Source organism: Rhodoferax ferrireducens (genome assembly GCF_003347515.1).
In the GTDB taxonomy this organism is placed as follows: domain Bacteria; phylum Pseudomonadota; class Gammaproteobacteria; order Burkholderiales; family Burkholderiaceae_C; genus Rhodoferax.
In genome coordinates, this window is record NZ_QEII01000265.1 from 1 (window position 1) to 57,671 (window position 57,671).

Here is a 57,671-nt window from a genome sequence, read left to right on the forward strand (position 1 = left end):
GCTGTAGAACCGGCGCTTGGGGGCTTGGGTGATGCGAGTCTCGCTCGCCATGGTGTGCATGATGTTCATCGCGCACACTATCTCTGGATATCAGCAGTCCTTCAATGTGTGTTGGCCGGACGCATACGTTGGTTTTGCAGGAATTCCCGAAGCTGCGAGCGAATTTCGGGCATTTCGGCGATACGGCTCTTGTTGAAAATGGATTGACTCGAGCCCAGGCGTTCATGCAACTGATGAACAGCGACGCAATGAAGTCCGGAGCGTTCGCCTACGCAGACGCAGGATACTTTGTGGAGGTGATGGGGAGCCAACCAGCGATGTTAGATGACCTTCGCCAGCTTTACGACCAAACGGCCGGAAAAGGTGCTGCGTCCTTGGCTAACCGGTTCCTGTATGGAACAGACTGGGAGATGACGCTTACGGAAGGCGCCGTCAACACCTACCTGCATCAATTCGTCAAACTTTTTCAGGAGCTTGAGAGTCGGCCGGCCATTAAATCGCAAAGCCTCACGGGCTTGTCGTCGAAGTTCTTCGGTGAAAACGCTGCGAATTTTATTGGTTTGCGCAAAGGCAACTCAGCCCGTAATCGCTTGGATACCTTTTATGCGAGGAACTCCGTGCCGACGCCAGACTGGGCTGAAAAAGTTGACAGGCATTGACATCGGGCGAGGCTGAGGAAAGGCGATTCTCGCTCATAGTTCGGTCTCCAGGCCATTCACTGACAAATGAAAGAGCTTCTTGAGAATACCAACCATCGCAGAAATATGTCTTCAGTCCCACATATGTCCAACCATGGAGGTGAATGTGACAACAAGCATATTCCGGCGCTGCGCAAAGTTCGTGAAATTCAAAGCGATTACCGTATGCATCTGTCTGTCTGCTTGCGCTATCCATTAGTCCTCCCCCCCAAGTCGTACAAAAGGCGCTCGATGATTCCAAGGCATCTTCGAAATTGTTCACTGGCGTCATTGCGAAAGTTTAAGCGCCAATCATCTGACTTCCAGTCCTTCAAGCAGCTTCCAGCCGGTTTGCTGGACAAAGTCCCGGTATGGCATCGGTCTGCCGAGGCGCGCCTCGGCGTTATTGGGCAGGACGTATGCCCAGGCGCGTTTGCTGGTCTGGTCATAAACGAGCTTGAACAGCCTGGTCGGCACATATACGTTGTTGCGGCCCACCGTACCATGCCCCGCGTCGAACAATGGGCCGGAGAATACAAACACGTCTCCGGCCGCGCGCATTACATACTTGCGGGTGTCCTGCTCGACTTTGTTCCAAACCTTCTGGTTGTTCACCGGGTCTTGGGGCACCATGTTCGACAGCGCGAAGCTTTGAGCAATCGCGTTGGGGCTGGGTGCGTTGCCTGCCGCCGCCATGTGGCCACGGTCAAGGCCTGAACCCTTGAAGTCTTTCAAGTTCGAGCGCGCTGAATTTGGCAAACGCGGGTCGGGGTAAAAATTGTCCGTCCTCTTCTCTCCCTTTGCATCATGAAGCTGGTCGCTATTGAGTCGTTCAACAACCAGTAACGGGGTCTTGCTGAGACCAGAATGCAAGATTGCAAAGCTGTCAGAGCACAGGCCCCGTGCCTTCCACTCCGTCCCCACAGATTTGAGAGAAGTGGGATTTCCTCCCGGAAAAAGGTCCCGGCAACCTTCAAATGTTGAGCTTCTCTGCGATGGGGCATAGAGCGAAATCGGCTCGACATTCGTCCTTGCCCAAGTTTCAGGCAAGCAATAGGTAAGCGCTGCAGTTGCAATCAGCAACTTGCCGAGAATTTTTGTTTTCAATATTTTCCGCGCATTGCGCGATTTGTTTGGTCGCAGGGCGGTAAGGCCGCCCGCATGAGGGAAGGGGGAAGCTGTCTGGACTCTGAAATCAGAACAAGGCTAAGGCCATGCTCTTTGCATTGGTGACTTGCTCCGGAAGTTCAAACATCGACCACGCATCCAGGGAGTTCAATGTTTGAACGCTCAGATGCCAATTCGACATGAGTACTAAGTAAAGTTTGAGAGGCACTGGTCCGTGCAAACGTTGATAGCTGGGCGATTTCTGATTGACGCCTCACCAAAGGGCTGAGTCCCGCGAATCCATCAACCGCCTTTGCTGCCGATTGCGCAACCTTACTCCGATGACCCAAGCGACCACAATAACGGTGAGTCCGGCACCTACCAGGACTCCTGTTGAAACCCGACCGCTTGTCGCGCCAGACGTCCACAGCTCCACGGCCAAAAGCACGGCAGCCAATACGATTATTCCGATTACAAGTCTCATCCTTGTGCGTGCTTTCAATATTTCACTGATGACCATGATAGTCGGGTTCTTTGCTCTTTTGTGGGGGACAAGCATTCAGCACATCTGGGCCTTGAGCCCTCCGTTGTGCCTCCCAAATCGAAGCTGAATGAGTTCAATCAAGCCAATCCCAAGGGGGCCTGTTGCTGGCAAAATCTGTCGGCAAGCCATTGCGACCTTTGCTGCAGCACAACTGTGAGCTGCATGGAAGTTGCTGGCGCTCGACTGTCCGGGCTGCTCAATCGCACATTTCGATTTCGCTGTTTTTTGTCCGCAGTCGACCTTTGTCATTTTTGATTTGAGGATGAGACCATGCTTGAACTCCGCCCCGGATGTGAATGCTGCGACAAAGACCTGCCACCCGATTCTGTTGAGGCCCGGATTTGCTCATTTGAGTGCACGTTCTGCGTTGCATGTGCAGACAATATTCTCAAGGGGCGATGCCCCAATTGCGAGGGTGAACTGGTCACCAGGCCAAGGCGCCCAATTAGCAAACTTGCAAACAATCCAGCCTCAACGCAACGCGTCCACAAACCAGGTGGCTGTGTGATGACTGCATAGCCGAGCGACTGGCTCCACCGGATTGGTCGCGCCTGACGCTGATTCGCCAATGGGGTTGACGGTTAGACTTGACTCAATCATCACCCCCTAGCACGCAACATGGCCGGCCCCACCCCCGAATTTTGGCAACAACGTTTCGAGAACAATGAAACAGGTTGGGACCAGGGCAGTCCAAGTCCACAGCTGTTGGCCTGGCTGGATAGTGGTGAACTGCATCCCTGCCGTATCTGTGTCCCAGGCTGTGGCAGTGGCTGGGAAGTCGCCGAGCTTACCAAACGCGCCTTCGAGGTCACGGGCATTGATTACACCTCGGCGGCAGTGGAAAAGACAAGTGAACTGCTGCTCCGTCGTACGCTCAGAGCCGAAGTCATTCAAGCGGACGTGCTGAGCTATCAGCCGAAAAAGCATTTTGATGCCATCTACGAGCAAACCTGTCTGTGTGCGATTCATCCCGACCACTGGTTCCAATATGCCAGTCAGTTGCGGGAATGGCTGAAACCAGGAGGCAGTCTTTGGGTTTTGTTTATGCAGATGATTCGTCCTGCGGCAAGCGAGCAGGGTTTGATAGTGGGGCCGCCGTTTCACTGCGATATCAATGCCATGCGAGCCCTTTTTCCGGATAGCTACTGGGTATGGCCAAAACCACCGTACGCCAGGGTGCCCCACCCGAATCTTGCGCACGAATTGGGTCTGCAGCTCGTGCGTCGATAGGCGCCCGCGGGCAAGGCAAGAGTACCCCGCGAAGGTCATCCAAGTTGGAGTAGCTTGCTTTGCGTGCGTTTTTGCCGCAGGCATTGTTTTGTGCTTTGACCAGGTTCCGTTTCTGGTGGCCCGATTGCGCGTTCGTATATCTGAGCGGCTTGAGACGCCCGCCGTGCTATTCGTTATCGTGCCTCTCGGCAAGGTGGGTTGGGCGTCATCTGCCTATTCGGTGTAATGTTCTTTCGCGCTGCTCAGCAACGGCGACACCGGTGTCTTCCACGCCCCCAGCCCCTCAGGCCTACGGTAGGGCAAATAATTCTCCCCAAACCAGCCTGCCAGCAAATGTGTATTCGTGGCATCAATTCGCACCTTGGGCAACCAGATTGGCAGCAATTGAATAATGACGTGGCCTACCAGGGTGTCGACGAGCTCCGAGCGTCCGTCCGTCAATTTTGACTCCAGAGCGGTCCAGATAGCATACGTTCCGGGCTCAAGCTCTCGGAAGTGGCGCCGACCAGTCAAGAGAACTTCGGAGTTGTTGGCCTTGGCGAGTCCGGTGAGAACTGCAATCGCGCGCTTTCGGATGCGCTCGGTCTTGCAGAAAATGACCACCCGACGCAGGCGGCTGCCGTCTTTGAGCGTGCGACCAACCGAGCTTGCCAATGCCGCGAGGGAGGCTTCGCGGTCGGAGCCACGCTTGCTGCGGTCGACCTCCAGCCATATCGTGCCGCCGTTTTCGCCTTTCTCTGTGGCTACAGCGTCAGGGCGCAACTGAATCGTTCTGGTCTTATTGCCCTGCGTTGTAGTGACGGTCAATAGTCCTTGAATAAGCGGCTGGCCAGGCTTGCTGCTTTTATTCAAGTGCTGCAGGAGTTCCTGTTCCGTCATGGCATTGAGCCCGCGGGCTTCGCAAGCCAACGTCCAGAACTGCGCCCACAGGCGGTGCTCAGGGTTTGTCATGTCGCTCACCCGACGGACGGATGATGAGGCGTCGTGACCAGCTTCTTCGAGCCAGTCGACACCCTTTTGAGTCAGGCCATAAATTGTTTGAAACCGGTCACTGCGGTAGCGTCTCAGCAACTCGGCCTTAACCATGCCACGAACGGCGCGCTGGGCTGCCGTCAACGCGGCCTTGAATGGCCGTTCAGCGAAACAGCACACTGCGATGTCGATGGTTCGGATGACGCGGAAACGGTTGGCCGTCAGCAGGGCACGCAGCCAGATGCCTTGCTTCAGTTTCGTCGTCGACATGGTTGCGGCTAAACCCCGGGCCACTTTGCGTGGGGTGACTGTCTCCGTGGTCGCCGGTGCCAAGGAAGATGTTTTCTCGGTGTCGTGGGCGGAAGGGTGCTTCACCGAGTTGACTGGCGTTCCGCCCACCGTGGCAAGGGTTGATGCATCACCGGGGGCGGCGATTGGAGCCACTGTGTGCAGGTTGTTGGTTCCCTGTGGCATGGGCTTTGGTTCTCTCGTGGTTTCTTTCATGTTCATCGGCTTCGCGGTTGAGGTTTTCAAAGGCGCCAAATTCGGTGTTTTTCAAGGGTGGAATTTGGCGAGTTAAACCGTCTAGCTACCGCTATAAAACCGTGCCACCCAAGGTCAGAAGCCAGCACACCACGTGATGGCGAGGCCACTGTTGGTATCCGCGATGGTTGCCCGCACGGCTGACAGAGGGCAGGGGGCAACTGTGCTTTCCCCTCTGGCAGCCTCACCCGAAGGAGTTCGGGTGTCAGTCACGTTTTCGTCGCGACGTCCCTCAAAGCCACTGTTTCGTCTCTCGGCTTCGCCGGCGCAAGCCCGCCGCCGTCCCGAAAGACCTTCTTTCAAGGGAAAATGTTCTTTCGGGACGGCTTGCCCAACTGTTCTTTCGGCATGCCGTTTCTTCGTGGCTTACCCCAAGACCACATCAACTGTTCATCGGTGAGTCCCGGGGACCCCGAGCCACTTGCCGAGTGGTCGCTGGCGCGCCTCACTCCCTTTCATCGAGGTCGGCATGCGCAGGTACGGCGGCGGGCTTGCGCCGCCTACGCCGTCCCAGTCGCGAGCAACTCTGCCTTCATGTACGTCCCACCGAGAGCACTGCGACCCAGTTACGCAGCAGATGTATCACCGAGGGCTTCGGCTGAACACCTCACCGTCCGCCAGCTAGTGTCTCTGTGAACTAATGTTTGGTGCCATCAGGCCGGACCTTCTTAAAAACTGTGCCGAGCAATGGCGAGGGAACCTTCAATTCCCAATGGCAGTGTCTCATCAATGGTGCCTATACAAGGAGCGCATTTGCGCGTAACTCAGGAACCAACATGAAGTTTTTCACCAAGGCAACATCCCAATCAGGCAGGCGTGGTGCCAGGAATAGGTCTCGCATCCACACCGCCCTCATTCTTACCCCCTCCGAAGTGGAGTCGAATTTCCATCAGTTCGGCGAAGATGGATTGGCAAAAATCCGCGGCCGCTGGATGCTGCTGGGAGCCGTGAACGCAGACCTTTTTTCAAGGCTTGACGCCAACGGGGAAGATGACATCGCTGCCCAATTGCTCGTCCAGCCCGTCCCCTCCGGTGCGAAGTACACGGTTCTCACTTGTCAGCTGGGGTATTTCCAGCATCGGTTTGTGCTGCCAATGTATGAACCCAAAGTCGTCGATTTGTTGACAATCGCCAGCATGAGCCCGCTGAGCATCTATTTGGAGAGTACTGGCCAGGTACGGCAGGGTATGGCCTATGACTGTCCATTGCGGCCAATGAGTTTTCAGGAGGCAAGGTCAGAGTGCCTATCAATTTCTGCTGACAAAAAGAATGATTTCATCATCGAGTTTCCATCAGTCGTATCGGCACTTGCGTCGACCGAAAGCGTGCCAAGTTTGAATCGTGAAATCGTGCGCGACGTCGATGCTTCGTTCTATCTGCCCAGGCCAATTCGTCAAAGCTGAGTTCCCCCCGCTGGTAACGTGATTTCAGGTGAGCCCGTCCATGTACGGGCTCATTTTTTGGTGGCTATACAGGAGGCGCACTCCTGCGCATCAGGAACCAAATATGAACAAACCAGCTTTTTATCAGGAATCCCAGGGCTCGCGATTGGGTGCCATCAACGAACAGGCAACGCACTATTTCGCTCGTTTAATGACACCGCCGGAAGTCGCTGTAGCAACTCAGCGTCAGCCACCTGAAGTTCGACAGAAAACAGAGGGACACTGGGTATTGTGTGGCGATGTTTCGGGCCCAATGTTCAAACTCTTACAGAAAGTCCCCTCGAAGCAATTTCAGACTCGGCTCACAGCGTTCAACTCGTCTTCCGGTTTTGCGTATTGCGTTCTGACCCATCAAGTTGAGCGCCATCAGCATCGTTTTTTGCTTGGACTCACAGACCCTGCAGTCCGAACGTTTTTGGAGTCCATGACCACGACCGGAAAACTGACGTTTATGCTGGGGGACGATGATGGAAACAACGCACTTCTGTTCGAAAGCCCTTTGCTGCCAAACATGTTCATGCCTGTGCTCGCCATGGCGCCCGAAGTGAATCTGGAAACACAGCGGACCGCACTGAGCGAGCTACCATGTGTCCAGGCTGTCATAGGTAACCCGCTCCAGGTTCCCAGCCTACTGGAAGGATACTCAGTTCAATACGTCAGCGTTTCATTGCTGCTGCCAGGATTTTCCGTTGAACAGTACGAGGCCGCGATTTACAAAGCGTCTGGCGTATGAAAACCAATACGGCTCCCGGGCCAGTGTCGTTTGACTGTCAGCAAGAGCCTTACGGGGCTTTCGACTCAGACACAGGGATATTGGTACTGGTGGTGGAGGCCAGCTCAGAGATTGAAGCCTTGGCGCGTGTCGACTCTGTGGCGCCGTTGCTTGGGGTCCGAGGAGATTGCGAACTTCTTGTCGTTCAGATGGACCAGTTGCCAGCAGGTGTACCGACATTTTTGCAGGCATTTTTTGAGGCTGGGATGATTGGTTTCAACCGAGGTAATGTGGCGCCTGGTACCAGTACCCTTCAATAGCTTGATGTCAGTTTGATTTTGAATTGAGCCCACCGTTGCGTGGGCTCAATTTTTTCCACTGAAGAGGACATGGGCCCCGAATCAAACAGTATTCCTCTGGAAGCAAGGTCAGGCACTGGATTGCGAGACAGGCTGTCATGTTGCCGCTGGGCCGAGATGCTGTTCCCCTGTCCATCCAACGTGCAGCGGGTACCTATACGCACTGTGTCGATTGGACACATGAATAGGCCACCAAAATGAAGACATCAAAAAGAAGTGCGTCGCGAGCAAGAAGACGGGGAATCCGGCCAACAGGCAACTTCTGTCGAGCCATGCTGTTGAGCCCAAGCCAGGTCGCCAATTGTCTGGCCACTATGTCTGACAAGCAACGCGAACTATTGACAGTGCAGTGGCTCCTGACTGGCACTGTGAGCAAGAAGGGGTTTGCTGTTCTTGTTGCCAATACGACATGCGACCTGGTAACCGAAATCAAGACCTTGCAGAAACCTTCTGGCGCTGCATATGTGCTTATCTCCTGCCAGCTAGGCAATTGGCAGCATCGTTTTGTTCTGCCACTCTACGACGCCAGAGTTCGGGATTATTTGGCGGTTGATGTTCGTGAGCCCTTGAGCCTGCAGTTGAGCTGTGCCGGGAGCGAGGAGGCCTTTATTTTTGACCTTCTAATTCCGCGGCATGAACTGAAGTCAATCCTGGAAGTTGGTCGCATGATTGACCTGAAAGACAGGAACAGCCTATTTTGGGAGTGGGCCAATCTTATGGGCGACATGCTTGCGCCGGCGGGCATACCGAGTCTCTCAGCGACACACGTCGTTCGAGATGTCGACGTTTCAGCTCTGATACCGGAAGGGGCTGGCGTCCATTTCCACGATGAAATATGTCTGGAAGATGCAGCATGAAGAGAACCCAACAAATGAAACACGACTCGCCGTCGCCAATTGAGCCCATTCTCTTCGGCGGCTTTGAGCCTGCAACTCGGGCACTTAAACTGACAGTTGAGGCGCACTCATTGAAGGAAGCGCGGAACCGAATGGCGGCGGTGGCGTCATTGGTTGATATCAATTCAGTGGAGCAATTTGCGGTGCTGGTGCTGGAGAGACCGTCACGTACGGTGCCACTGTTCATGGACGGATATTTCCATGCAATCGGGATAGGCATGACAGGGGCAAGTCTGGCTTCCGTTTGTGGATTGGGCCTTTGAATTGATTGCAAGTTGATTTTGATTGAGCCCTCCGCTTGGAGGGCTCTTTCTCGAAGTGCCTCGACTGACCTTTGACGGACATGACCGGGCATTCGGACATAAGGCCATATTCGGGCGAGCGTGGTCTCAGACAGTTGGAACAGTTCCTCCGTCGATGACATATTCCGTGCCGGTAATGGATGCTGCGCGGCCTGACACAAGAAACCCGACAAGGTCCGCCACCTCTTTGGGTTTGGCAGGTCTGCCAAGCGGTATGCCTCCCAGCGAGTTCATTAGCGACTGACGGGCTTCCTCATAATCCGTCCCGCTGTTTCGCGAAATCTCGTTGACGAGTCCCACCGCCGCTTCTGTTTCAACCCAGCCGGGTGACACACGAACCACCCGCACGCCCTTCGGACTGACTTCTTTGGACAGGCTCTTGCTGTACGTTGAAAGCGCAGCCTTCGCCGCCGCGTAGGCGGTGGTTGCGTCAGCCAAGGGCAGTTGCCGCTGGATGGATGTGATATGCACAACCACGCCCGTGCCCTGGGCCACCATGTCAGGCAACAAGGCGCGGTCAATGCGGACCGCCGGATACAGATTAAGGTCAAGCGCCTTCTGCCATTCGTTCTCGTCCAGCACGGCGTAGCCGCCTGCCGGTGCAGACGAGCCGCCCGCTACGTGCACCACGATGTCAACGCCGCCCAATTGCTCTTTCACCGCCTGCGCTATCGCGGCACACCCAGTCACGGTTGTGATGTCGGCCGCAACGAATGCAGTTTCTCCGAAGTCCGCCGGGCGTGAGCGCGCCGTTGTCAACACGGTTGCACCCGCCTGGGTCAGTTGCGAGACCACTGCGGCACCAATCCCCTTGGTGCCGCCCGTTACCAGCGCCCGGCGGCCTTCGAGTTCGACCGGGTTGCGGATTTCAAGTGACGCGATGAGCTCATCCTTGAGCGTGAAGACATGCATCAGGTCGGCCACTTCACCGGGGAAGTTGCCTTTTATTCTTGTAAGGAGTTTCAGGGTGCCGCCAATTCGGGACACGCCGAGCGGCGTGAGTCTGTATTGGTACTTCGCTTCTCCCGCCAATTGCCAGGCTTTGATGGCTTCGAGACCAAGGAACGTCCCGCCTTCGTCAAGCACCACCGCATTGCGGTGGAAGCAATCGGCCAACAGGGATTTGTCCGGATTTCCCTTGGTCTCCAGGTAACGTGTTACGGCGTTTGGGGTAAGGTGGTTCATCAATTTTCCAATATGAGTTGCAATAGGGCGATTCTGGTCATATGCTCACCCAATGGATAGTACCCACCAAAAAGTAAGCGCTTCGAGTAAGGCCAAACGCAAGACCTACACGCCCCTGAGCGCGGCCATTGATGTCGAGGCGTGTTTCAGCATGCTGGAGGGGCGGTGGAAACTCGTCATCCTGTTCCACCTGTTTGGCGGGCAAATCCAACGTTTTTCCGATTTGGAAAGACGCGTGACCGGCATCTCACAGAAAATGTTGGCCCAGCAGCTGCGCCAGTTGGAGGCCGATGGCATTGTTGAGCGCACCGTGCATCAGCAGGTGCCACCTAAAGTGGACTATCGCATGACCGCCTGGGGCCAAGAACTCTGTCCGGCACTGGATGCGATGTTGAAGTGGGCCGAGCTGCGCGAGTCGCATAACTTGAGCCGGTAGCGGGATAAAGCAATCAAACGGCTCCAAGACGGATAGCATCTGCGGAAATTGAGTTCATGCATCCTCCGGAGACCAAAGTGCGCTGCGTGCACGGTGCCGACCGGCGGCCAGAAACGGTCATTCAAAATCGCCTTGTCAGTCTCAATTTCCGACTCTGTGAGTCATTTCGGGTTAATTCCATATCCGCGAAGGAGTTGCCAAACAGTGTGCTGGCTGCTCGGAAGCGACGCCGAAAAACCGCATTGCCGGGTTACCGATTCACCGCATTGCCTTGTGATAGCAGCGAAGTATCAACGATGTCATTCGCAACGGGGCGTTGCGAACAAACGTGGGAAGCCACTGCGGCGAATTCATGGCAAAACGGGTAGACCACCGAGTAAATGGACGAAGCCAACTGGTCGATTCAACAAAGCGACGCTTATTCAACATGGACATCAAGCAGTTTGCTTGCCTCAAGGTAATATAGTCTCGTCAGTGAGCGTGGCACGAGTCCTGCACCAAGTGTGCGCTATTTGGTTTCGTACAGCGCTCTGAGCTGGTCGGCGGTGGGTGGATGGTCTTCGAACAACTCGCCCTCGCAGGTGAGCACACCATCCTCGATTCGGTAGATGGTGGTGTGATGCACGCTGCCGCCGAATCCTTTCGTGGACACTGCTTCGGCCGCATAGACGTTCTTTTCACCCGCGAGAACCCAAATCGGTTCAAATCCTGCGTGCTCGAGTCCTCGCAGGAAGAAATCTCGAGATATCACGCCGGCGCTCGGACCTCGAGTTCGCAAAGAGGGGTCAACCATGCGCGCGATGTCATTCGAGTCCACGTACTCAGGCGCCTTACCGTTGCGCAGCCTGAGGCCCAGCATTCGCATGAATCCGGCAGATGGAACGTGCAGCGTGAAGTTGGCTTCAATCGAGTTGTCCGAGGACAGCGCTTCGGCAGTCAGCCTGCTGATGACTCCTGTACAGGGCGTCTTGAAGTCGCCGAATTCGAAAGACTTGAGTTCAAGTGTCTCCTCGTTGTCACGCCAACCGTGCTCTCCCAAGAAACACGACAAGCTTTTGTCCGCAGGCAAACGGCTGCTGTCGCCTCGGTGTTTGCTCAATAGCTCTTGAGCGAGCTTCCTACCGTTACCGCGAGCCGTCACAAGGCAAGTGATGTGCGACCAAGCGTCCGAATGGTTCCTTTTGTTCTGGCCAGGAACGCGCCAGTGCCGAAACCCGTCGAGGACGAGCCACTGCTGTCCATCGGGGCTGTTGACTTCGATTTCCTGCGGGCCGTTGCATAGGTCCGTACGCACCTGCAGCCAAGCAAGAAGTACCTCTGTTGCCCCCGCAGGCAGCTGCGGCTGGGTCGGCGTCCACCAAGTCACCGGCGTCGACGCCCAACCAGTCTCCCGTGTTCGGCGAAGTAGCAATGAGGGGTCGATGTCCCGTATCATGGACAGACTCTGCGGACCCAGCGCGAAGGCGTGTAATAGTCCTCGGTCTTGAAAGGCGTTGACAGTCAGGTTATCTGTGACTCTAGCAGCCGCTTCTGCCAGCGCGATGTGCTGGTACTTCTTGCCCATCCGCTCCACACGGTGCTTGCCCATTCGCTCATGCGAGATGTGACGCCCATTGTCAAACGCCGAGAACAGTTGCGGGGTCCATCCGAGCTGATGAGCCCGTGCGCACACCCAGCGACGCACCGTCGCGTGCTCGACGTCCGGCGGACCAATATCCTCGCTGTTCATCCGGGTGGACTCCAGCAGGAAGTATTCCGGGAAGTTTTCATACTGCTGAAGCTCTTGTGCATCCAACTCGGCGCGAAACGCTCGGTTGGCCGCTTCCAAAGATGCCCATAGGCGGTTGGCCGCCTCCTGTGTCTCCTTGCTGAAAAAGTTAGCCATCGCAGTCCCGTGCTCCCGCACCCGGCAGTCCCGAGCAGCTCTTTGGACGGCGACATAAGCCTCTTGCTGCTTCGGTGTTGCCGCAGCGAAAAACTGGTTCTCCCACTCGTCGAAGAGGTCTTTTGTGGTTCGGCCCGCAAAGGCCCGCGGCATCTGGGTGATGTCGTGGAGCCAACTGCGGACAGTGTAGTTGCCGAAGTCCCCGTGTTCACTGGTCGACGAGACGATGGAATCGTGGAAGCCTCCTTCTTTGAAACCCTCGACATCGTCTTTCGTGACGGTATCGAGGGGCCAATCGGAAGTGAAGCAAGTTCGACATGCATCCAGCTCCACCTCGGCCGGCAGTTCGCCCACAGCGTGCGCGTACTCCAGGATGCCAAGCGCGTAGTCACGGGATAGCAGGTGCAGGGGCGGCCGCGTGCCCGGAGCGAAGAACTGTTTCCACACCGCTTCCGCGACGGTCTTGCAGCCCTGTCTGTCCGAGCCTTGCATTAAGGCGCCATAGCATGCTGCAAGCAGCCTTTCGGTGATGTAGGGGTCGTTAACTCTTTCGAACCTGTCAAGGAGGGCGGCAGCAATACTGAGGTTCACGTAAACCAAGTGCACAAGGCCCTTGGTCGCCAAGTCCCGCACGGCGCGATTTGGAGATGACAGGAACCACGTGAGTGCAACACCCGCCAAGTGACGGCGCTCAGGTTCGACAGCTTCGGGTTCGACATGCCACGCCCAGTCGATGAGCGACTCCACAGGACTACCGTCTGCCAAGTCGTCTTCAGCCAGGAACATGGACCACCCGGCGTCGCGCTCCGGCAAATCCAACGCCATGAGGCGCTCGTGCAGGTACGAAGCGTTGAAGCGGTTCACAGGTTCGGTGCAGACCAGCAGCAGGGCACCGAAGGCACTCTTTCCATGTGCTTGGGCGATTTCCCCGACCCAGCGCAGCGTGCCTTGCGTGAAGGCCTGCGGCTGACGCCACGCAATTGATGCTTCGAACGCGGCGACTAGGCTCTGGTCGTCCAACGCGCCTTCGGGGAGGACATCGAAAAGCTCAAGGCCGAAGCCTTCGGGTAGCTGGATAGCCAGCGCTTCGATGACGCCACCGTACGACCGGGACGCGTCTTGCTCGACATAAGCGGCCAATGGTTCGCGCTTAAAGGAGCCGGCAACGTCCATGTTGTCCACATACGTGGACAACAAATGCTTGGCGCGGAGGTGGTCGTACAGTCGCTCAAAAGTGAATCGGACCGTTTCCAAAGCATCCTCTTTGCCTCTGACGAAATCGAGCGTCAGCACCCCCTCTGAGAGGAATTCTGCAAACAGGCTACGGTCGGCTCGTCCAGCGGACGGCAAGTAACGCTCGAAGAGTTCCAGCGCTTGCTCCTTGGAAATGACTCCTTGAGCGTCATTCGCAGCGCATGACACGAGGAACGCGTCCAGCGCCTTACGCGGAATATTCTGGTGGTAGTCAAGCTTCAACGCTTGCTCAACCTTTTCAGTGACCGCATTCATGAAGAAGTCAAAAAGCTGAGTGATGCCCGTCAAACCCTTGGGAAGCTGCTTGAGTCCTCGTGCCTCCAGGAAGTCGCAGCAGGTTCTCAGGAAAAGTGGGTTCTCGAACTCTCGCATTACGTTTGGTGCACTCGGCCTAGAAATCCCGCGGCGGTCGAGGTATGCCTTAGCTGCTTGTGCAGAGTGCTTCGCAAAGCCCGTGTGGGTCACCTTGGGCAGCCCCTTGAGCGGGAAGTACCGCAGATAGGTGCTGCGCACAGTCATTGCGACGACTACTCGGGGAAATCTCTCGATGGTCGCCAAGAACCCGGACAGTCGGTTCGCCCACAGCTGGATTCCGTGGCGCTCATTCAGCGCATCAATGGCAATCACTGCCCGGCAACCCGCCGCCTCTGCTGCGGCATCCAAGGCCCCCAGAAAATCATCGGTTGAGAGCGCAGAAACATCAAGCTGTGTGCGAATCTGCTCCCACGGGTCGTTTTCGTCCATCGTACCCGTGAGCACCAGAACGCACACCCGCTCTTGTGCGATTTGGCTTACCCCAAAGTCGCATAACAGGTGCGACTTACCAATACCTGCTGGCCCCGTCACAACGAGCACACGTTTGTTTACCAATTGCCAGGCATCTTCCACAAGGGCGGTCTGGACCACGCCGATTGCGCCGTACAGTTTGTAGAGTTCGCTGAAGACGACAGAGCGGTCGGGGCTCACTAGGTCCACACATCTATCTAGAGCATCGCGGACACCGTGCTCGGCTGTCAATGCGGCTTTCGACCACGAGTCAGTCGGCACGGGCGTGTCTGGTCCGACAGGAGGCACGGCAAGCCAATCGGTCAGAGGCACCACCGCTCCATAAAGGCCTTCGCTGACCGCATCCTTTTTGCGCAAGCGTAGACTGTGCGTGACATTGTCCAGTGCGCTCGTGATTTCCGCCGACCATTGCCGAGGCTTCTCCAGTAGCTGCGAGTCACGGGAAATCGACTGCAGAACCTTCTGAATGGGAAGGTCAACGTGACTTTCTGGCGTGTACCTTTCGCCCAAATTCTTGCGCTGGGCATCGAACTTCACTGCAAACCATTCCGGGGTCAGTCGGGTTGCATCGAACCAAAATCGAAGCCGACCAGAGTACAAAGGGTGGTTGCGCCCGAGTCGCTCGCCGAAGCTGCTGGCGCTCCAAAGCTCGATTTCAAGGGTTCGCCCTTCAGCTTTAGCTTGGTCGATGCGCTTCGTGCGCCAAGCCTCATAACGCTGGACCTCGCTTGAGCTTTTCCCGAGCCGGTTGTCGCGCAGGTCGACGGGCAGGCACAGGATGAATGTGTCAAGCAAGGGGTGAGCGGCAAGCGCACGAGTCAGTGAGTCGCCGATATCATTTACCTGCGTGTTGCCGAACCCATCAAGGAAGTACTTGGCTTGCCAGCCGACTTCCCGCCTGCTCAAGTACCGGCGATAGCACTCGAGGCCCTGGTCCGCTCCGGGACCCTTGCGGATGAATGTCGAACCCGGCACTGGTTCGTCCAGGGCTGCGAGTTGGCAGCATAGCTCCTCGAACCCGCCGGCTTGGGTGCCGCGATGTTCTCGTATCCGCCGAAAGTCAACTGCCGGTTGTGCCATCCAGCTCCTCGCCACCTTAAACATCAAGACATTCCTCCTGTCTACCATTCTCGTCGAGATGTTCAGCTCACAACCGGATGTGTCGCGCCTGCAGACTCTCATCATGATGGAATGTCTATTGACGGTGGTCCCGGTTGTGGCGGTCGCCGGGGACAGTGGTTTCTTCTTTTTTAAAGTCGCGGCGTGGTCGACTGGTGCTCCACCTTGACCTGTTTTAATTCGATTTCCGGACTGCTCACAGAACGCTTAACACGTGCTTATTGAAGCGAAGGAAGTCCATCCCCCCCCGCACTCCCAAAATGATGCGCACGTCTCGGACCCGGATTTCGTAGTCAATACGGCATCCCGTGACACTGGTGACTACACCCCTGTATCACACGATACAAAAGGAAGTTCACCATGCACATCAAACGCCGCGGAACCCGCGCCTTGCTTTACCGTTCTTTCTGGGTGCCCAAGGGCGCCGCAGGCAACACCCACGGCTATTCCACCCAGACTTTTGTCGGCAGCCTGTCGCTCGACGCAGAGACCTTGCCTCCTGACTTTGCAAGCAAGTTTTCTGAGGCCGAGGTCAGTTACCTTGAAAACAAGCTTTTCCAGCCTGCAAGACTGGCTGCAGAGCAAAAGAGGAGGGCGGTCGAGTACAGGGCTACAGACCCGATGTGGCGATTGGACGAAGCAGCCCGTCTTTCGCTGGAAGCCGCTGTTTGCAGTGAACGCGCCGTTGTGCCCAATACCAAGGTCGCTGCAATTCATGCCGCACTTGCAAAGGTGAGAACCATTACCCCGGTTCAATCGGGACCAAAGACCGTTGTCACCCCTGCATTACAAATTGCAGAGTCTGGCCGGTCAGACCCTCTGCGCGACGCGCTGATTGCAATCAAGGCGGCGCGCGATGCCGTCATGGCCGGGCGTTACGGGACAGCCCCAGCCGAGGGAGTTCGCAATACCCACCCGTACAAGCTTTGGACTGATATTTTTGAAGCTATTGAAGGGAGCGCTGGCAACAGTCTCATGCGGGCGTTGCAAGCCAAAGGATTTGTCAAAACCAGAGAAGTCAGGCGTTAATTGAGTTCAACCGTGGAGCGTCCGCCAGTGGTGCAGGCTAGACAGGTGGCGTTGGAACTCATACTGGAGAATATCGCCCCGCGGGCTTGACTATTCAAGCTGAATCGAGAGCTGTGCCTCGCTGACTTCCTCCACTGCCGGGGAGTCCTCTTCCAGCGCAGTCTCGTTGCGACGCTCAATATAGCCCCAGGCTTTCTCTTGCTTTGAGTTGGTGGTGCTAATTTGATAGAACACCTTGCCAAGTTGGAACCCATCCAGAACTTCATGTACAGCATAATTGTCATCACCTCCGAGCAGTCGGAGTTGGCGGCTTCCCGTATCGGGGCGCTCAAACAGTGACTGACCAATGTACGCTGTTGGCATGTCGTAGGGCTTATCTGTGCCGACAGTGCGGGCGGCCTTAATGTGTTCACGCTTTCTTCGGATGACTTCAATGGTCATGTCCAGACACATCGCCGCGTTCTCTTGATTTGCGTTATTTGCGATGTATGAGGCACGATGGCGAAGTAGCCACTCCGCATCTTTTTCAAGCCGGACAACCTCCGGTGTAAGTCTTCGTATGTTGCTGAGTGTTTGTGTGTTGATTCCCCACTCAAGCGCGTTTACGCGCCAAGCCTCGTAGTCCAACTGTACGAAGTCAAATGGCGTCTCGACGTTCTTTGAAATCCACTCGGCATTCTTCGTCCAATATGGAGCTTTGCGTCCACCAAAAAACATGCCCATGAGGCCGAATCTTGGTTTGCCGTCATTCGGCTGGTCTTTGAACTGATAAATGCAATAGTCCAGTTCAAATTCAAGAAAGAAGGCTTTGCGCGTTGCAACTAGGCAGTCAAAAAACTCCCGCTTAATGAGGCATGCAGCGGCGTGCTCCAACAAATCCCGTTGTTGCCCTTCAGGGACTAACTCCGTCAGGAATATCTCGCGCAATGGCTTTCCCACTGCTGAAGTCAGTATTGAGTCCACGGCAAACTTGGCGGTATTAAGGTGCCCCTGGACTGTGATGGGCTCCATGACTTGCCCATAGTGCTTTGCGGCCACCCTAAGTTTATTCATCGCCTTCAAGGTGCCTGACTTCGGCACCTTGATGCCAGTCTTGCCTAAGGTTGCAATCATCGCGTCGAAGTCGAGTTTCTCCACCGCCTGGACTTCGTCGACATTCTTCTCGCGGAGTGTTGCCAGGAACACGAGCTCCACCGCATCTTGCAAGACGATGAGGCCTGCGGTGGCCATGTAGCGGTCTCCGAGCGCACAGTGGCGTTCAGCTTGCTCAAGCAACGTGCGTGCCGTGATGAGCGTTTGTAGCGTCGACTCTTTCATTTGGGACTTCCTTTGGCGGGTAGGCACGGTCGCTCAGAACTGGACTATGCGTAAGAGCGGCGTGGTGGCGACGACAAACACTCCCACATTCACGACAACTGTCGCCCAGAATGCGACGCGAAAAGACTCCTTGCTCGTCTTATGTCGAAGCGTCTGCTGAGCAACGATGGCGCCTGGCCAGCCACCAAACATGCCGAGCATGAGCAAGGTCGTCTCGGGTATTCGCCATTGACCGTTCTGCGCCGCAGTCTTGTCCAGCCAGTAGGCCGTCGCGCACACGACGCTCATCACCATATACCCGAGTGCCAGGTATGCGGAGATTCCCCTTACTACGGTGACAAGCAGGAGGGCCAATGTGAAGCCTGTCAGCACAATGATGCTTGCATTCCCCCATGGCGCTGATGTTCTACTTGTCGTTCGCGAGCCAGAGCGGGCTGGACGTACCAGCATGACATTTTTCGCTCGCTTCTTGCCATCGGTGGCCAGTTCGACTTCGAAGGTGACTTGCAGGTTCGGGACAGGCCTTCCCGTACCTGCCGGAAATGCCTTGATATGAACAAAGATTTCCTGGCCACCTTGGGTGGGCTCAATAAAGCCAAAACCCCGGTCATCGTTCCATATTTTGACATGTCCATTGAATCGCATTAATTGGTACTTAGAAACGCCCGGGAGTGCAAATATTGATGGGCGAGGGTGGTCGTTTGTTCAGAGGGCCGGCCAATTTTCTTCAGCGCAACCTCATGCAAATCACTCGTTTCGGCCTGAATGATAAGGGCTCGTGGTCATCCCCCTTTAGCTTCGCCGCCGCCCGGGGTGCCGTACCGTTTTTGGCTTCGACCCCGCTGGCGTGCGTTGAGCCTTGCCCGTCCCGATTCCTGCACAATTCCCCCATGGCGAATACCTATCTCACAGTCAGTTTCAAAGACAAAGATGCTGCCAAAGCTCTCGGTGCCAGGTGGGATGCGGCTCAGCGGCAGTGGTTTGTTCCGGATGGACGTGAACTGGCACCTTTCTCCGCGTGGCTTCCAGCGGGTTCTGCACAAGTCTCAATCTCGACAACAACTGAACTCAGCTCAATTCAGACTGGCAGCAAAGTGCTTTCTGTTCCCAGCAGAAACGGTGTCTCACTGTCCCAGTTATTGGCAGGTGTCTCCCAGGCTGTTGCTCAGGCCTATAAGGCAGGAGTGTGGACCATGGTCGAAGTCGTGGAGCTTCGAGCCAACGGCGGGCATATTTTCATGGGTGTTTCTGAGCGGGATGCTCATGGTGCCGTTTTGGCCAAGACCAACGCCGTCATCTGGCAGTCGACGGCCAATACCATCCTTTCGGAGTTTGAACGCGCGACTGGCGCGCAGCTGGCACCGGGCATCAAGCTTCTGGTCAGGGCTCGACCAGTTTTCAAGTCACTGCATGGCTTCACCCTGGAAATTGACGCCATAGACAGCGAGTACACCCTGGGCGACCTAGAAGCCCGCAAACGGGAAATCCGCGAACGGCTGCAGGCAGAGGGGGTGTTTGCTGCCAACAAGCAGCTGCCAGCACCGTGGGATTTCAATGCCGTGTTGGTGGTGGCGCCGGAAGGTGGAGCCGGGCTCGGGGACTTTCAGGCTGAAGCCAATCGGCTGGAGCAGTTTGGCATTTGCCGCTTCACTTATGCCTACAGCCGGTTTCAGGGGAAGGGTGCTGCCAAGGAGGTTTGTGATGCATTACAGGCGGCCCTGAGTGCTTGGACCATCACAACCCCCCACCAACCCGACGCGGTGGTCATCATCCGCGGCGGTGGCGCGGTAAACGATTTGGCCTGGCTCAACGACTACGACTTGGCTCGTTTCATCTGTGACTTGCCAATCCCCGTGTTGACCGGAATCGGCCATGAACGTGACAGCACGATGTTGGATGAAGTGGCGAACATCAAATTTGATACGCCGTCAAAAGTCATCGCCGGTATTGAGCAGGTTATTGTCAGACGCGCGGTCGAGGCCAAGGCCAATTACCAGCAGGTCTCAAACCTCGCCGCTAGAGTCGTCCAGTCAGTGAAGGCAAAGGCCGAGACCCTGGACATGACCGTGAGGGGAGATGCCCTGCGCCATTTGGCACAGGGAAAGCAGTCGACGGCCGGTCTTCTGTCAGCTATTCAAGTGGACGCCATGCAGGCGGTCAGGTCAGCCTCTGAGCAATCGCGCGAAACACTGCAGATGGTCAAAACCGAGGCGATGGTGCAATTGGCAGATGCCAAACGTGAAGTGCCTTCGCTCTGGAGCCAGGTAACCGTGGGAGCAAAACATGCGATTCGGACCGCTTCGGCAGAGGGCGATGCGTTGATTGGCGGCGTTATTGAGCGAGCCCAACGAGATGCAATGCGGGCAAGACAGGCGACAGAGGAGGCCCTGGGCTCTGTCAGCACGACAGCCAAATTGCTGGTTCGGGAAGGGGCCACCCGTTCAGAAGCCTTAATGCGCGAAATTGCAGGTCAGGGACCAGAAAAGACCTTGAACCGTGGCTTTGCCATCGTGCGCACTGAAAAAGGTGTGCCCTTAACCAGAGCGGCACAAGCAACAGACGGTTCCGCAATCGAAATTCAGTTTCAGGATGGCCGGGTTGCCGCCACCACTGGAAAACATCTTTAGGGTTCATATGACAAGCAAAACATTCAAAGAAGCCTACGACGTGTTGCAGCAACATGCACAAACTCTGCGCAGCCAGCAGGAACCAAACATTGACGACCTTCTGACCATCGTTACGGAATCGGTAGGTGCTTACAAGGTCTGCCAGGAGCGGATTGACGCGGTTGAAAAAGCTTTGGAAAAGGCGCTGAGCGACACGGGTCCAGCGGCCAAGGACAACACACCTATGGCGAATCGGACACCTCCGCCGCAAACCCTTATGCCGGATGAGTCGGACGACATACCGTTCTGACCCGATTCACTATTTGCATTCGACAGCCACAAGACATCATGAGCAACGAGAATCAAATCGAAATTCCGCGGTCGTTCACTACGCTGTTCGTAGACCCCAGGCGCCAGAAGCCCAATGCACCACACGACGTCGTGGCCGCTCGCTATGAACTTTGCGAAGACTTGGCCACCATGCTGACTGAGACGGCAAAAAACATGTTTTTCAGCCTGGGCATCACCGAGAAGGACGTTCTTGAGCGATGCCATCGCGGGTTGACTGGGGAAGGTGCAGTTGTGTCGGAGGCTGAGGCGGGCTGGGTCATTAGCCGCCTCGATGAACTGCTTGACTGGCGACATCTCTAGATTTGCCTGAAGGACGCTGCAGGCTGCAACTCGACGCTATTAATTTAGCAGTCCTCACTGCACGGTGTCAGACAAGCATCAGTTTGAAGTCCAAACTAATTCTCAATACTTTGTCTCACCGCGGCGCGGCCTCTATTCAAGGGGCCGCGGCCGCTTTCTCATGCGTCACGCAGCTCCGGTATGTGCGACATGAGCTTGTTATGCAGCGCCAGCAGCTTGTCAGTTTCCATGCGTTTAAAGACCTTGAACATCATCTCCTGTTTGCGGGCGCGTTTGTAGCTTAGCGCATCAACATAGTCCTGGACCCTCTCCGCACGAAGGTCCCAGCCCCCGTTGGAAAACGCAATTTGCCCGTACTGTCGCATCACCATGGTAAGTGCGTGAACGCCTAACTCCTCAGCCTTTGGGTCGAATACTACATATTTAGGCGTCTTAGGAGTCACCTCGCCTTTCTGCTCCTTGTCAACTCGTTGATTCATTTTGCGGTCTGCTATCAGCGCGAGCGCGAACATCAAGCGGTCGTTGGGCGTTCGGAACGTAATCTCTGCCAAGGGGTCATCGGATGTGGGACGGCGGTAGACGTACTCCCTCTGCGCCTGGGAAGCTTGGCGGATGGCGGCTTCAACCTCTCTGGGCGTAAGGCCACGCTTTGCGTTGCCCGCTGTGGCCAGTGGGCCGTCGGCCCCGAACCACTGTAGGAGAAGATTTTTGATATCTGCGTCATCACATACCTCTGGCGCCTCAAGAATGTCAACTTGGTTCATTGCCTCCAAGAGGGCGATGACGGCAGGCGAGCCTTCCTGGGCAAGGTCTCCGGCTTTGGCAACTTCCAAGAGCGCTCGATTGGCAGCAATATTGCACAGGGTTCGTACTAGTATGTTGTCGCCAGAACCCGTCGTACTGCCCCAGCGTTTGACCGTTATCAAGATGTCGTCACGCGCTTCTTCAGCGAAATAACGGATGAGCTTTAAGGGGGTTGGCTGCTTGATAGGAAGGTTGTGCTCTTCACGCGCCTCTCTTTCGTACGTCAAGTACCTTGACTCGAACTGCTCCTCAAGTAAGTAAATGCTGTTAGCAATTTGGACATCCTCAAGACACTCATGCCTTTTTGCGTCGGCTGTTCTGAGCTTGCCCCACCCCACGAGGGGTGCGTAAGTGAGCTGCTGCTTGTGGGTCAGCTCTGCAAAAAGGGTTTGGCAGACGTTTGCCCTGTTTTGGGCGTGGATGTGCGTGAAAACCTCGTCAGCATCAGCACCGGCGGCGGTCTGGTACTTCAGGGTGGCTGTGGCGGGGGTGCGGATTGAAAATTCGCCGTATAGCGAGACATGGTCAAAGGGCAGGCTAACCATGGCGGTGGATAGCCAGTTGCGTGTGCTGGGCGACTCCGCGCAGGGCTTGAAGCTGCGGATAAGGCTAGATAGCTCAAGGCGCTCGCGGTTGGCCCAAGCTTTTGCCTCGGCAAGCGGCACAGTGAGAATGTCCGCCAGCTTGCGATGGACGAGACGCTCATCCATTTCGTCAGTGACGTCGGGCTCCAAGTCATCTTGGTCAAAGGGATTGAGGGTGGTCATGTGTTGCTAGTCAAGAATAGAGAGGTAGGGCGCGCATTTTGGGGAGTTTGAGAGAATTGTTCTCATCCGCCTGCAACTGCTGATGCGCCATGCGATTGACAAGGAGGCCCTGGTCGATGCGTTCTACACGGGCCACCTCATTATTGGCCATGCCAACGGCTTCGGACTCAGTGCGCGCAGAACCGACAGCGAGCATGGCGTGAGCGACTGCGCTAGCGTGTTTGATTGCACCGTACTTCCTGATAGATGTAACCGCGTGGTAGTGGTCGAGGGTGGCGGGCATCACCGAGGTGAAGGGCGGTTTCAGGAAAATGTCTTCTTTCATGGGAACTCCTAGGTTGGTGTGCCGGTAGGATATCGAGAAGTGACGTTTTTCCAGCTCACGGGAATTGTTTACGCTTTTTTGTTATTAGAATGCCTTGCGTTATCACTTTTATGACGCATTGCGAGCCTTCGCCTTCGTATTGGCCGCCATCCATGTCGCGCTACGCGCACTTGGTCAAGAACCGACAAGGCTGCGCACGCACTGACCTTAGTGAGACGCCACTGGCAGTGAATCGCCAGGAATTCCCTTATCCAAGCGCCCACAGCCTTTTCGGTCCATGAGCGGCCTAGTACCGGCTGGTCTTGCCAGTCGCGGACAGAAGTGCTTTCGCCCCAGTTGGGCATGAGTGGGCCAATGCAAGGCGTACGCGGGTATGTGCTACCAACGCTGCGTTTTGCGACCGCAGGGGAGGCAAAACTGGACAGATTTACTGGCTTACTCGTATGTCAGCAACGTCACCTTGTAGCCAATCTCTTGGCACAAGGTTTGTTCGTAAACGGATTCGGGCATCTCGCTGCTACGACGTTCTTTCAACCACCAATAGGAATAGATTTCATCCCATTCTTCTGCGTCCGTATTTGTCGCGCGGCTCGGACTCTTTGAGGGTAATGCGTCACCCTTCCAGACGCAAAGCTGTTCTTCAAAGTATTTACTTTTGACCGTGTACCGAACGACGTTGTCCTTCGAGAAGACAACTGCGCAGGGGTAGTCGTTTAGCTCAACGAGTCGTCGAGCTGTTGCCTCGACGCTGGTTTCAAAATCTTGCGCAAGATTCTGCACGTGGGCCATTTCGGGGGAGCCGAACTTCTGCAATCGGTGCGTCACTAGAAACCTCGGCAGCAACAACTCAGCCGAGAACTGGTTTGCCTGTTTTTCCCAATCCAGGTTGCTTCGCCCCGCGATATCTTCAACCGTGCAGTTGAATGTGCTCTGCCGGTGCCAAGGCAACAAGAAGTGCCCAAGTTCATGGCCAATCGTGAAGCGCTGCCTAGGTCTTGGTCTGAGGCTGTTGTAAAAAATTGCTCCAGCCGACTTCTCGGCATTCGCGATAAGCGTGCCTTCAAAGCCTTCGCTTGATAGCGGCTCAATCTTCGTAATGCCCGCTAACCTTGCGAGGTCCTCAATAGGGATTGGCAGAGGAATGCCCGGATTCTGCTTGATGATTTCATCAACCAGGTCTTCCGGGTGAATTAGGTCAGCCAGCTCAATAAGCTCAAGTTTTAGCATCTCCCGTGGTCTTCTTCTTTTTGAACACCTCGAGAGTTTGCATCAGAACAGCTTGCTCTGTCTCTGAAAGAGACTTGAAGTCTCTAAAGAACTGTTGCGCTTCGACATCAACAAGGGTCTCAGCGCCCCCCGTACCCGCCAAATACTCAACCGTAACGTTGAAGTGCTCAGCAAGTTTTTTCAATAAATCGAGTGATGGGTTCTGGGTGGTGCCTTTTTCCATTCCCCAGATATGGGTCTTGGACACTTCTACGGCATCTGCTACTCGTTGCAGCGACTCCCCCTTGCGTAACCGAAGCTCAGTCAGCTTTGCCCCTAGTGACATGTTTTTCTCCAAGATGGGTGCTTCTACGGAAGCCTGTAAGTATATATCTAACGAGCCGTAGCACAAGATTTGACATTTATTGCCGTTAGATATATATTACGATTTGTTCACTTCGAACGAATGGTAAGGGCAAGTTTTTGAAAGGACACGCCATGAGTAACAAACCAGACGACAAAGACCAGAAGCATGAGGGCCATGAAGACCACACCAATATCCAGATTGACCGCCAGCACTACAAGGTGGAAGCGGAGGCACTGACCGGGGAACAGCTCCGCGCATTGGTGGCACCGCAGATTCCGCCGGAGCGCGACCTTTTCCTTGTGGTGCCCAATGGCACGGACCGGAAGATTGCTGACACCGAGACGGTGAAGCTGGAAAACGGGATGCGGTTCTTTACGGCACCCGGCAAAATCAACCCCGGCGCTAGCTGCTGAGCAGGTGGGCATATGGCACTACCTCAGTCTGACGTCGACTACCTGAGCACGAAGGGTCACCGCTATTCCGTGGCAGAGGAAGGTGGGATGACCTGCGTGGTGCTTCAGGGCTACAACCTTCCTGCCGGATTTAACCAGGAGTCCGCCGACCTTTTGGTCCGGTTGACTCCGGGCTATCCGGACATTGCACCTGACATGTGGTGGTTTGAGCCAGCAGTTCACCGCGCTGACGGAAAACCGATTGCTGCAGCTGACCAAACCGAGGCTCACCTAGGACGTAGCTGGCAGCGGTGGTCCCGACACTTGGAGGCCGGCCAGTGGAAGCCTGGCAACGACACGCTTGAGGCCTATATGGCGATACTGCATGCGAATCTTGAGCAGGCGTCTGCGAAGGAGGGCGTAAATTGAGTACCACCTTGGTTGTCTCGCAGTCGATTGCAACCCAGCTGCATATCCTGACGCAAGAAAAGTTGGAAACCGCAGGGGTTCTGCTCGTACGAGTTGTTCCAGTTGATGGAGGCGGCCTGCGCCTACTCAGTCGGGAATTCCACGCGGTACCGGAGAGCGCCTACCTCAAGCGTGAAGTCGACTCACTCACGATTAGCTCGAATGGCTACGTGGAGGCTTTGGCACGGGCTGAAAAACTGGGATGCGCCGGGTTGTGGGTGCACTCGCATCCAGGCATTGAGGTCTCGCCCTGGCCGAGCGTTCATGACCAAGCTGTTGACGATGAGCTTTCGGAGACGTTCCGGATTCGGAGCGCAAGCGAGTGCTACGGAGCGCTAATTCTCAGCCTTGGCAAAAATGGCGTGAAGTTCACTGGTCACTTTTCGGCCCAAGACCAAGTCGCGCGCAGTATCGACCGCATTTGGGACGTCGCCGACCGTTACAGGCTTGTACTCCATGAGGGAGCCACCTTAGTGGAGCCGCTGGGCATGTACGACCGGAACGTCCGAGCCTTTGGAACGGCTATTCAGGTTGCTCTGGGTGAGCTAACCGTCGGAATTGTTGGATGCGGGGGAACTGGTTCCGCAGTGGCCGAGCAGCTGGTGCGGCTGGGTGTTCGGAAATTTGTCTTGCTCGACCCCCAGACACTAACTGACAGCAATGTTACTCGAGTCTATGGCTCAAGCCTGGGTGACGTCGACCGCCCCAAAGTTGACATCTGCGCTGATAACATCCGGTCGATTGCCCCAAGCACAGAAGTGGAGCCTCTGCAATCCACCGTAACCGTTGCCGATTCTGCCAAGCGACTGACTCGTTGCGACGTGGTTTTCGGCTGCACCGATGACAACGCGGGGCGACTTGTCTTGTCGCGGCTGTCTACTTACTTTCTCCTCCCGATAATCGACTGCGGTGTCTTGATTTCCAGCGAGGAAGGTACTGGCGAAATCGTTGGTATCGACGGACGAGTGACCGTACTCACTCCTGGCTCAGGTTGTTTGCTTTGTCGTGAGCGGATAGACATGGCAAAAGCACAATCAGAATTTCTGACGCCTGACGAGCGAAGGCGCCGTGAAGATGAAGGATATGCGCCGGCACTTGGCAATACCGAGCCGGCCGTCGTGACCTTCACGACGCTAGTTGCTGCAACTGCGGTGAACGAATTGCTGGAGCGACTGATTGGGTACGGGCCACAGCCGCGTCCTTCGGAAGTGCTTCTGCGTTGCCACGAGCGTGAGATTTCCACTAATCTGGCCGGTCCCAGAATGAACCACTACTGTCATCCAGCTGAGGGAAAATTGGGACTGGGCTTTACCAAACCGTTTTTAGAGATGGCAGGTCTGCAATGAAATTTTCATGGCTCGAGTGGATACCGTTTCAGCCTTGGCGAGTCGCAGCAATAGTTGAAGCGGCAGACGAGGTGCCGGACAAGTTACCCCCGAAGTGCGCTGTGCTGGTGGGTACGCCTGAACATCCGAAGTGGATTGCATTTGACTGCCCGTGCAAGCGAAATCATCGAATAATGGTGTCACTTGACTCGCACCAAAAGCCGCATTGGACTCTAAAGAACGCGCAACGCCTGACGCTAATTCCGAGTGTGGACGCTTGGCAGGGGCGCGAACGATGCCATTACTTCGTGCGTGACGGGAAGATTAGCTGGACACCGGACCGTTGAGCTCGAGTTGTCCATTGAAGTCCACTGCCCTTGGGGTTACGCCTACGAGGAGATGGCGGTTGACAACTCTCCACAGTTGGGCGACTGGGCTGCGAGGTTTGCGTCTTGGGACGTTTGCGACCAGGTCTGCGGTAGTGGCTTTTTGGCTTCGCCGTTGGCTTGGAGCAAGGTACCCGAGTGGGCCGCAAGCAGCGCAGAGTTTGTACGACGTGCGGCCTTTGCTCTGCTGGCCACGCTGGCAGTGCATGACAAGCAGGTCGGCGACGAACGCTTTGTGGCCGTTTTGCCACTCATTGAAGCAGCGGCTGGCGACGAGCGCAACTACGTGAAAAAGGCAGTGAACTGGGCGCTACGCAACATCGGCTAGCGTAATCCGGTGCTCAACGTGGCGGCCATCGACGCAGCACGGCGAATTCAACAGCAGGGCTCTCGAACTGCGCGCTGGATTGCTGCTGACGCGTTGCGTGAACTCACCAGTGAGGCTGTACAGACTCGCCTTCGTAGTGGACGCGATACGCCCACATAGGGGTCATGCTCTCTCCATGCGGGCGAATGAAATCGAGAAAATGGCATTACAGGAATGTGTTGGGTACATGTCGTCCTGCCACTGAATCTTGTGGTAAGGCGAATAGCTCCTGCTCCCAAACCCCACCATGGGTGCCTGTTTTTTAAGCGCCATCGGGATAGCCATACCTGACGCCACATTCGCGACTTGTACCGTTTCTTATCCACAGCTTAGACCACAGCCGCCGTGGGTAACTTTTGGCGCCAATCTCGCCATAGTCGCGAGACTCCAGGAGATGGGACCATTCACCTCCCATAAAAAAGCCGCCAAGCACTCTCAAGCTAAGCGGCGCCTGTCATTGCCAACAAGCTATGAGCATGCCGGCACGAGCAGTAGGTTTCTGCTTCTTATTTAGTTGCGGCCTTTGCAGCCTTGCGGGCAGCTGCTTTGGGGTCCACGGCCGCTTTGAACTTGGAGCCAGCAGTGAACTTCGGTACCGTGCCAGCAGGGATTTTGAGCGCGGCACCTGTGCTTGGATTCTTGCCGGTGCGGGCTGCGCGCTTGACTGACTTGAACGTGCCAAAGCCAACCAAGGTCACTGAATCGCCCTTTTTGACCGCGGTTTGAATGGTGTCGATGAATGTGTCAAGAATGGCGCCAGCGGCGACTTTGGTCAGTTCGTGCTTGGCAACCAGTTTTTCGATAAGTTCAGTGCGGTTCATTTCTTAATGCTTGGATTGTTGGTGAGCGGGAATTCTAGTGGCTCGCGGAATTTGACTCCACAGCACCGCATTAGTTTTTTGCACTGGCCCATGTCCCGTCCACCTGCGCTTCACAGCAAGGCCGATGCTTGGCTGCTATGGGTCTGAGTGGCTAACGGCCAGCCCTTCAGCATGATGCCGTCATCTGGACTCGAAATTCATCGGCAATCCCGTTACAACCCAGCAGCGGCATTTTGAAGACATTTTGCTATATATATGATAGCAGTGAACGAGTTGACTCAATCTTTGATGGCAAAAGTCTATTGAGGCTTTAGCATCAATAATTTTGCGACCCGCCGGTGGCCGCCATGACACTGACAAAAACGAGCTTTACGACCAACCAGGTTGAGATGACGAGAAGCCATGTTTTCCATTTGTCCCGCGGCCCGTTCAACTTATTCTCAGCCAGCGTGAACACGACAGCGCAAACCGCGCCAAACAGAAGCCCAAATAGTCCTTGGTAAAGCTTCTGGAGCCAATAGTGGTCGATGTCGTCAACAATGGGCTGAAACATTCCAACGATACCGCCAAATATCAGCCAGCGAACCGTGTATCCCCGCCACCGATACCAGTGGCTTGCGTCGGGCGATGCCCAATGAGCTTTTGTCGGGATTGACGACTGCATGCGCTTGCTCCCATGTTGTTGCTTGGCCATTCTAGACTTCAGTTTGGACGCTGCCAGCCGTAGCTGATTCCCAAATTTGCGGATTGTCAACGGCTTGGTAGTCCATTCGGCCTGCTCTCGGTTCAACCTCTGTTCCTCCGGTGGGCAAGGCAGGGGACGGCACGCGCACTGCCATGCACATCTCATGGCGTGCTGAATGACTTGGCCCGAGAAGAGTTTGCATTTGACCTGAATCCCCTTGCGTTGCAGTGAATTTCCCCCATCCTTGCGGCGCCGCAAGGGCATAGCCTGCGGGTGACTGCGCAATGATTAATCCCGTCACGTTCAATAGGCCGGCAACCAAGCCGCAATGGTGCTTTCCCTTCGGTCCTTGCGGCGCCGCAAGCCTGGGCAATGCATGACGCATGGATTTGCACGGTGTGGTGAACACCAGGCCCGAATACCGCTTGCCGTTTATTGAGTTTTCACCTGGATGCAGTGGAGTTCGTCAACCTTGCGGCGCCGCAAGGTGGCGCGGCATTCGAACATACGTGCGTCTATGCAATCACTTCAGCCAGGGTCAGCCGGCAGCTTAGCGGCAATTGTGCTTGCCCTCGGGTCCTTGCGGCGCCGCAAGACTTGGCAATGCAGGATAAATCGATTGGCACGGTGTGCTCAAAACCAATCTCGAAAACCGCTTGCTGTTTATGAAGCTTCCACCCGGATGCAGTGAACTCCCCTTCCTTGCGGCGCCGCAAGGTCGTTCGAGGCCTGCTGCCAAGCCCAATTCCGACCTACTGATGCCGCAAGTACCCACCCTTGCGGCGCCGCAAGGCAGCGTTGTCCCCCTCTATCGAATCAAATTGAAATCCAGTTGCTATACGAAGTAGCACCTACATCGTGCTTTTTCAAAAACAGGACACAAGTTTATGCATACGATTCCAAATTCATCCGCACCAGGTCGTGGTTCCAATGTCAGTGCAGTCAACCACCCACCCAGTGGCACGTCAAATTCGGCAGTTGAGACTGAAACGAAATCCGAGCGAGTCGAGCGTTTTTATGCGACTCAAGGCGGGCCACTTATGCCATGGCTGTTAGACGAGTGCCGCCAACGCGGTACCGAAATGCTTGCCATGACCACGGCGCTCGGCGTGACCTACGGCTACATCAATCAGCTGCGAAATGGCATTCGAAAAACTGAGGACGTCAGTCACGATTTCTGCGTAGCCTGTGCTCGGTATCTCGGCGTACCGACAATTGCTATCAAGATAGTAGCGGGCGTCGTTCGTATGAGTGATTTTTTGCACCCGGCAGAAAACGAAGAAGAGGCGGTTGAGCGGGCGATACGTCACATCCAAGACGACCCCGTCATTCGGCAAGCGGTGCCGGTGGACTTGAGTTCACTGTCGTTCGAGGCGAAGAAAGCCATTGCTCTGCTCTACGTTCAGTCTTCGAGCCAAGATGTCTTCGGGTTGAAGGAGTTGCCAGCCATTGTTCATTGGTGCCAGCGGGCGGCGGTGCTTCACGATGACCGGACCTTCGAATCCATGACAGGGCACCGAGATAGCTCGGTACGCTAAAGAAGATGTTTTCTGGGGTCCCGGAGATGGTGGGGCAGGGCGGTGGTTGGTAGTACCCACAAGAGGTACAGAGAAATTGATTTCAAAGGGCGTGTCTGTGATGGATGCGCTCTTTTTTTGTCTTCTTCAAGAAAACGCTTCCGTGATGGGCAGAGATTTAAAACCTTGAGCTATAGGTTCCAGTTGAAGGCTTTAGATGCCGGCAACTGGCACCAGGAGGCATGGTCGGTCACTGTTGGTGCCGGTCATCAATAAACCGTTTATGGAATTAGCAAAATGAATTATCAAGAACTTTCGACAAGTGAATGCTTCGCAATGCCGCAAATCAGTGACGCGGATTGGGTGGAAAAAACCATGTGCTTCAGCGCTGGTGAGGCACCGCCGTGGCTAAAGTTGAGAGCGGGGGCCTTCAATATTGCTCCTGATATCAAATGTCGACTCCACGACGTCGAACAGCGCCATGGAAGTTGTTACAAATTGGCACTACTGGGATGTCTTCATGGAGGCAAGGACTGGACCTTGGTGCATGGCGATACGGTAGGTCCGAAGCGCATTGGTCGAATGGGACATGCCTGGCTGGAACGTGATGACTGGGTATACGACCCAGTCCTTGACCGGGTCTGGCCGTGGCACATCTATGCCAGGTTTGTCGGTGCCGTTTCAATGAGACGCTATTCGTACTCAGAGACGTGGCGGTTTGCGGAAGAGACAGGCCATTGCGGACCGTGGTCGGTGATGGGCGCCTGACCGCTGCTCAAATATCGGAGTGAACTCATAAGGCGCCTTGGAAACAGGGCGCTTTTTATCGGTGCGAGATATGGATTGACGATTGAAGCCGGAAATTTAAAACGAGGGACTAGACGTGTCAGTTGAGGGCGATAGGCGTCAGCAACTGGCACGGTAAGGCGCAGTCGGTCGTACTTGGTGTCATCAAGGAACCGGCACGAAGCGCGACAAAAATGAGTTTTCAGCAACTTCTAACGCTGGAAGACCTGGCAAAACTGCTGGGACGCAGTCCTGACACCATCAAAAAAGACATGCGGCGCAACCCCGATGCGGTACCTCCCCGCTTGGTGTTGCCGCATACACGGCTCCTGCGGTGGAGGCTGTGCGATGTGAATGCGTGGCTCGAGCAGTTTGTCCAGGTGGTGGTTGTTCCGGGGGCCACGAAATGAGCAACAGCGTCATACCTAATCCGTTCGAGCGTCGGCTCGATATTCGGTGCATCCTGTCGACATCCCCGCCACCGCAGGACCACGTTTTACCGGGTCTGCTGGCCGGGACTGTAGGCATGTTGGCCGGTCCAGGTTGCGTAGGTATGTCCATGTTTGAGCTGCAGGTTGCATGCGGCAAGTCTTCAAAGCGACAGGTGATGTGCACCGCTCATGTCCCTAATTCGCTGGGGACAAAAAGTGTCGACTAATTACCTAACAAAGACAAAATTGGCTGCCGTTCTGACAAGCACCAAAAGAACTCTGACGAACTACGTATCGGCTGGAGTGCTACCGGCACCAGTACGGTTTGGACGCGACGTTGGATGGAGTGTTGAAGTTCTTCGCAGTGTGCTTGAGGCTGAACAGGGCTCGTTGAATGCATTGCCTGAATCACGGCGAGTGCGTCTTCGGCAGGCCCTGAGTGATTTGGATATTCAATCAATCAAGGTGGCTGATTCAGCCGCTGATTTTGCACCCTTGGGCACCAATGACCAACAACACAAACCGCTACCAGAGCCAATATTTGTTGATGAATCTTTTAACCCCGTGCACGACTTGCGGAGCTCCCATCTACAAAAATTGAAATTGAGCCGAAGCATCATGGATTACGTAGCGACCGAAGCGCGGCAGGCGAAGAACTGCTCAATTGAGAAAAAAGAACTGTGGGACCAAATCACTTTAATTCGGAGCGATGTAGAACATCATGAGGCTATTTTGGCAGAGAACTTTCTTCACTTGCACAGCAGTTCCCAGCTTGTCGGAAGCCGGGATATATTTTCATCCCCCATATTCAATATTCGTAATCACAAATCACCGAGAGAGAAGCGGGTTGAACTTTCATTTACTTTGACTGATGCAACGGTTGTTAAGTATGAAGGTCCGGAGTTGCGACAGGACGATGGTTTGGTATTCATGGCATTGCTGAATATCACTCGCGATGTGAAAGTAGGTAAAACGGTTGGGTTCTCAGCGCAAAATTTGTGTGATTCACTCTGGGGCTACTACGATGGGGCGGCGCGCAATCGCTTAAAGGCCATGATTTGCCGATTGCAGGAAGCCTTGCTCCAGTTCCCCACATTTCGCGTGCAACTTGTCCAGCGCTTCGATTTTCCGAACAGAGGGCTTTGGTCTGTTGTTCTGGACGACGACATTGTGAGCCTCATTACAAAAAAAACCGTGGTGTGGTTGGACTTCGAGGAGCGGTTATCGCTCCCAAGCGGGATTTCAAGCTGGTTGTATGGATATATTCGTAGCCAGACCCGTCTCATCCCGACCAAAATCGACCGCTTGCGCCGGTTGAGTGGCTCTGAGGGTGCGCAGGATGGGTTTCGCGAAAGTCTGAAAGGCGCCATGGGCGTGCTTGTTGGCGCGCTACTCGTGGACGCTGGGTGGCATATCGACAAACACGACATGCTTCACTGGCAAAAGAAATATTGATAGTTTGGGAGTGCTATTTCCTACTTCGTCATGTGTTTTGACTTGAGCGTCTCAGATGCTCAAGTCATTTTTTTCCTACATGGCATGTGTTTTGACCGGACGTGCATGTGGTTTGACTGGACTTTCATGAGTGTCAAATTGATTCAAACGAAATAAACCTATATGTATCAATGGGTTGCAGGGTTTTTAGTGGTCGCTCTCCTTACTATCATAAGAAAAAGTACCTTCGAAGAAAGAAGCTCATTCCGGCGAAGGGCATAGCCCGTCTTAGACCGAGTGTCGAGGGCGTCTGCAGCTTGATGAGTCTCATTCGAAAGCGCCATCGAATCGGATGGCACATGATTGACGAAGTGACTTGTTCCTCCCAGACGCGATGACGAGCTTGCATAGAGAAGCGTCCTTAATTGATGGCCTTCATTGCCTTATTTGCCGTAGGACGCATTTGCATCCGTATCAGGATACTTGCTTGGAGGGTGGCGATGTCAAGCCAAAGAATTGGTTGTATTTTCCTTTGCGAAATTAGTGCGGTAGCCCTTTGAAGGTGACAAGACTGTTGCTTAAATTCTTGAACTTCGTCTCTTCGTCTCTTTGTCACTTCGTTACCTGAGTTGCCCATATTGGGCATTTGAGAGACAAACAAACGTGACCCCCAAGTCGGGACTTTCTCAAAAAAGTGCCTTGATGTGGTAAATCACACCTAAGAATAGATTGGGCATGAAAATTCAGCAAGGCGTCTTGCGTTGACTGCGGTTCACTTTTTGATACCTCCACGAGTTAACCGCCAAGGATGCCGATGCCGCGCGTACTGTCACCGCGCACTTCGTGCACCGATGCTTCGGTTGGGCTCGACAATGAGACTGTTGTCCGGCGTGAGCACCATCGGTTTGGCCTTGTGGACGCTGGCTGAGACCGTTCAGTGCGCCACTGACCACCACCCCACAAGTAAGGGGGTGAGAAAAATGACGATTCGAGGACGCGAGGCGACCATCGACACATTTCGACTCAAGCTATTTTCATTGATGGCTGGAGAAAATCGTTGGCTACTCTCCACCTTGAGCCTCCCTGCGGGAATGGACTTGCGGAGTGGAGACTACGGGCAGGATAACCATCACTTGCGGCACCTCACTCATGGCGGTGCCTGCAACTGAGTCAAGGCGTTGAGGTCGGGCAATTGGTCCAGTTCAATCAACTGTTCCAGCGCCTGGGTGGGCCCCTTGGCCTCATGACCCTCAGGTGCCAGTAAAAGTAGGTCCACCATCGCCTTGAAGGCTTCGCGCTCTGGTATTTGTGCTGCCAGGCGCTCAGGCGCTCCCCTTTCTGACAGTACACTGCGGCCGGGAGTACCGCATCGCGCAGCCACCAGCAGGCTAATGCGCCGTGCTTGCGCTTAAAAGCACCAATCAAATGCCGGTAGTCTATTGAGCGACGATGGCGGTTTCCCTTCTGCATCTTGGCCTTTGGGCAATTCAGCACGCACTGGCCACCCCGGCAGCATTCAATGCACTGGGCACCGAGCTTGAGACGCTCGAGAACCACGAACTTGGTCGCACGGGTGTTGAAACGTTGCACGACGATGTCGACGTCCCGCAATGACGCTGGCAGCCGTTGACCGGCTGGTGCATCACTCGACCATTCTGGTGATGAACGTGGAGAGTTGCCGCCGTCGCGCTGCGCAAGCGGGGCATGCACCGCCTCCAAGAAAGGTCCGTTGAATAGAGTTTCCGGTTCAATTCGTTCCCCGCTTCCACCGGCCATGTAAGTTGTCGCCGAGCGGTCAAGATAGATGACATCGACACCAAATGTCTAAATTGAGTCAAAAAACATTGAGACTGGTCCGCTAAAAGTGGAAAACCACCTTTAGCGGAAGATATGAACAAAGCAGTGCGCTATACACTGTTGACACAATGTTGAACTCTTCATCTCCCATGCCTGACATCAAAACCGAACAGCTTGGCCTGCGGATAACGCCGACCGCGAAGGCGTTACTTAAAGCGGCCGCGGCGCGGGAGCATAGGTCCTCTTCGAACATGGTCGAGCACCTCATACTTGAACACTGTGAGCGGTACAACATTGTTTTGAGCACAAATCAACCAACGAAAAACTCAGGGACCGAGTCGTGAAAACTGTTAAACAAGCCTGCCAACTGGCACCCAACGCGCTGTCAATTGATGTCAGTGACCAAGTTGAGCAACTCGAACAGCTCATCAACGATGAGGGCACCGGTGAGGCGTTTTACGCCAAGACCTTCATCACAGCGGGCATGCGTGATTTGTTGCGCGGCACTATTGAGCGACTTGCTGGCAAGTCCAGCAACGCCGTGTTCCACCTCAAGCAAGCGATGGGCGGTGGTAAGACCCATTTGATTGTGGGCACCGGCTTGGCCGCAAAGCACAAAGCGCTGCGTCACAAGTACTGCGCAGACCTTGCCCATATTGACGCGTTTGAGACCGCCCGCGTAGTGGCGTTCAACGGCCGAAACTCCCCGACACACTACCTTTGGGGTGAAATCGCCCATCAGCTCGGCATGGGTGAGCAGTTCAAGCGGTTCTGGATGTCTGGCCCTGAGGCTCCGGATGAGTCTGACTGGACAGCCATTCTGAAATCAAACCAGCCTACCCTCATCTTGCTTGATGAGCTCCCCCCTTACTTCCAGTACCTTGGCACCCGGGCGACCGGCACTGGCACCGTGGCTGATATCGCAACTCGTGCTTTTGCCAATTTGCTGAGCGCGTCCGGCAAGCTCTCTAACGTTTGCGTGGTCGTGTCTGACCTGGATGCCTCTTACGCGCAGGGTGGGGCCTTGATTGAACGCGCCCTACTTGATGCCCGCAAAGAGCTGGGTCGTCAGGAAAAAGCCATCACCCCGGTTGACCTGGCTGGCAACGAGGTCTACGACATTCTGCGCAAGCGCTTGTTTACCAAGTTGCCCGACGTGGCAGAGATTGAGGACTTAGCCGCCCGATATGGCCAGGCGCTTGAAGAGGCTACCAAGTCAAAGGTTATTGCTCGCGGTGCAGAGGCCTTGGCCGACGAAATCATCAACACCTACCCCTTCCACCCACGTCTGAAAGACCTGGTGGCCCTATTCAAGGAAAACGAGCAGTTCAAGCAGACCCGTGGTCTGATGGAGCTCATGTCCCGCCTGCTAAAGTCGGTCTGGGAGCGTGAAAGTGACGACGTGTACCTGATTGGAGCCCAACACTTCGACCTTGGTATTACCGAGGTTCGAAGCAAGCTGGCGGATATCTCGGGTATGAATGACGTGATTTCCAAAGACCTTTGGGATGTCAACTTTGCAGCGCATGCGCAGGGCCTTGATGCCCAAAATGGTAACAAAAACGCCTCTGAAGTGGCAAACCTGCTGTTCACGGCCAGCCTTTCTACCGCCGTGAATGCAGTCAAGGGATTGTCTCGAGAGGAGATTTTAGAGTGCGTGGTCACACCTTTACGCTCAGTTCTTGAGTACAACTCTGCCATTGATGAAATGCAGAGCGAGTGTTGGTTCCTGCACCTGAGCCAAGACGCAAAGCTCTACTTCGACCGCCAAGAAAACCTGACCAAGATGCTCCAGGGACTGGCTGCAACTGCGCCAGAGGCTCAAATTGACGAGCTCGTCAAGACACGTCTTCAGCAGATGTTCTTCCCGACTCGTAAAACCGCGTACACCAAGGTCATAGCGCTGCCACGCCTTAACGAGGTCATTGACGAGGTGAAACGCAACCGCGTGCTACTCATCATCGACCCGGCCAACAAGATGCCACCCGAGGCGCTTTCTCAGTTTTTCGCTGAGCTGACTGAAAAGAACAACCTGCTGGTGCTCACTGGCGACAAGACCCTAATGGCCAGCATTGGAGCTGCCGCCCGCAAGGTTTACGCGACCTTGAAAGCAGAAACTAAGATTCCAAAGAACCATGCTCAGTACGAGGAGTTCCTGGGTAAGAAGGACTCAAGTGACCATGAGTTTTACAGCACCATCCTGGGCGTGTTTGATAAGGTTATCTACCCAGTACAAGTCGGTGACAAGGCCCCGGAGCTCAAGGTCAAGCCGCTCGACACCAAGCGCGATGGAAGCAAGCCGTTTGATGGCGAGGAGCAAATCGAAAAAACGCTGTGTGCGCATCCAAAGAAGTTGTTTTTGGACGTTGAAGGCGATTTCGACGCACTGCGCGACTTTGTGGAGACGAACCTTTGGAACGAATCGTCAGTAACCATCGACTGGACTACGGCCGTTGCCCGTGAGAAACAAAAAGCCAAGATGCCTTGGATGCCTCCCAAGGGTTTGGATACCCTCAAGTCCATTGCCCTGCAACGCGGAATTTGGGAGGACCTGAGCAATGGCCACGTCAGTCATTCCCCAGCCAAGAAGAAAACAGCGGTTCAAGTCGTGGCCGACACGAATCCTGATGACGACGGTGTGGTGGTACTGCGCATTAACGCTTTGAACGCCGGCCCAAATGGCCGCATTCACTACGCTGTAGACGGGTCTGTCAGTGCTACCAGCCCGGTTCTCAAGGATGAGACTTTGAAAACAAAGGCGTACCTCGTTCAGTTCCTGGCTATTGACCCTAATGGCCAGTTCAACACTGGTGATGTGACCACTTGGAACAACAAGCTAACCATCCGAGCCAAGTTTGACTCCGCCACGCGCAAGGTGGAGTTGCTTGTAGCTCCCGCTGCCACGCTGAAATACACGCTGAACGGCTCAGAGCCCCGCAATGGCGAAGACTACCCCGGACCTATCGAGTTGGGTTCTGGCTCCATCAAGTTGCTAGTGTTTGCTGAGGGCGGGGGCCTTGAAGCCAAACAAAAATTCGAGTACGGCAGCTCTTCGCTGGCCTCCGACAGTGGCAGAAAGAAAGAGGTGATTCTTGACCGGAGCAAGCCTGCTCAACTCTCCCGCATTGTGAGTCTGGGTTCTCGCCAAGAGGCATACCAGGTCGTCACCTTTCTCAAAGAACGGCAAGCAACTGTAGAAAAGGCCCAAGCCATTGTGGGTACATCTCCCCACACAGCTCAGTTTTTCTTGGGCGAAACCCCCGCCGATGGTGCCTACCTGGAGAACGTTCTGAATCAAATTGGCAGCTGTCTGCCAGCCGACTCAGCCATTAGTTTGAAGATTCACCGCTTCCAGTTAAAGACAGGTCAGGACCTACTGGACCTCGCAGTCAAAGTGGGCTTTGAGCTGAATGAAACCGAATTTTCTCAGTGACCGCAGCACTTCATGGCGCAACCAAAACGTGTAAAAGCGGCTGACCAGTACGAAGGATTTGGAGCTGTTGTCGGAGAGTTCGGCGCACATATTTTCCGTGTGGATGTGCCAGCCACCTTGAAAGGCGACATCACTATCACTGAGGACTTCGGACTCAAAGGCGGGGAGAACGGCGTGCCACCAAAGGAGACGCGTGTTGTCCTGCCCCGTCGGCTCTGGTCGGGTATTGCGGAAGCTGCCCGCAAAGACTTTGCCGCTCGCTTGAAGGCGAAAAGATTGACTTCAAGCCGCTGGACCACCGGTGACAACAAGGTTGACCGAATGCTGGGCAAGGAGCTATGCGTTCTGGCGTGGGCTGCTGAGCATGCCAATAGCGTTGATGAGTGCAAAGCCATTGCTGCCAAATGGTCCGCCCTGCGCCCGGAAGAACGCTGGTGGCTGTTTAGCCAGACCGTGGCCGAGGCAGGGCAGGCTGACGACAAGGAAGGCGGATGGCGCAAAGCCCTGTTCCACGCGCTCTCAGGTGGCCGTGTCACTGAGCAGAAACCTCGCTCTATCCGCCCGGTGGAAGAGCCAGCAGAAACCCTCTCACTGTTTTGAAATCAGAAACCTAAGCATGTCCATGGCGGGCCTCGCAACCAGGGATTAAAGAAAAATGAATTCTCCAGCTGTCACCACAATACCCAAGATTGACTACACGACCACTCAGCATCCCTCCGGTGTTGTGGCGTTGAGTTTGAAAGATGCACCAGCGCTGATTGAGTCGCTGCTGCCTGTGCAGAAGCTCTCTATTGATGTTTATCGAGAAAGAGAAGGAAGCAATAATCAGCCCTTGACAAGATTAGGGAGTTATTGGAAGGGGCGTAAGCCCCTGGTGCTCAACCGCGCTTGCGTGTTGGCCTCCTTGCTGCCTGCGACCGAAGACCCCCTCAAGGATTTGGAGGTCTTCGAGTTACTGATGGGTATGGACGATGTGTCGATGAGCAAGCGATTAGGCTTGCCCAAGCCCGAAGTCATCGTCCGGACAGCCCAAATCCCAAACATTAATGCATACTTCGTGGTGGAGCCGCAAGAGCATGTATTGCCTCAAATTGCTCCCTTTGATGTCAAGTCCTATCCCTATCTGAAAAAAGGTAAGGAGATAGCACCCAAACTTAAGTGGCGCAGCGATATCTCCGATACTAAGAAACATGAAGTCGCGGCTCTGACCTTTAAATTCGATACCTATCGCGCGCTGGCCACAGAAGCCCAGCGCGCGGAGGAAGTGGCTGATGAAGTCTCCACTCACATATGGGCTCGAGTTAACGAACATCTGGGCACTAATGCTCAGTCATTTCCTGAATTGACCGAGCAGCTTGGGGTGATGCGCTTTGGCCATCGTCCGACTGTGGCGGACACTTTCTCTGGTTCAGGCCAAATTCCGTTTGCTGCCGCTCAACTGGGTTGCGACGTCTATGCCTCAGACCTCAACCCAGTAGCTTGTATGCTGACATGGGGGGCTTTCAACATTGTTGGTGCAAATCCTCAGAGACGTGAAGAGATTGAAGCCGAACAGGCAGCGCTGGTTGCCAAGGTCAAGGCCGAAATTGATGCCTTCGGTTTTGAGAGCGACGGTAAAGGTTGGCGGGGAAAGGTCTATCTGTACTGCTTGGAGGTGACTTGCCCCTCTTCGGGCTGGAAAGTTCCAGTGTTATCTTCGCGGGTGGTCAGCAAGGGTAGGTCCGTATATGCCAAGCTGGTGCCTGTACCCGCAGAAAAACGCTACAACATTGAGTTAATTTGTAATGCAACCGCAACGGAAATGAAGGTTGCTGAACAGGGTACTTACCGCAAGGGTGATGTGGCACACACCGTCAATGGCGTGGACCATGTCAACAGCATTTCCAGCATCCGAGGTGATTACACCGTGGAAGAGAGCGGTAAGAAGGTCAGGAAGAACCGGCTTCGATTCTGGGAAAAGAGTGATGTGGTTTTCCGTAGTGAGGATATTTTCAACGAACGCCTGTACGCGATTCAGTGGATTAAGGAGTTGCAGGAGGGCGATTCAGGTCGTGGGCCTACGGAGTTCCGAGCAGTCACTAAAGAGGACCTTGCGCGCGAAACGCTGGTGACGCGCTACGTGCAAAAGCACTTGACCGAGTTTCAGGACAACGGCTGGGTGCCAGATACGCGCATTGAACCTGGCGATAAAACGGATGAGCCTATTCGTACTCGCGGCTGGACGCATTGGCATCATTTGTTTAATCCGAGGCAAATCCTAGTCGCTGGATTAACTATGAAACATTCGAAAGAGCCCGGTGCAATCCAGTTATTACATGCATTGAACTGGAATGCTAGGCTTGTCACTTGGAATCGAAACGCAGGTTCAGGAACGCCTCAGCAGGTATTTATAAATCAAGCGCTCAACACTATTTTTGACTATGGCTGCAGAGGGTCAGTTTTTTTCTTTCCACTTTTGAAGCCATATTTCAGGGTCAACGGGCTTAATGAAAAGACGCAACTATCGGTTCAGAATAACTCAGCTTCGGAGGCTAACTTTAAAGCTGACGTGTTCATAACTGACCCACCCTACGGGGACGCGGTCAAGTACGAAGAAATTCTCGAGTTCTTCATCGCATGGCTGCGTAAGAATCCGCCCGCCGAGTTTGCCAACTGGACCTGGGATTCGCGTCGCGAGCTCGCTATCAAAGGTGAAGACCACGACTTCCGACTGTCCATGGTGGCCGCTTACAAGCGCATGGCCGAGTGCATGCCCGACAACGGGATTCAAATTCTGATGTTCACCCATCAGAACGGCAACATTTGGGCGGATATGGCCAATATCGTCTGGGCCAGTGGCTTACGTGTGACGGCTGCGTGGTATCTAGTCACAGAAACCGACTCTGCCTTGCGCGAGGGCTCCTACGTCAAAGGAACTATCCTTTTGGTCCTGCGCAAACGCTTGGGAGTAAAACGGACCAATCAAACCGACCTAGCCTACGAGCTCGAGGACGAGGTTGCCGAGCAAATCAAGCGACTCACAGGCATGAACGACGCGGTCACCTCGGATGCCAAACGCGCCAAGGACGGCAACCTGTTCGAGGATGCCGACCTTCAGATGGCTGGTTACGCTGCAGCCTTGAAGGTGCTGACCAAGTACAGCATCATTGACGGCAAAGACATGACTCAGGAAGCTTTGCGCCCCCGTGTGGCCGGCCAGACCAGCCTGGTCGAGGGGTTGATTGAGTTTGCGGTCAACACTGCCAACAAAGCTTTGTTCCCAAGGGGATTGCCGGAGTCGGTCTGGCACGACCTGGAGCCCGCAGAGCGCTTTTACTTGAAAATGTTGGAGCAGGAGTCACATGGTTTGAACACCCTGGACAACTACCAAAATTTCGCCAAGGCCTTTGCAGTCAAAGATTTGGGAGCAATGATGGCCAGCGAGCGAGCTAACAAGGCGGCTTTGCGCTCAGCCAAGGAGTTCGCCAAGGCAGAGATGAACCAGTCCTCCGAGCTGTTTGAAACCCCCACCCGCGCGGTGCTTTACGCCCTGATGGACCTGCAGGCTGGAAAAGACCTGGACATTGTGCTCAAAGGCCTGGAGCAGAACCTCAAAGTCGGCACTTTCTATTCAGCCCGGGATACCCTGGTGGCTATCGCAAGATTTGTAGCCAAGATGGTGGCAGTGATACGCCCGGGGGAGGCATCTGCCGCCCGGGTGCTGGCCGACGGCATTGAAAACCAGAAGATGTGACGCATGACCGGCATCCAGCGCTTCACCTCTCGCCTGCATCACCTCGACAAGGAGTTCCTGGCCAAGCGCCTGGAGGGAGCCCGGTCGTACCGGCGCATCGCCGGTTACTTCCGAAGTTCCATCTTTGAGCTTGTGGGTGAGCAGATTGCCGACATCCCCGATGTTCGCATTGTTTGCAATAGTGAACTCGACATTGCCGATATCAAGGTCTCTCAGGCGGCCCGCGAAGCGGCCTTGAAAGAAGTTTGGAACAACACGTCACCGGCCACCGAGGCGCTGCTGTACCGGGACAAGTACCGACAGCTCTATGCCTTGCTCATTAAAGGCAACGTCAAGATACGGGTGGTTCCAAAAGATAAAGTCTTTCTGCATGGTAAGGCGGGCGTGATTGAGCTGGCCGACGGCTCGAAAACATCTTTTATGGGTTCCATCAACGAGTCCAAACGGGCTTTTGCCGTCAATTATGAAATTCTCTGGGAAGACCCATCGCCCGATGCGGTTGCCTGGGTGGACGCAGAGTTTGATGCGCTTTGGGCTGACAGCTACGACTTGCCCGATGCCATCATCGAAGAGGTGGAACGCATCGCAAATCGCCATGAGGTTCGTTTTGCAGACTTGAAACCAGATGAGGTGCCCGGAGCGGCGCTGGTTGAGAGCCCGCTGTACAGGGCCGGCGAGATGTTGCAGCCTTGGCAACGCTCATTCGTGTCCCTATTCATGCAGCACCGCGAGGTGTACGGCAAGGCACGGCTGCTCCTGGCCGACGAGGTGGGGGTCGGGAAAACGCTTTCCATGGCGGGCTCGGCCCTGGTGTCGGCATTGATGGGCGACGGCAAGGTTCTTATCCTTTGCCCGTCCACACTTACTTTTCAGTGGCAAACCGAACTCAGCGACCGACTTGGCATCCCCAGCGCTGTCTGGCTGTCAAACAAGAAGTGCTGGCAGGACGAGCACGGCCACGTCATCAAAAACACCATGGGAGCAGCTGGCATTAAACGCTGTCCAAGCGCCATCGCCATCGTCTCCCAGGGACTTATCTTTCACAAGGCGGACGAGTGCGAGGAGCTTTTGGCTCTGCGGTTCGGCACCGTTATTGTGGACGAGGCCCACAAGGCACGAGTCAGCCGGGGCATCAACAAGAAGGACAACAAACCTAACAACTTGCTGACCTTCATGTACCGGATGGCTAAGAGGACCAAAAACATGATTCTGGGCACGGCCACGCCGATTCAGACTGATGTCGCTGAGCTGTGGGACCTGCTCAATCTGCTGAATGAGGATGCCGGGTTTGTCATGGGACGGGAGTACTCCAGCAAATGGCGTAACTGCGATGAGGCCTTGCCTGTCATCAAGGGTAATGTCACATTTGATGACCCAGCCCTTGTGTGGGAGTACTTGAAGACCCCTTTGCCTCCAAGAACGGAGACCGACGAGCGCTTGGCCAGCCTGCGTCTGACTTTGGACGCAAGTGACACTATGCACCACAGCGATGTACCTTTTTCAGAGTTGGCCATTGGCGCGGTCATGGCCTTGGAAGAGATTGCTCAGGACAAGAATTTCTTTAAAAACAACAACCCAATATTGCGTCACACCATATTGCGCCGCCGTGATGTCCTGGAAGACATGGGTCTGTTGGAAAAAGTAGCTGTCGACGTACACCCCGACCCCAAGGCCCCGTGGGGCACCTATCCAGGGCTGGCCCTAGATGGACTGGGTTTGATGACAAATTTGCCGTTCAACCGTGCTTACGAAGCGGCCGAAGAGTTCACCAAGCTTCTCGGGCTGCGGACCAAGGCGGCTGGGTTCATCAAAAACATGTTGCTACAGCGTATCTGCTCCAGCTTCGCAGCGGGTATGTCGACAGCGCAGATGATGTTGGACAAGCGGCCCATTGAAGACGAAGACGACCTCGAGGGCCTGGAAAATGCTTTGGATGGCTTAAGTGAGCCAGAGGCTGCTTGCCTTCAAACAATCGTCGCCGAACTCAGTCGGCCAGAGGCAAGGGACCCCAAGCTCGGCGCAGTGAACTACTTTCTTGATGAGTACAGAACCGGGATGGCACCTGCGGCAAAAACATGGGCAGAGCACGGCTGTATCGTTTTCAGCCAGTATTACGACACCGCCAAGTGGGTTGCGTCTGAAATTGCGAAAGCCCATCCAGAGAAGGTTGTCGCCGTCTATGCCGGTGCCGGCAAGAGTGGATTGTTCCGCGGTACTGAGTTTTCAACTGTACAGCGTGAGTACATCAAGGATGCCGTCAAGCGTCACGAAATCAAGTTGGTCGTGGCCACTGATGCAGCGTGTGAAGGTTTGAACTTGCAGGCTTTGGGCACTCTTATCAACGTAGACTTGCCCTGGAACCCAAGCAAGCTGGAGCAGAGGCTGGGACGCATCAAACGCTTTGGCCAGGCACGGCGCACGGTGGACATGCTAAATCTGGTCTATGCGAAGACCCGGGATGAAAAAGTCTACAGCGTACTTTCGCGTCGGCTCAAGGATAAATTTGACATCTTTGGTTCACTGCCAGACACGATTGACGACGAGTGGATTGATGACGTTGAGGAGCTCGGCGGTGAGCTCGATAGGTACATTGAAAAGCGCGCCGCTGCAAAAAGTGCGTTTGAAATCAGGTACCAGTCCAGCGATAGTATTAGCCCGGACAAAGAACGCTGGGAATTGTGCTCAAAGGTGCTTGCTAAGACAGAGCTTTTGGAGCGGCTTAGCGAGGGGTGGTAATGGGCAAGTACAGAAGACCATTTTGCCCTCCATGTTTGCCATTTGTATGCTTTCAATACAGTTGGTCGCAGACATCGTTGCCGTGTACGTGAAGTCTGGAAAACTGGGGAAGGCGCAGATGGGTTGGTTTCCTTCAAGCACACGGTCCTTCATGTTGTACGTGACTTTGTTGTATGGGTTGGCGAGTGGTACGTTGTCCGAAGGATAGATTTCAAATGACGAGGAAAATTCTAGTCGCCTTGACGGTAACGATAGTCTAGCGCGATAAAAAAGCCCTTAGCAAGTTATCTGTAATTCTTGGGTGAAGCGGCCCTTGCCTCATATTCCTAACCGGCCACGTTAATTGTGACCAACTAGCTTTGAGAGTTATATGCCAATGAACTATCGAAGACGGAATGAAAATCTCGTAGCACCGAGGCCGTGGGCAAATATTTGGCATTTTTTTTAAGTGCACAATGCAACGAATAAAAAAAGGGAGATAGTGTGAAAAAACCAAAACAGCTTAGAGATGACATCCGTGCACTTACAAGACATCTGACTCAAGTCAGGGAGGTGCTTCTAAAGCGCTCTGATGTCGAGATTGCCCAAATTGGCAAGGAATGCAAGAGAACGGCTGACTCAATTGGAGAACTCCTGAAAACACAGGAGCTTCCTAACGATTACAAGGTCGCAGTGGTCGGTCGGTTCAAGACCGGAAAGTCTTCATTTGTGAATGAGCTACTTGGTGCCAAGCTGGCCAACGAAGACACAAATCCCGAGACTGCAGCAATTACTACTTTCAAGCACGGCTCCAAAGTTGTTGCGACGGTCAGCTTTGCCGCCCGGGAGGAATGGACGAAGCTCACGAGGCTCTACGCTGAAGACCCCAAGCACGTTGATGCCCACCGGGTGAAGATGTGGGAGAGCTTTGGAAGGTCGAAAAAGTCCAAGGACGGAACAGTAGAGGAGGCTGTCGACCTTAAGTCCCTTGAGCTTAAGTACTTAAAGTCCGGCGGCTACAAGCTTGAAATCGAGTTGGCAACAGATGGGACAAAGAAGTCCGAGACCGAGTTCCGACGCAAGCTCAAAGAATTCACGTCTGGAGCAAAGCCCCTCCACTGTCTTGTTCAGGCCATTGAAATTACATCGCCCGCAGCCATCCTCGATGAGGGTGTGCTGCTCATTGATACCCCGGGCTTGGACGACACGGAGCGCTTCCGGGTTAGTCTGACCGAAAAGACGGTCGAGGACGTGGATGCAGTTCTCTTCCTTACACAGTCGGGTGAGGCGTACGGGCAGTCAGAGAAGGACTTCCTGCTTTCACTCTTGCGAAAAGGAACAGTTAAACAGTTGATTGTTGTCATCACGCAGGTTGACTTGACCTACGGGAAGCACGTTCGCACTGCTGAAGACAACGACGAAGACCCGGAGACACTGGCCAAGCGGATTGAGCGTGAGCGAGTGCGCATTTCCAGGGAAGTCGCCGCAACCTTAAATGACCTCAGCCAGGACGACTCTCCCGCAATGAGGCGGTACAGGGAGCAGCTTGGCAATGTGGAGATTGCTTTCACGTCTGCCGTATTGCATAGAGATTGGAAGGCGAACAAGCCTGTGCCGTATTCAATTGACGCCGGTGACCCCGGCGGTGTTGAAAAGCTCAAAACCCAATTGTTGCGCCTGCTGTCCACCGAGTCCCGCCTGGCGCTCACTGCTCAAAACATATCCATTGGCGCCAGAAGCAACTTGCTTGACTTGCAGTCTGTGCTTCAGACCAAGTTGATTGCAATCCGGGACATAAAGGACAAGGAGGTGGCCGAGCAGAAGCTAAGCACATTTCGTAATGAATTTGGAGAGGCTAGCGTACGGTTTGAGGGCTCCGTCAAACAGCAAGTGACGCTTCTGCGAGACCGTTTGCAGCAAAGACGTGCACAACACGGGACTTTAATTGAAAACATCGCTTTGCTTGCGGAGCAGCAGATTGGTTACTTTGAGCTGAATGACGTTGGTCGACATTGGCGTTCACGTCGGTCCGGTTACTGGGGGTACATGCATGACTTCCAGAACAAGGTCGCCAACAGGATATTTCCCAAGGTGCAGCAGATGCTGGGCGAGTACACGGAGTCCTTCGCAGATTTCACAAAAAGCTTTGAGGTGCACCTCAATACCCTTTCCAAGGAAGGCGCTCAGATTTCTGAATCCCTCCAAATTGGGGCCTCGCTACCCTTTGACGTTACGGCCAAGCTTCATGAATCCTTAGAACGTTCTCTGCAAAGCGCGCAAGAGTTGATTTCGGCCGAGGAACTTCGAGTGAGCGCGTTGCTTGAGGAGTTCGTTACTGATGAAGTCTCTGAACGCATTGATGAGCGGCGCAAGAAGGTGGCCGACATATGGGGGACGGGAACAACCAAGTCGCAGGAATCGGAGGTTCGTGAGTTCTATCGCGAGGTTAAAGCGCTACTTACAAAAGCCTTGGAGCAACATTTGCGTGACCGGGCTGCGGACTTTAGTGGCTTCCTCGTAATCGAAGCTGAGGGCGCGCCGAGAGATGCATTAGACGAGGTACAGATATTGCTGGAGCAGGCTACAGACAACATTCGAGCGGCCGCTACTGCGTTGATAGCGGGTCAAAAAGAGGCCGCTCAGGCTTTGGTGGCTGCCATCGTGGGCGACTTCAAGGACGTTTTGGTCCAGGCGGAGGAACTCCTGCAGGTGGAATCCATCGTAGTTGACGAGTCCATGAAACTTGGGGCACTTGACTTGGTGTCAGAGCAAGAACCGCAGTCTCAGACAAGCCAAAATATTGAGACGTCAAAGGATGCCGATTCAAAGGTGTCCGCCCATGAGCTTGCATTGCCAGTTGCTCAACGCGAATTTGCGCAACTAGACCAATCTGTCGACGATGAAAATTGGTTTGAGCGAGTCCAAAGTGAAGCCACGGCAACGGTAAACCGAATTCGCTTGACTGATGGTACAACGGGCTGGCCATACGAAAAGATATTCCATGAAAAGTGGATTAAGGGTGCGCTCAGACTCCGCTTAATCGACCCGTTTCTTGCCCTGCCTCATCAGATAAGAAATCTGAAAGAGTTCCTGCTTCACATCGCAGAGGTTTGCAGACCAAAGCAAATAGAGGTCGTAACCGGCTTTAGTCCTGCGGACTTGACGTCTAACCAGGACCGAGCAATTGACGCCTATGCAAAGGACCTATTTCAGAGCTATGGTGTTTCACTCTCGGTCTCTCGCACTGAAGGGCTCCATGACCGCTATTTGATTTTGGGCAATGGGGTTGTCTTCAAGCTCGGACGCGGTCTGGACATCTACAAGCCTGCCACAGGATTGGCGGCGCACCGCCCAGCCAATCGTCGTGTCCGAGAAACTGGAATCGACGTCTTCGCGGTTCCAACGAGTCCACTAGTATCCCAAAAATAAAGCCGCAGAGCAAGGAGGTTGTATGGGATTTTGGCATACAGGATACATGGAGTTTCATGAGCCAGCTGGGACGGATTGGGTCTACGTGCCCACTCCAGTTCGGTTTTCATGTCAGTTGTGCAATGAGAGCTTTTCCTCCATGGATGACCTGCGTCGTCATCGGTTTGAGAACCACAAGTTCTCGCGCCCACTGATGTTTGTTCGAGGGATTGAACTCGGTGCAACGCCACTCCAGGTGACGCGACCGTTGTTACTCGCAGACGTTCAGACTGACAGGGTGACTTCTGCCTTGGTAAATGGTGAAGTTACGCCACTCTCCAAGTTGCCACGAATCTTGTCCGACACTACTAACGACCGGGTCACGGTCGTATTGGAAAATGAAGGCGCGAGTTCCACATTCGAGCTGCTTGTCCGAATCGCTAAGGATGAGCACCTTGCAGGAGTAGAGACCGCCTTTCTCAAGATGGCCAAGTCCCGCTCCCTAACCATACGGTCAATAGAAGGATTCATTGCTGACTGCAAACCATTCGAAACTGCTAGCCTGTACTGCGACGGTCTATGCCACTACCTCTATGGTGTGCTGGCGAAGGAGCGTGCGCCAGATTCTGCCTTGGGCTTCGATGAGTATCCGACTCGTTTTACCCGTGCGGTTGACGAATTGCAGACGTATGAGCGCTCCCTTGCCCAAATTGTTCGGGCGCTTGTTGCCTTCAATTTCAATCACTTTGAAGACTCTCATAACCAAGCTCCGGTTGGACGGCTGCAGCATGCGGCGGTGCTTTTTTCTGGGCTCCTTGAGGGGTTTCCTTGGCAGCATGAATTTGAACGCAAAGAGTCTGAGAGCAATGCATTGGTGGACCTGCTTACCGACCACGAGACACTGCGAATTCTCAGATGGACGGAGCTTGGTGCCAAGGAACTGGTCAACTGCATTGATGACTTGCAAGGCCAGTTGAAGAGAGACATCCCCGGTTACGACAAATTCAAAATACAGATGCTCGTGGCGGAGGCCCTGGCTTTCAAGGGAGATGCAGTTGCTGCAAGACGGGCCGCGCGAGAATTCATGAGCAACCAGCGAACACAAGCGTGGGCAGAGGCGCTGGTAGCAAGGCTATCCCAGATGGAACATTAGAGATGAACCACGAAAAGAAAATTCCTGTCACCTACAAGTCCAGTGGCAAACAGCGGTTCATAGAGCCAATACGCCAACAGACTCCGAGAGAAGCCAACACTTCAGTCGACTCCACAGCTCCTTCCCACGTAACGTTTGAGCCTCAGAGCAATCTTCAGGACCCACAGACGTGGCCTGAAGCAAAGGAGGCGAATAAAAGCGGACTTTCAAGCAATGGCGAGTCAGGGACTAAAACTAAGACCAAGAGCAAGCAAGAAATAACCAAGCTTGAGCATTTTATTGCATATGCCTATGGGCGAAAGGGACAGCCACTCTCAGTCAAATCAAAGGTTTTACAGGACATCTCTCCGAATACCCAAATTCCGGTAGAAAGCTTGGCCGCATTGCAAAAACTCGCAATTGCGGACAAGCAGTTTTGCGTCCCGCGTCAAATTCTGCTTGCCACTCGGGAAATAGACGGCTACCCGGCAATCAAGGAAGCTCTCAGAAGCTTTGTTCAGACTGCCATGCTCTGGCAACCAATTTTCAGGAACCCTAAGGTTGCTGCAGCTATTCGAAATCTCCCTGAGGCGCCGGAGCCTCATGCCGCACTGAAGTTGGTGATGGCCGAAGTCGTAGAGAAGGAAGAACTCGACGAAAAGGATGCGGAAGAGAGAGACGGAGAGAAGGTTGCTGGGAAGTCCGTGGACCCGGACGAACTTAGGGTGAACGCGGCGAACTGCTTGGCGGTTTGGTTCGCGGTTACCAGGCATTTATCGCTTGAAGATGTTACGGAGGCTCTGAACGATGCAGTTTGGGCTCCAGCCGGACGCGTTGCAGACCCTGAAATCGCCAAGCTGCGTGCCTTGACTGGCATCGAAAAGGCCGAGAGTGTGGGGTTGGCATGCGAGTTGTACAAGCGAAGAGCAGTAGCTCATGCTGCCGACGCAGTTCGAGCAAGCGCTGAAGTTAGTGGGCTCCGCGCATCGCTCGCCGAGGCGCAGCTGCAGCTAGAGCTAACAAACACTGCGCTTTACGAAATCAAGATTGCGCTTGAGAAGCTCCAAAGGGAAACTGCCGAAGATAAAGCAGCCTTGCACCAATCCACCGAAACTCAGGCTGCGCATCTAAGGGATGACCTTGAACAGCTTAGGAGTCGGGTTCTTCGGCGGTTGGTTACGGACGTGGATATGCTGGGCGTCGGTCTTTCTGCGATACAGAGCCCGGAGCCGAGGATTCACGTCATCCGCGACAGGGTCGAAAGAGTCATTGACGCGCTTCAGACAGAAATAAGTAAGCTCAGGGAGGAATAGATATATGGCAGTTGTAGGGTTTGACTTTGGGACTACTAACAGTCTCATTTCCATCGTTCAGGGAGACCGTGTAATCAGCTTTAATGATGAACAAGGTCTTCCAATACCTTCAGTGGTCTCTTACGAGGGTTCAAAGACCGTTGTAGGTCGGCAAGCTCGGGAGCGCATGAGCAAGGCTGGGCTCGGTGTTCAGGGCAACCTGGTTCGGTCGCCTAAGACACTCCTGGGCAAAGAGAGTGTTTACGTTGGAGGCAAGGAACGTAGCCCAGTCGACATTGTTCGGGACGTTGTTCAGTTTGTGCGGTCGGAGGCCATGCAAACAAGAACTGTGAAGAATCTCAAAGCCGACCGGGCTGTTGTGACAATTCCGGTGAACATGGAGGGCCGACGCCGGTCGCTTTTGCGTGACGCATTCCGCGCGGCTGGAATCAGCATCGTGCAGTTCGTCCACGAACCTCTAGCCGCGCTCTATGGCTACTTGAGGTCGCAGGACGACCTAAAAGCCACTATTCGCATGTTCGACCGTAAGTTAGTCCTGGTTTTTGATTGGGGCGGTGGCACTCTGGATTTGACACTTTGCCGGGTTGTTGATGGCATGTTGGTTCAGGTCGGCAATGACGGAACCGACGACGTTGGTGGGGACCTATTTGACGAAGAGATTCGCAATGAAGTCGAGAAACGCGTTCGTGCGCAGATGAACCATGCAGGCGAGGTCCAGGTGCATGAAGATGCTCGTACTCGGCTAATGCATGAATGCGAAAAGGCGAAGATTGACCTCAGTGGGCGTAGTAACGCCAATATCTTCGTTCAGACGTTCTTCCATGAGTTTGAGGACCCCGCGCTTGACCTAACACTTTCCCGTGATGACCTTGAGGGCATTGTGGCGAACCTTGTCACCAAGGGAATTTCGCGAATTGAACACCTCTTGGCACGTGAAGGCTATTCCACTACCTCAGTCTCCCTCTGCCTTGCAACTGGAGGCATCGTGAACATGCCTTTGGTGAAGGCGCGGTTGCACGAGCTTTTTGGCCCACAGCGAGTCCATGTATCCGAACGAAGTGCCTCACTGATTTCTGAAGGCGCCGCTTGGGTTGCTCACGACAAGGCAAGGCTTCATTTAGCCAAAAATGTTGAGCTGACACTTGCCCGCAATTCGTACATGCCGCTTCTGAACGCGGGTTTAGAAATGCCTATCGAGAGTGAAGTCTGTAAGGATAGCTTCACCGTTTACTGCGTGGACCCCACGGATGGGCATGGGAAGTTTCAATTGGTCTCTCCGCACAGAGCAGGCCCTAAGGTGATGCCTGACGATAAAAGAAGAACGCTGGCGAATCTGGTCGTAAACGTGGACAGGAAGGCCGCTCCATTCAAGGAACGTCTGCAACTTGATGTCGCTATTGATGACAACCTGGTACTAGTTGCAAAAGCTCGCTCTCTGAACATGCGGGGGTTGGCAGAGGTGGAGATACATGACTTGGAGTTCGCGCTTCACTTTCCATCCGATGGCAATGAATGGAAACACACTACCACGATGTCCGACTCCAACGAAGACAATGCAAAGCATGAGCCAGGTGACCTTGTGATGCGGTCGAACATCGCCGCTCAGGAGAATAGTCTCTTGGTTCCCGGTGAGGTGCTGTACCGCTTCGACCCCAGGTACTTTGATATGCGCAAGAGCCCGCCCCAGCTACAGATTGACGAAAAGCTGTACTACGAACCGTGCGTCTACTGCCGCAGGGCGTCAAATGACCCGTTGTGTCGTTGCTTGACCTCCGCTGCTAGCAGGGCATCAACATATGACTCTCCCTCGCCTGGTAGCGCGCTTTGAACGGTACTTCTTCGAACGAACCTTACGCTGTGAGCTATCTCCATGAAACACTTTGGTTTTTCAGGGAGCATTTCAATGCCAAATTTAGAGACAGAAGCAGGTTTTCAGTACCGGCACTCCCGTAATCCTTGGTCTCACTATGTGAAAAGGTCGAAGAGGGTGGATTACGGGACTGCCTCGTCTGCGCTAATCGATACGTTGCATTCCTGGAGCCTTGCGTATCTGTAATCTGATTTTGAGAAGAAGTACACCCTCGCCCTTTCGAAATGAGTTCCGCCCACCACACATCCCCTTTGGCATCGACTCCGATGGCGTGGTCGTGGATGCCCATCGCGTGAGCGTGGCCTCGCAAGCAACTGCATCTGTCCAGGTTGCAAGCAACCGCTGATGGCAAAGCAAGGCGAAATTTATGTTCACCACTTCAGCCATGTCGGCGACCGGAGTTGCACCAACGGCCAGGTGATGGCGCTCATGATGGCAGCCACGAAGGTGCTTGTGCACGAGAAGCGGCTGGCGCTGCCGGATTTGATGGCAACAGTCGAATATGCCAGCGGACGCAGTGTACGCGACGGTCCGTTGGGCGATTGTGCGGGGTCAAACAACTTGCACAAACCTAACTCTGCCACCTTGTACGCGGACTATCGCCGCTAGACTCACAACTCAACTAACAATATGGTGTAAATATGGCTGTCAATGCAACTGCAAGTGTAAGCAAGAAAATATCTGGCAAGAAGTCAGTAGCATCCGCAGGTGTCGTTAAGCCTGTTGCAAAGGCTGGTGAAATTTTGAAGACCGCTACTGAAGGCAAGAAAAAAAAGGCATCGCGTGAATCAAAAGTCATATCTGAATCGTCTACCTTATCGCCTTTGAAAAATTCAGTTGCTGATTCCCCAAGAGTTCCCAAGCAGACAAGAGAAGAGGTCGCCGCCTCGAAGAAGGCCGAACGTGAGCGAAATGAATTGCTCTACCGGATTACCAGCGTTCTAGTTCCAATGCACTTTGGAAATTCGAACGTTGAGAAAGTATTTAAGGCTCAGCAACTCCGCCCCGAGACTGCCATATCTCTGATGTTTATTGGTAGCAGACCCGAAGGTATGTGTGAGACGTCCATTGCCATGAATCTCCGCGGTAGTGGTTTTGGCCGTCGAGAGGCTATGCTTATCCCATACATGGGAATGTCAAGCATGATTGGCTCCAAGCTCGGAAAATGGGCCAAAAAACAAAATCCTGACGCAACCGAGGACGAGCGCAGCCTGGAAAAAATGGTGTTGACAGCAAAGGGTAAGAAGATTTTCGATATCACCAAGCGGTCAGTCCTTTCGCCCTGGGTTCCTCAGCACTCATATCTTTGACAATAACAACGGGGCTCAAATTGGCAACCTCGCTCGGGGACGAAGCCGGGTAATGCGTCAAAGCGCTGTCGGTGCCGCGCGACAGGACGTTGCTGGTACGGTGGCAATTTGACACAGTTGAGCTTGACCAGGTGGGTAGAGCTGATGTCGCATGTACTACTGCTGATGGGACCACCATGTTTGTCGTGATACCGGTGCCCGAACAGTCAGAAGGGGCGCTGGTGCCGGAAGGTCGCCTGAATTCTGGCACGCTGCACACCATCAGCACGGGCTCAAGCGAGATGCGCCCATCTACCGGTTGGAGATTCAGTCCTTACCGGGCGCGGACAAAGCGAATATCTCAGGTTTGGCCTTGGGAGAGGCGGTGCGGGTGGCATTTGACTATTTCAAAGTCACCTCTAGCCGGGTCAGTGCGTCCATCACCCCGAGGGAGCGAGATTTTCACCCGCACCTGGTCGGCCTGCAAACAGCGGTGCCCCACAGGCATTGACGGTGGCCAGCTTCATCGCGCTGTGCTCGGCGGCGCTGGCCAAGCCGGTGCAGTCGCAATTGGCGGTGATGAGAGATATGAGTTTGGGCGGCACCGTCATACAGGTACGCAGCCCGGCTGAGTGTGTGCACGTGGCGATTGATGCCGGTGCCATGCGTATCAGTCTGGCTTGTCGCTGGTATGGCTGTGACCAGGAATAGCGCCCCTGATTTGCCTCCGACTAATACCAGTCATTGGCCGTGGGTGATTCAAAGGCGAGTTTCATAGGTCCAACATCACAAGCAAGCCAATCAGCGCCGCCGCACGGGCTTTTTGACATCGCAGTCTTATGCGTTGTCAAAGGGGCATTCGGAGCTGGACTGACTGGTCAGGCTGAGGCCATTGATTTGCCATTGCTAGGTTCGGATGAAAAGGGTGCTTTGCGGATAAGCCCTGCAAACTGAACAGGCACTGCACCCAGGTATCCGTGAAAATATTTTCTGGAAATCTCTCGCGCGGTCAAGATTCCAGCTACATTATGTTCATTCATCAATGACTAGCTCCTGCAGTTAGCTCATCCCAAGGCAAGTAACGCGAAACCGCGTGAACGCTGTCTGACGTCCAAGCGACAAGCTCGTTATGGACTGACAAGAATCCCTTCGGGGTTCGAAACCTTATATCGATTGTTTCTAGGACTCTGTTTTGCCTTCTGGCTTTTCAGTTTCTGTTTCCTCCAAACGCTCCGCATCGCCGGACCGCGGCAGTTCTTTAAAAAGTTGTGAGCAGCCAGATGACCGGCAGGTGAGCGTTAATCGTCCTTCGAGACGAAACCCACCGCCGGGGTACGCAATGCGTAGAACCTGACAGGCTGGAGGCTTCAGTTAAGAGGACTGAGGTGGTCGCTGGAAGTGCGGCAATAGAAGGCAATTTGAAAGAATCGAAAAATTTAAATATAGCTGCCCCAAAAGTGGGTGGCTTTTCAAGGACAAAAAAATGAACCATATTGATACTCTGCAAGCTCTTTTGAACGATGTAAAGGGGAATGAATTTCTTGGTGATGCCAAGAAAATATCTGGCTACCTGAAGTCCCTGAGCCTGCTGGCTGACGCAATGTCGCGTAGCAGTTGGCAGCAGTTTGAACTTGATGTCGTTGGTGAGTTGAAGGCGCTAAATGCAGGACCTGAAGTGACCAGGGGACTGGAGACCAAAGTGCAGTTGGCGCAGAGGGAGTTAGAACTTGCTGACCTCCAAGTAAAGCTGATGGACTTCCACTGTTGCGCTGCATCGAGTGCCTTCATGTCAAAGGAAGATGCTGCAAAGAGCCTTCGGAAAATTGCTGACCAGATTGAGGCAGCAGATTCGAAGCTGTTTCCCAAACCCTGGACAGAAGAGGATGTAAAGGCATATACCAATCAAATTGGTGCTGAATACATTGAAGATGAGGGCAAGGTCGAAGACTTTCTGAACCGAATGAAAAATCAGTCAAAAGATAAAGTTCGGGTGCAACCCAAAGCCGGGAAGATAAAAGAAAAAAGATAACTAAGCAAGCACCTGCCGAGATGGCGGCATGACTTGCGGTAAGTCGAACCGCAAGCAAGTTGTTTGACTACAGGGACTCGCCCCGACGGCGCGAGGAATGGAAGCGCAAGGCTTCTGTCGGGAATCATGGTGCTGATATCCCAAACCGAATGTATTAGTCCGGCGTCAAAGATTCAAACAGCCGGACGAATTCGGTCCGCTCCGCCCATCAAGCGCCTTCCAACCCTTACTCAATTTCCCATGAGCGTGACTACGTTCGAGCTGCTGCATGCAGTTTTGCAACCAACTAACCAGTACTCCTATATGAACACTAACCAAATTACCCGCCCCGTCTTACACATTAACCATTTTGCCAACCAACAAGCTTTGCGCTTACCAACAAAGGAGGACAGATTTACTGCTGCAAAAGCAGCGACTACAGCGCTTGTTCTCATACGTGGGCTCCCAGGGAGCGGCAAGAGCACCATGGCCAGCGTCTTGGTCATGGTTGGCTACAAGCATTTCGAGGCCGACATGTTCTTCGAAATTGATGGCATCTATCGATACGATGCCACCCGTATTCGAGAAGCTCACGATTGGTGCAAACATATGACGCGAGACGCGCTAAGTAGAGGCGAAAACGTAGTTGTCAGCAATACGTTTACTCGGGTCAATGAGATGGCGCCGTATCTTGAAATGGGAGCAGGAAAAATTCGGGTCATCGAAGCCAAGGGCACATGGGAAAACTCACATGGTGTTCCAAGGCAAATGGTTGACAGGATGGCGGCACGATGGGAGCTGTTTCCAACAGCGGCAAGCATTTGATGGGCGCCAAATTCAAAGGAATAAATATGAACACATCATTCGAAAACCAAGCACTTCGGGAATCCCTTAGCCTCAAGAGCAAATATGTCGTCGACCATGTGACAACATCATTGACTCCGGAGCATGCCATGGAGATTGGTTGTGCACGATATCAATTTGCGTTGGAGGCAGCGCGAGAGCGGTTAAGTTGGTTGTTCTCTGTAGGCGAACTCCTTGTACTTATCGACTGCTATCGGGGCTATATCTTCACCCCAGTTCGTTTTTCGACAATGGCATCGGACCTTTGTGACCATCTCGATATTGATTTTTCAGATTACAAATTGAGCATGCACAAGGCACTCATTGAAAAGGTGCATGAGCTTGAGCTACTTCTGAAAATTGCGCTGGCGGACGCATTGGAACAGCTCTGGCGCACCGGCAAAAAGAGCCAATATGAAATCGTGCAGTTTTTACGGACACTCGGTATTCGCTTGTTCTGACTTCGGAGTGTCGGATTCAGGCAGATGCACCACGACTAGTCTGTGGTCGGTAGTTGAAACTGCGAATCTAAAATCCTCTGTCCGCCAGTGGTTGGCCTGAGCTTTTTTCTTGGATTATTGGTCAGTACTGGCGCGGATGTCGCGCGGTGACGATATAGGTACGGACGTTCAATTGGCGGAAAGAATGCTACCGCGCAAAAAGTCGATTGCCAGTATTGAAGTGCAGTCGTGCGTCGCACCAAGAGACTTCAATGAAAGTCCCGACTCGGCGCGGCGAGCCTTCCAAGCAGATGGGTCAAATCAACGAAGTGTTTTGCAATCAAATTGCGCACATCACCCTCGCGTTGCCGTGTCCCGTATGTTCACATCCAATCTGGTTGATTCCGCGCAAATCGTTAGGCAGACCCTCCGGATATCGGTTGGCCGTGCTGCCACCCACGGCAGCACTTGTGAAGTGCAGGACCGGAGCACTCCCAAGGATACTAATACCCTTGAAATACTGAAAATGGGGCCGCAAGCTCACTGATAGCGCTTCT

General features: G+C 54.2%; 51 protein-coding genes (1 of these 51 running past the window's edge). 37 read left to right on the forward strand and 14 right to left on the reverse strand.

Annotated features, from left to right (window positions below):
- Positions 1–128 precede the first annotated feature (128 nt).
- Positions 129–659, forward strand: a complete 531-nt coding sequence (locus tag C5P05_RS10920; protein WP_157979289.1) for a hypothetical protein — start codon at positions 129–131, stop codon at positions 657–659.
- 330 nt (positions 660–989) lie between these two features.
- Here the strand turns inward: C5P05_RS10920 and C5P05_RS10925 are convergent, their stop codons facing one another.
- Positions 990–1,784: a DNA/RNA non-specific endonuclease gene (locus C5P05_RS10925; RefSeq protein ID WP_198674696.1), complete on the reverse strand. Its 795-nt coding sequence runs from the start codon at positions 1,782–1,784 to the stop codon at positions 990–992.
- Positions 1,785–2,598: 814 nt separating this feature from the next.
- Between C5P05_RS10925 and C5P05_RS10935 the strand changes: the two genes are divergently transcribed.
- The gene (locus tag C5P05_RS10935; protein ID WP_114969877.1) at positions 2,599–2,847 is read left to right on the forward strand and encodes a DUF1272 domain-containing protein; all 249 of its coding nucleotides are present in this window, start codon (positions 2,599–2,601) and stop codon (positions 2,845–2,847) included.
- Positions 2,848–2,946: 99 nt separating this feature from the next.
- Positions 2,947–3,558 (forward strand): methyltransferase domain-containing protein, encoded by a 612-nt coding sequence (locus tag C5P05_RS10940; RefSeq protein ID WP_114969878.1) that lies wholly within the window; start codon positions 2,947–2,949, stop codon positions 3,556–3,558.
- A 213-nt stretch (positions 3,559–3,771) separates the two neighbouring features.
- Here C5P05_RS10940 and C5P05_RS10945 read toward each other — a convergent pair whose 3' ends face one another.
- Positions 3,772–5,034 carry a hypothetical protein gene (locus C5P05_RS10945; RefSeq protein ID WP_232834440.1) on the reverse strand — a complete coding sequence of 421 codons (1,263 nt, stop codon included), beginning with the start codon at positions 5,032–5,034 and terminating at the stop codon, positions 3,772–3,774.
- 815 nt (positions 5,035–5,849) lie between these two features.
- Between C5P05_RS10945 and C5P05_RS10950 the strand changes: the two genes are divergently transcribed.
- The 5 genes from C5P05_RS10950 to C5P05_RS10970 all read left to right on the forward strand — a co-directional run bounded on the left by C5P05_RS10950 (position 5,850) and on the right by C5P05_RS10970 (position 8,745).
- A complete protein-coding gene (locus C5P05_RS10950) occupies positions 5,850–6,476 on the forward strand; it encodes a hypothetical protein (RefSeq protein ID WP_114969880.1) in 627 nt (208 codons plus the stop codon).
- Positions 6,477–6,579: 103 nt separating this feature from the next.
- Entirely contained in the window at positions 6,580–7,248 is a 669-nt protein-coding gene (locus C5P05_RS10955) for a hypothetical protein (protein ID WP_157979290.1), read from the forward strand.
- The gene (locus C5P05_RS10960; RefSeq protein WP_114969882.1) at positions 7,245–7,547 is read left to right on the forward strand and encodes a hypothetical protein; all 303 of its coding nucleotides are present in this window, start codon (positions 7,245–7,247) and stop codon (positions 7,545–7,547) included. Before C5P05_RS10955 ends, C5P05_RS10960 begins: the two co-directional genes overlap by 4 nt.
- A gap of 236 nt (positions 7,548–7,783) precedes the next feature.
- Complete coding sequence (locus tag C5P05_RS10965) at positions 7,784–8,443, forward strand: hypothetical protein (protein ID WP_157979291.1); 660 nt, start codon at positions 7,784–7,786, stop codon at positions 8,441–8,443.
- The gene (locus C5P05_RS10970; RefSeq protein WP_114969884.1) at positions 8,440–8,745 is read left to right on the forward strand and encodes a hypothetical protein; all 306 of its coding nucleotides are present in this window, start codon (positions 8,440–8,442) and stop codon (positions 8,743–8,745) included. The genes C5P05_RS10965 and C5P05_RS10970 overlap by 4 nt, the downstream gene beginning before the upstream one ends.
- Positions 8,746–8,871: 126 nt before the next feature.
- On the opposite strand, the gene C5P05_RS10975 is transcribed toward C5P05_RS10970, so the two are convergent.
- A complete protein-coding gene (locus tag C5P05_RS10975) occupies positions 8,872–9,696 on the reverse strand; it encodes an SDR family oxidoreductase (RefSeq protein ID WP_420130743.1) in 825 nt (274 codons plus the stop codon).
- Positions 9,697–10,021: 325 nt separating this feature from the next.
- On the opposite strand from C5P05_RS10975, the gene C5P05_RS10980 reads away from it, so the two are divergent.
- Positions 10,022–10,405 carry a winged helix-turn-helix transcriptional regulator gene (locus C5P05_RS10980; RefSeq protein WP_114969885.1) on the forward strand — a complete coding sequence of 128 codons (384 nt, stop codon included), beginning with the start codon at positions 10,022–10,024 and terminating at the stop codon, positions 10,403–10,405.
- Positions 10,406–10,913: 508 nt separating this feature from the next.
- On the opposite strand, the gene C5P05_RS10985 is transcribed toward C5P05_RS10980, so the two are convergent.
- A complete protein-coding gene (locus C5P05_RS10985) occupies positions 10,914–15,410 on the reverse strand; it encodes a hypothetical protein (RefSeq protein WP_157979292.1) in 4,497 nt (1,498 codons plus the stop codon).
- Positions 15,411–15,809: 399 nt separating this feature from the next.
- Here C5P05_RS10985 and C5P05_RS10990 point away from each other — a divergent pair, with 399 nt between their 5' ends.
- Complete coding sequence (locus C5P05_RS10990) at positions 15,810–16,478, forward strand: hypothetical protein (RefSeq protein ID WP_114969887.1); 669 nt, start codon at positions 15,810–15,812, stop codon at positions 16,476–16,478.
- Positions 16,479–16,568: 90 nt separating this feature from the next.
- Here C5P05_RS10990 and C5P05_RS10995 read toward each other — a convergent pair whose 3' ends face one another.
- Positions 16,569–17,795: a hypothetical protein gene (locus C5P05_RS10995; protein WP_114969888.1), complete on the reverse strand. Its 1,227-nt coding sequence runs from the start codon at positions 17,793–17,795 to the stop codon at positions 16,569–16,571.
- 33 nt (positions 17,796–17,828) lie between these two features.
- Entirely contained in the window at positions 17,829–18,440 is a 612-nt protein-coding gene (locus C5P05_RS11000) for a DUF1294 domain-containing protein (RefSeq protein ID WP_114969889.1), read from the reverse strand.
- 26 nt (positions 18,441–18,466) lie between these two features.
- On the opposite strand from C5P05_RS11000, the gene xseA reads away from it, so the two are divergent.
- The 3 genes from xseA to C5P05_RS11015 are packed head-to-tail and all read left to right on the forward strand — an operon-like array spanning position 18,467 to position 21,052.
- Complete coding sequence (gene xseA / locus C5P05_RS11005; RefSeq protein WP_232834441.1) at positions 18,467–20,422, forward strand: exodeoxyribonuclease VII large subunit; 1,956 nt, start codon at positions 18,467–18,469, stop codon at positions 20,420–20,422.
- 7 nt (positions 20,423–20,429) lie between these two features.
- Complete coding sequence (xseB, locus tag C5P05_RS11010) at positions 20,430–20,711, forward strand: exodeoxyribonuclease VII small subunit (RefSeq protein ID WP_114969890.1); 282 nt, start codon at positions 20,430–20,432, stop codon at positions 20,709–20,711.
- Positions 20,712–20,749: 38 nt separating this feature from the next.
- Entirely contained in the window at positions 20,750–21,052 is a 303-nt protein-coding gene (locus C5P05_RS11015; protein ID WP_114969891.1) for an ATPase with chaperone activity, read from the forward strand.
- A gap of 158 nt (positions 21,053–21,210) precedes the next feature.
- Here the strand turns inward: C5P05_RS11015 and C5P05_RS11020 are convergent, their stop codons facing one another.
- The 4 genes from C5P05_RS11020 to C5P05_RS11035 form a co-directional block, all read right to left on the reverse strand.
- Positions 21,211–22,623: a hypothetical protein gene (locus tag C5P05_RS11020; RefSeq protein WP_114969892.1), complete on the reverse strand. Its 1,413-nt coding sequence runs from the start codon at positions 22,621–22,623 to the stop codon at positions 21,211–21,213.
- Positions 22,624–22,633: 10 nt separating this feature from the next.
- Positions 22,634–22,948 carry a hypothetical protein gene (locus C5P05_RS11025; protein WP_114969893.1) on the reverse strand — a complete coding sequence of 105 codons (315 nt, stop codon included), beginning with the start codon at positions 22,946–22,948 and terminating at the stop codon, positions 22,634–22,636.
- A gap of 435 nt (positions 22,949–23,383) precedes the next feature.
- On the reverse strand, positions 23,384–24,175 hold the full coding sequence (locus C5P05_RS11030; RefSeq protein ID WP_114969894.1) for an ImmA/IrrE family metallo-endopeptidase: 792 nt from the start codon (positions 24,173–24,175) through the stop codon (positions 23,384–23,386).
- On the reverse strand, positions 24,162–24,500 hold the full coding sequence (locus C5P05_RS11035) for a helix-turn-helix domain-containing protein (RefSeq protein ID WP_114969895.1): 339 nt from the start codon (positions 24,498–24,500) through the stop codon (positions 24,162–24,164). The genes C5P05_RS11030 and C5P05_RS11035 overlap by 14 nt, the downstream gene beginning before the upstream one ends.
- A 152-nt stretch (positions 24,501–24,652) precedes the next feature.
- Between C5P05_RS11035 and C5P05_RS11040 the strand changes: the two genes are divergently transcribed.
- The 5 genes from C5P05_RS11040 to C5P05_RS11055 are packed head-to-tail and all read left to right on the forward strand — an operon-like array spanning position 24,653 to position 27,420.
- A complete protein-coding gene (locus C5P05_RS11040) occupies positions 24,653–24,934 on the forward strand; it encodes a multiubiquitin domain-containing protein (RefSeq protein ID WP_114969896.1) in 282 nt (93 codons plus the stop codon).
- Positions 24,935–24,946: 12 nt separating this feature from the next.
- The gene (locus tag C5P05_RS11045; protein ID WP_114969897.1) at positions 24,947–25,342 is read left to right on the forward strand and encodes an E2/UBC family protein; all 396 of its coding nucleotides are present in this window, start codon (positions 24,947–24,949) and stop codon (positions 25,340–25,342) included.
- The gene (locus C5P05_RS11050) at positions 25,339–26,727 is read left to right on the forward strand and encodes a HesA/MoeB/ThiF family protein (protein WP_157979293.1); all 1,389 of its coding nucleotides are present in this window, start codon (positions 25,339–25,341) and stop codon (positions 26,725–26,727) included. The genes C5P05_RS11045 and C5P05_RS11050 overlap by 4 nt, the downstream gene beginning before the upstream one ends.
- On the forward strand, positions 26,724–27,053 hold the full coding sequence (locus C5P05_RS35275; RefSeq protein WP_420130742.1) for a DUF6527 family protein: 330 nt from the start codon (positions 26,724–26,726) through the stop codon (positions 27,051–27,053). Before C5P05_RS11050 ends, C5P05_RS35275 begins: the two co-directional genes overlap by 4 nt.
- Positions 27,054–27,060: 7 nt before the next feature.
- On the forward strand, positions 27,061–27,420 hold the full coding sequence (locus tag C5P05_RS11055; protein ID WP_114969899.1) for a DNA alkylation repair protein: 360 nt from the start codon (positions 27,061–27,063) through the stop codon (positions 27,418–27,420).
- Positions 27,421–27,965: 545 nt separating this feature from the next.
- On the opposite strand, the gene C5P05_RS11060 is transcribed toward C5P05_RS11055, so the two are convergent.
- Together C5P05_RS11060 and C5P05_RS11065 are read right to left on the reverse strand one after the other, a co-directional pair.
- Positions 27,966–28,280 (reverse strand): HU family DNA-binding protein, encoded by a 315-nt coding sequence (locus C5P05_RS11060; RefSeq protein WP_114969900.1) that lies wholly within the window; start codon positions 28,278–28,280, stop codon positions 27,966–27,968.
- A 316-nt stretch (positions 28,281–28,596) separates the two neighbouring features.
- Positions 28,597–28,974, reverse strand: a complete 378-nt coding sequence (locus C5P05_RS11065; RefSeq protein ID WP_157979294.1) for a hypothetical protein — start codon at positions 28,972–28,974, stop codon at positions 28,597–28,599.
- 878 nt (positions 28,975–29,852) lie between these two features.
- On the opposite strand from C5P05_RS11065, the gene C5P05_RS11070 reads away from it, so the two are divergent.
- From C5P05_RS11070 to trfA, 4 genes are all read left to right on the forward strand, one after another.
- Entirely contained in the window at positions 29,853–30,503 is a 651-nt protein-coding gene (locus C5P05_RS11070) for a hypothetical protein (RefSeq protein ID WP_157979295.1), read from the forward strand.
- Positions 30,504–30,779: 276 nt separating this feature from the next.
- The gene (locus C5P05_RS33660; protein ID WP_157979296.1) at positions 30,780–31,250 is read left to right on the forward strand and encodes a hypothetical protein; all 471 of its coding nucleotides are present in this window, start codon (positions 30,780–30,782) and stop codon (positions 31,248–31,250) included.
- A gap of 212 nt (positions 31,251–31,462) precedes the next feature.
- Entirely contained in the window at positions 31,463–31,678 is a 216-nt protein-coding gene (locus C5P05_RS11075; protein WP_114969903.1) for a helix-turn-helix transcriptional regulator, read from the forward strand.
- A gap of 210 nt (positions 31,679–31,888) precedes the next feature.
- Positions 31,889–33,154, forward strand: a complete 1,266-nt coding sequence (trfA, locus tag C5P05_RS11085) for a plasmid replication initiator TrfA (protein WP_114969905.1) — start codon at positions 31,889–31,891, stop codon at positions 33,152–33,154.
- 1,126 nt (positions 33,155–34,280) lie between these two features.
- Here trfA and C5P05_RS34955 read toward each other — a convergent pair.
- Positions 34,281–34,412 carry a hypothetical protein gene (locus C5P05_RS34955; protein WP_269813925.1) on the reverse strand — a complete coding sequence of 44 codons (132 nt, stop codon included), beginning with the start codon at positions 34,410–34,412 and terminating at the stop codon, positions 34,281–34,283.
- A gap of 170 nt (positions 34,413–34,582) precedes the next feature.
- On the opposite strand from C5P05_RS34955, the gene C5P05_RS33665 reads away from it, so the two are divergent.
- From C5P05_RS33665 to C5P05_RS11160, 15 genes are all read left to right on the forward strand, one after another.
- Complete coding sequence (locus C5P05_RS33665; protein WP_157979297.1) at positions 34,583–34,747, forward strand: hypothetical protein; 165 nt, start codon at positions 34,583–34,585, stop codon at positions 34,745–34,747.
- Positions 34,748–35,270: 523 nt separating this feature from the next.
- On the forward strand, positions 35,271–38,363 hold the full coding sequence (locus C5P05_RS11095; protein WP_114969907.1) for an anti-phage-associated DUF499 domain-containing protein: 3,093 nt from the start codon (positions 35,271–35,273) through the stop codon (positions 38,361–38,363).
- A 12-nt stretch (positions 38,364–38,375) separates the two neighbouring features.
- Positions 38,376–38,963: an anti-phage-associated DUF3780 domain-containing protein gene (locus C5P05_RS11100; protein ID WP_114969908.1), complete on the forward strand. Its 588-nt coding sequence runs from the start codon at positions 38,376–38,378 to the stop codon at positions 38,961–38,963.
- Between the two features lie 55 nt (positions 38,964–39,018).
- On the forward strand, positions 39,019–42,096 hold the full coding sequence (locus C5P05_RS11105; protein ID WP_114969909.1) for an anti-phage-associated DUF1156 domain-containing protein: 3,078 nt from the start codon (positions 39,019–39,021) through the stop codon (positions 42,094–42,096).
- 3 nt (positions 42,097–42,099) lie between these two features.
- Positions 42,100–44,832, forward strand: coding sequence for a phospholipase D-like domain-containing anti-phage protein (locus C5P05_RS11110; RefSeq protein WP_114969910.1), 2,733 nt, complete (start codon positions 42,100–42,102; stop codon positions 44,830–44,832).
- Between the two features lie 483 nt (positions 44,833–45,315).
- Positions 45,316–48,240, forward strand: a complete 2,925-nt coding sequence (locus tag C5P05_RS11115; RefSeq protein WP_114969911.1) for an MIT C-terminal domain-containing protein — start codon at positions 45,316–45,318, stop codon at positions 48,238–48,240.
- A 139-nt stretch (positions 48,241–48,379) separates the two neighbouring features.
- Positions 48,380–49,372, forward strand: a complete 993-nt coding sequence (locus C5P05_RS11120) for a hypothetical protein (RefSeq protein WP_114969912.1) — start codon at positions 48,380–48,382, stop codon at positions 49,370–49,372.
- A gap of 2 nt (positions 49,373–49,374) precedes the next feature.
- Entirely contained in the window at positions 49,375–50,664 is a 1,290-nt protein-coding gene (locus C5P05_RS11125; RefSeq protein ID WP_114969913.1) for a hypothetical protein, read from the forward strand.
- Between the two features lie 4 nt (positions 50,665–50,668).
- A complete protein-coding gene (locus C5P05_RS11130) occupies positions 50,669–52,492 on the forward strand; it encodes an Hsp70 family protein (RefSeq protein ID WP_114969914.1) in 1,824 nt (607 codons plus the stop codon).
- A gap of 387 nt (positions 52,493–52,879) precedes the next feature.
- Positions 52,880–53,143: a hypothetical protein gene (locus C5P05_RS11135; protein ID WP_114969915.1), complete on the forward strand. Its 264-nt coding sequence runs from the start codon at positions 52,880–52,882 to the stop codon at positions 53,141–53,143.
- 32 nt (positions 53,144–53,175) lie between these two features.
- Positions 53,176–53,844 (forward strand): hypothetical protein, encoded by a 669-nt coding sequence (locus tag C5P05_RS33670; protein ID WP_157979298.1) that lies wholly within the window; start codon positions 53,176–53,178, stop codon positions 53,842–53,844.
- A 492-nt stretch (positions 53,845–54,336) separates the two neighbouring features.
- Positions 54,337–54,534, forward strand: a complete 198-nt coding sequence (locus C5P05_RS34450) for a hypothetical protein (protein WP_232834442.1) — start codon at positions 54,337–54,339, stop codon at positions 54,532–54,534.
- Positions 54,535–55,306: 772 nt separating this feature from the next.
- Positions 55,307–55,852 (forward strand): hypothetical protein, encoded by a 546-nt coding sequence (locus C5P05_RS11150; RefSeq protein ID WP_114969917.1) that lies wholly within the window; start codon positions 55,307–55,309, stop codon positions 55,850–55,852.
- 303 nt (positions 55,853–56,155) lie between these two features.
- Positions 56,156–56,656 carry an AAA family ATPase gene (locus tag C5P05_RS11155; protein ID WP_114969928.1) on the forward strand — a complete coding sequence of 167 codons (501 nt, stop codon included), beginning with the start codon at positions 56,156–56,158 and terminating at the stop codon, positions 56,654–56,656.
- Positions 56,657–56,682: 26 nt separating this feature from the next.
- Complete coding sequence (locus C5P05_RS11160; RefSeq protein WP_157979299.1) at positions 56,683–57,135, forward strand: hypothetical protein; 453 nt, start codon at positions 56,683–56,685, stop codon at positions 57,133–57,135.
- Between the two features lie 519 nt (positions 57,136–57,654).
- On the opposite strand, the gene C5P05_RS11170 is transcribed toward C5P05_RS11160, so the two are convergent.
- Positions 57,655–57,671, reverse strand: partial view of a thermonuclease family protein gene (locus C5P05_RS11170; RefSeq protein ID WP_114969919.1) — the end only. Its footprint extends 640 nt past the window's final position; 17 of the gene's 657 nt are visible here — the last part of the coding sequence; its start codon lies beyond the right edge, outside the window; its stop codon occupies positions 57,655–57,657.

Excerpts from the sequence above, each read along its gene's own strand:
- C5P05_RS10935 (WP_114969877.1), top strand. The coding sequence starts at position 2,599 with ATGCTTGAACTCCGCCCCGGATGTGAATGCTGCGACAAAGACCTGCCA.
- C5P05_RS10940 (WP_114969878.1), top strand. The coding sequence starts at position 2,947 with ATGGCCGGCCCCACCCCCGAATTTTGGCAACAACGTTTCGAGAACAAT.
- C5P05_RS10945 (WP_232834440.1), bottom strand. The coding sequence starts at position 5,034 with ATGAAAGAAACCACGAGAGAACCAAAGCCCATGCCACAGGGAACCAAC.
- C5P05_RS10950 (WP_114969880.1), top strand. The coding sequence starts at position 5,850 with ATGAAGTTTTTCACCAAGGCAACATCCCAATCAGGCAGGCGTGGTGCC.
- C5P05_RS10955 (WP_157979290.1), top strand. The coding sequence starts at position 6,580 with ATGAACAAACCAGCTTTTTATCAGGAATCCCAGGGCTCGCGATTGGGT.
- C5P05_RS10960 (WP_114969882.1), top strand. The coding sequence starts at position 7,245 with ATGAAAACCAATACGGCTCCCGGGCCAGTGTCGTTTGACTGTCAGCAA.
- C5P05_RS10965 (WP_157979291.1), top strand. The coding sequence starts at position 7,784 with ATGAAGACATCAAAAAGAAGTGCGTCGCGAGCAAGAAGACGGGGAATC.
- C5P05_RS10970 (WP_114969884.1), top strand. The coding sequence starts at position 8,440 with ATGAAGAGAACCCAACAAATGAAACACGACTCGCCGTCGCCAATTGAG.
- C5P05_RS10975 (WP_420130743.1), bottom strand. The coding sequence starts at position 9,696 with ATGCATGTCTTCACGCTCAAGGATGAGCTCATCGCGTCACTTGAAATC.
- C5P05_RS10980 (WP_114969885.1), top strand. The coding sequence starts at position 10,022 with ATGGATAGTACCCACCAAAAAGTAAGCGCTTCGAGTAAGGCCAAACGC.
- C5P05_RS10985 (WP_157979292.1), bottom strand. The coding sequence starts at position 15,410 with ATGGCACAACCGGCAGTTGACTTTCGGCGGATACGAGAACATCGCGGC.
- C5P05_RS10990 (WP_114969887.1), top strand. The coding sequence starts at position 15,810 with ATGCACATCAAACGCCGCGGAACCCGCGCCTTGCTTTACCGTTCTTTC.
- C5P05_RS10995 (WP_114969888.1), bottom strand. The coding sequence starts at position 17,795 with ATGAAAGAGTCGACGCTACAAACGCTCATCACGGCACGCACGTTGCTT.
- C5P05_RS11000 (WP_114969889.1), bottom strand. The coding sequence starts at position 18,440 with ATGCGATTCAATGGACATGTCAAAATATGGAACGATGACCGGGGTTTT.
- xseB (WP_114969890.1), top strand. The coding sequence starts at position 20,430 with ATGACAAGCAAAACATTCAAAGAAGCCTACGACGTGTTGCAGCAACAT.
- C5P05_RS11015 (WP_114969891.1), top strand. The coding sequence starts at position 20,750 with ATGAGCAACGAGAATCAAATCGAAATTCCGCGGTCGTTCACTACGCTG.
- C5P05_RS11020 (WP_114969892.1), bottom strand. The coding sequence starts at position 22,623 with ATGACCACCCTCAATCCCTTTGACCAAGATGACTTGGAGCCCGACGTC.
- C5P05_RS11025 (WP_114969893.1), bottom strand. The coding sequence starts at position 22,948 with ATGAAAGAAGACATTTTCCTGAAACCGCCCTTCACCTCGGTGATGCCC.
- C5P05_RS11030 (WP_114969894.1), bottom strand. The coding sequence starts at position 24,175 with ATGCTAAAACTTGAGCTTATTGAGCTGGCTGACCTAATTCACCCGGAA.
- C5P05_RS11035 (WP_114969895.1), bottom strand. The coding sequence starts at position 24,500 with ATGTCACTAGGGGCAAAGCTGACTGAGCTTCGGTTACGCAAGGGGGAG.
- C5P05_RS11040 (WP_114969896.1), top strand. The coding sequence starts at position 24,653 with ATGAGTAACAAACCAGACGACAAAGACCAGAAGCATGAGGGCCATGAA.
- C5P05_RS11045 (WP_114969897.1), top strand. The coding sequence starts at position 24,947 with ATGGCACTACCTCAGTCTGACGTCGACTACCTGAGCACGAAGGGTCAC.
- C5P05_RS35275 (WP_420130742.1), top strand. The coding sequence starts at position 26,724 with ATGAAATTTTCATGGCTCGAGTGGATACCGTTTCAGCCTTGGCGAGTC.
- C5P05_RS11060 (WP_114969900.1), bottom strand. The coding sequence starts at position 28,280 with ATGAACCGCACTGAACTTATCGAAAAACTGGTTGCCAAGCACGAACTG.
- C5P05_RS11065 (WP_157979294.1), bottom strand. The coding sequence starts at position 28,974 with ATGGCCAAGCAACAACATGGGAGCAAGCGCATGCAGTCGTCAATCCCG.
- C5P05_RS11070 (WP_157979295.1), top strand. The coding sequence starts at position 29,853 with ATGCATACGATTCCAAATTCATCCGCACCAGGTCGTGGTTCCAATGTC.
- C5P05_RS33660 (WP_157979296.1), top strand. The coding sequence starts at position 30,780 with ATGAATTATCAAGAACTTTCGACAAGTGAATGCTTCGCAATGCCGCAA.
- C5P05_RS11075 (WP_114969903.1), top strand. The coding sequence starts at position 31,463 with ATGAGTTTTCAGCAACTTCTAACGCTGGAAGACCTGGCAAAACTGCTG.
- trfA (WP_114969905.1), top strand. The coding sequence starts at position 31,889 with ATGTCCCTAATTCGCTGGGGACAAAAAGTGTCGACTAATTACCTAACA.
- C5P05_RS34955 (WP_269813925.1), bottom strand. The coding sequence starts at position 34,412 with ATGGTGGACCTACTTTTACTGGCACCTGAGGGTCATGAGGCCAAGGGG.
- C5P05_RS33665 (WP_157979297.1), top strand. The coding sequence starts at position 34,583 with ATGGCGGTTTCCCTTCTGCATCTTGGCCTTTGGGCAATTCAGCACGCA.
- C5P05_RS11100 (WP_114969908.1), top strand. The coding sequence starts at position 38,376 with ATGGCGCAACCAAAACGTGTAAAAGCGGCTGACCAGTACGAAGGATTT.
- C5P05_RS11105 (WP_114969909.1), top strand. The coding sequence starts at position 39,019 with ATGAATTCTCCAGCTGTCACCACAATACCCAAGATTGACTACACGACC.
- C5P05_RS11110 (WP_114969910.1), top strand. The coding sequence starts at position 42,100 with ATGACCGGCATCCAGCGCTTCACCTCTCGCCTGCATCACCTCGACAAG.
- C5P05_RS11120 (WP_114969912.1), top strand. The coding sequence starts at position 48,380 with ATGGATGACCTGCGTCGTCATCGGTTTGAGAACCACAAGTTCTCGCGC.
- C5P05_RS11125 (WP_114969913.1), top strand. The coding sequence starts at position 49,375 with ATGAACCACGAAAAGAAAATTCCTGTCACCTACAAGTCCAGTGGCAAA.
- C5P05_RS11130 (WP_114969914.1), top strand. The coding sequence starts at position 50,669 with ATGGCAGTTGTAGGGTTTGACTTTGGGACTACTAACAGTCTCATTTCC.
- C5P05_RS11135 (WP_114969915.1), top strand. The coding sequence starts at position 52,880 with ATGGCAAAGCAAGGCGAAATTTATGTTCACCACTTCAGCCATGTCGGC.
- C5P05_RS33670 (WP_157979298.1), top strand. The coding sequence starts at position 53,176 with ATGGCTGTCAATGCAACTGCAAGTGTAAGCAAGAAAATATCTGGCAAG.
- C5P05_RS11150 (WP_114969917.1), top strand. The coding sequence starts at position 55,307 with ATGAACCATATTGATACTCTGCAAGCTCTTTTGAACGATGTAAAGGGG.
- C5P05_RS11155 (WP_114969928.1), top strand. The coding sequence starts at position 56,156 with ATGAACACTAACCAAATTACCCGCCCCGTCTTACACATTAACCATTTT.
- C5P05_RS11160 (WP_157979299.1), top strand. The coding sequence starts at position 56,683 with ATGAACACATCATTCGAAAACCAAGCACTTCGGGAATCCCTTAGCCTC.